Here is a 57,671-nt window from a genome sequence, read left to right as displayed (position 1 = left end):
ATATCTTCCGCCGTTTGCCGGCTGCCTTTTCCTTCAAAGAGATTCATAATCGGGCTGAGCGGCGGAATGTACCACACCATTGGCAGCGTGCGATACTCAGGATGAAGCGGCAGCGCGATCTTCCAGTCAATGATCATTTTATAGATTGGTGATTGCTGCGCGGCCTCTATCCATTCAGCCGGAATGCCCTGTTCTTTTGCCAATTTGGCAATCTCAGGATCATTCGGATCAAGAAAAACATCCAATTGGGAATGGTAGAGATCCTTTTCGTTTTCAACAGATGCCGCTTCCTCCACTTTGTCCGCGTCATACAGCATGACGCCGAGGTAGCGGATTCTGCCAACACACGTCTCGGAGCAGATGGTCGGCAGTCCCGCCTCCAAACGCGGAAAGCAGAGTGTGCATTTTTCGGCTTTGTTCGTTTGCCAGTTAAAATAGACTTTTTTATAAGGACACGATGAGACGCAATATCTCCATGAACGGCATGCGTTTTGATCCACAAGCACAATGCCGTCCTCCTCGCGTTTGTACATGGCACCGGACGGACAGGATGAAACGCACGCCGGGTTGATGCAGTGCTCGCAAATACGGGGCAGATACATCATAAAGACCTCATCGAATTCTGTTTTGATCGATTCCTCCATCTTTTGCACGTTTGGATCTTCAAGTCCCGTTATGTGGCCGCCTGCGAGATCATCCTCCCAGTTCGGCCCCCATTCGATATTCATGAAATCCCCCGTCAAGGACGATTTCGGTCGTGCCACTGGCTGGTGTTTTTTCTGCGGGCTGTTCGTTAATGTTTCATAATCATAGTTCCAAGGTTCGTAGTAATCATCAATTGATGGCTGATTCGGATTATAGAAAAGGCCTGCAAGCCGGTTTGTTTTCGAGCCTGATTTCAGCTCGAGCTTTCCTTTTTTCAATGTCCAGCCGCCTTTATATTTGTCCTGGTCCTCCCATTGCTTCGGGTAGCCGATGCCCGGCTTTGTTTCTACATTATTGAAGTACATATATTCCGCACCGGTACGGTTTGTCCACGTGTTTTTGCAGGTGACGCTGCACGTGTGGCAGCCGATGCATTTATCCAAGTTCATGACCATACCGATTTGCGCTTTAATCTTCAAGCCAATCGACCTCCTTCAGCTTGCGGATGACGACATTCAGGTCGCGCTGATTCCCCGTTGGGCCGTAATAGTTAAAGCCGTAGCTGAGCTGGGCGTAGCCCCCGATCATCTGTGTCGGCTTGACGTGAATCCTTGTCGGGCTGTTATGGGTGCCTCCGCGGTTATTCGTCAGCTTTGTTCCTGGCACGTTGATGTGGCGGTCCTGGGCATGGTGCATAAACGCCATTCCTTTAGGAATCCGATGAGACAAAACCGCTCTCGCGACGACAACGCCGTTTCGGTTGAAGCATTCAATCCAATCGTTGTCTTTGATATCCGTGTCCTCTGCATCATCTTTATTCATCCATACGGTCGGCCCGCCGCGGAACAGCGTCAGCATCGGCAGAGAATCAAAATACATGCTGTGGACGGACCATTTGTTATGCGGCGTCAAATAATTAAGGACGATTTCTTTTCCCTCTTGATCAGGCCGCTTGCTTAGAAACGGGCGGTGCTGGAGGATCGGTTTAAATGTCGCCATCGTTTCACCGAATTCCATCATCAGTTCATGATCGACATAATAGGATTGTCTGCCTGTCAGCGTTCGCCACGGGATTAATTTCTCCACATTCGTCGTAAACGGCGAGTACCTGCGCCCGCCTTTTTCTGAGCCGGTAAACGCCGGAGAGGTGATGACCGTTTTCGGCTGGGCTGTAATTTGTTCGAACGTAAAGCATTCTTCCTCGCGCTCTTCCGCCAGGTCTTTCAGCTTCAGGTTTGTGATGTTTTCAAGTGATTCCCATGCTTTTACGGCGACCTTTCCATTCGAAGTGGATGATAGAGTTAAAATCGCTTCCGCCGCCTGCTTTGCTTCACTTATATTTGGACATCCCTTTGCCACGCTGTCTGAGGTGATTTCTCCCAGTCTCTTTTTGAGTGATTCATATTCATCGGCTATTGACCAGCTCATCCCTTTTGTTCCGCTCGGCTTTAAAGCAGCGTTAGGACCGAGTGCGGTCATTTTATGAAAAATGTGTTTGTAATCCCGTTCAACGACTTGGATGTTCGGCATCGTTTTTCCCGGAATGGCTTCACATTCGCCCTTGCTCCAGTCATTGATTTTGCCGAATGGCTGGGCCAATTCCTGCATGGTGTCGTGGAGGAGCGGCGTCGCAACCACTTCTTTCACCGGCTCCATATCGACTTCTTCTGCCAGATCTGAAACGGCTTTTGACAGCGCCTTGAAAATATCCCAGTCTGACTTCGATTCCCACGGAGCCGAGATCGCCGGAGCAAATGGATGAATGAACGGATGCATATCCGTGCTGCTGAGATCGTGTTTTTCATACCATGTCGCCGCCGGCAGCACGATATCGGAATACAGCGCCGTACCCGCCATTCGAAAATCAAGATTGATTAATAAGTCGAGCTTTCCTTCCGGCGCCTGCTCCCGCCATTTGATTTCTTCTGGGCGGATGCTGTCGCTGTCGTCATTCATTAAACCGTTCGTCGTCCCCAGCAAATGCTTGAGAAAATATTCATGCCCTTTTCCTGAGCTTGAGATCAGATTTGCCCGCCATACAAAGAGATTCCTTGGGAAATTCACTTCATTGTCAGGATCTTCAATCGCGAATTTCAGTTTTTTCTCTTGGAGCTGTGAGGCCACGTACGCACCTACGTCTTCAGGTGTTGCTGCCCCTGCTTTTTCAGCTTCTTTATACAGATCGATGCCATTTTGATTGAAAGTCGGGTAAGACGGAAGCCACCCTAGCCGCGCCGCCAGCACATTGTAATCAGCATGGTGCTTGTAGCGGGATGACGTAGCAATCGGTGATGCCAAATCACTGATCGGCTGGTCCTCATAACGCCACTGATCTGTCGCAAAGTAGAAAAATGAAGTGCCGTTTTGCAGCTTGGGCACGCCCTCCCAGTCCTTTGCAGTTGCAATCGTCTGCCACCCTTCAGCGGGTCGGAGCTTTTCCTGCCCGACGTAATGGGCCCAGCCTCCGCCGTTTACGCCTTGGGCGCCTACAAGCAAAACAAGATTTAACACCGCTCGGTAGATCGTGTCGGAGTTGAACCAGTGGTTAATGCCGGCTCCTACGATAATCATGGACCGGCCGTCTGTATCGATCGCATTTTGAGCAAACTCTCTGGCAATCTTAACGACAGCTTCTTTTTTGATTCCTGTCATTTGTTCCTGCCAGGCAGGCGTAAACGGCTCAGGATCATCATAGGAGACAGCTTGTTGTTCGCCGATGCCCCGATTTACGCCGTAGTTAGCCAGTATCAAGTCAAACACGGTCGTGACGTACGTCTCTTCACCGTTCAGGTTCATTTTTTTAATAGGAAGATCCCGCTCGAGCACTTTGTTTCCGCCATTTGAAAAATACGGGATGCGCACCGTGCCGATTTCATCCTCTATTCCGAGCACAGAAAGACGGGGTTCAATCGCTTCTCCTGTTTCTTCATCGATCATATGCAGGTTCCATTTCTGCTTCCCGTCCCAGCGGGAACCCATTGTCCCCTGCGGTATGGCAAATGCGCCTGTCTGTTCATTCCAGACCGCGGGCTTCCATTGATCATGCTTTGTCTGCCGCCCGATGTCCTTCGCATGCAGAAACCGGCCCGCTGTGTATACGCCATTTTCTTTTGATAAGGTGACGAGGAATGGAAAATCAGTGTATTGCTTCGCATACTCAATAAAACGTTCAGTTTCTTGGTTCACGTAGAATTCCTGAAGAATGACGTGACCCATGGCCATCGCAAGCGCCCCGTCAGTCCCTTGGCGGATACTCAGCCAGTCATCCGCGAACTTTGAGGATTCCGCAAAATCCGGACTGATCGAAATGACCTTAGCGCCTTTATAGCGGGCCTCCGCCAAAAAGTGCGCGTCAGGGGTTCTCGTTAACGGCACGTTGGAGCCCCATGTGATGATATAGCCTGAATTGTACCAATCACTGCTTTCTGGAACGTCCGTCTGGTCACCCCAAATTTGCGGAGACGCCGGCGGAAGATCCGCATACCAGTCATAAAAACTGAGCATAGGGCCGCCGATTAACGACATAAATCGGGAGCCTGACGCGTGGCTGATCATGGACATGGCCGGAATCGGAGAAAAGCCGACATTCCGGTCTGGCCCGTATTTCATCACTGTATACAGCAGAGAGGCTGAAATCAGCTTCAGCACCTCCGGCCATTCAGCACGAACAAAACCGCCTTTCCCTCTCGCCTGTTTATAGGACTTCGCTTTTTCAGGGTTTTCAACGATTGATTTCCAGGCATCCAGCGGATTTTGATGCATCTGCAATGCTTCCCGCCACAAATTGATCAGCACACCGCGCACGTATGGATATTTCACACGGAGCGGGCTGTAGATATACCATGAAAAACTGGCCCCCCGCGGACAGCCTCTCGGTTCGAAATCAGGCATATCCGGGCCTGTTGATGGATAATTCAAATTTTGTCCTTCCCACGTGACAATTCCGTTTTTCACATAAATATTCCAGCTGCAAGACCCCGTGCAGTTAACGCCGTGGGTGGAGCGAACGACTTTGTCGTACTGCCATCTGTTTCTGTATACATTCTCCCAATCGCGATCTTCGCGGGTGGTTTGGCTATGTTTATTTGAATGGTGTTCTATAGGAGAGAAAAAATTCAATCTCCTAAACAACGGACTCATTTTCTTTTTCTTCATGAGAGTTCACTCCTTCCGAGTCAGGTGGTGCTAAGTTCACTATAAACAGAGACAGCGTGTTCCCTTGTGAACTATGTCACACACTCTGCTTTTTTCACAAAATGTTCACACAAAGGAGAAGGAAGGCTTTTCACAGGATGTGAGGAAGGCTGCGTTCAGGCAGAACGCTTGGGTCATTAGCTGCCTTTCATTCAAAGATCAAAAAAAACCGGCTCTATTTAAGAACCGGGCTCAGCGTTTTCATCCTGTGATGTATGCAAATATCGCAAAAATAATTGATAGGAACAAAAAACATTTTGCTGAAGCATAGCCAAAAAGTTCATTTGCAGCTGCGGATGATAAGACATCATTTTCTTAAATATGTAATATGGGATGTTGAGAATCAGAATGTCTGAAGTGGCATTGACTGAGATAAAGGGCGATAAATAAAGCCCGCCTTTTTCATCAATCGGAAACACATCGCCTTTTTCCCACAGCGCAACGGTTTTCGACCCTTCAGGGAGCCTGGTATCCATAAAACGGACACTGCCTTTTAATACAATATAAACAGATTGTGAATGAAGAAAGGATGGAGTTTGATCACATGGGCCGCTGATAAACGTGCCGTTTTGTAGCAAGGTTTCGACAATGGATAGAGGCACTTCATTAAACATGGGAAGTTGTTTCAGAAATAATAAATAGTCACACTGATTCATAAGAAAGCCTCCTGTGCTAAGGATAGCTTTAGTGTAGCTCGACTGAGCCTGTACAGCAGTGATGTATTTCACAGCCTGTATGATGAATGTCACTTATCCGGAGGGTGACTGCATTTATAATGAAAGAAAAAAGGAGGGTTTCGATGAAAGCGCTGATTCCGAAGCAGCACGGCGCATGGGCGATGCTGCTGATCCCATTTTTGCTAGGCATGGTCAAGGGAGGCCCCGTTATCTGGCATATCCCGCTCTTCCTTGGCTGGCTTTTCCTATACTTAGCGGTTTATCCCGTTACACTTGCCTTAAAAAAGAAACAAATCAAACCATATCAAAAGTGGATGTGTTATTACGGTTTTCCCGCCTGCTGCTTTTTGATGATCTCGGTCTTTCATAAGCCGCCTCTCATCTGGGTAGGCGTTTCTTTACTGCCGCTGTTTCTCATCCATATGTATTTTGCCCGCCGAAAAAATGAACGAGCCCTATTGAATGATGTTGCGGGTGTTTTGTTCTTTTGTTCGGGCGGTCTTGCAAGCTGCTGGCTGGGGATGGGAACCCTTGACGGCTGGGCTTGGTTTATTTTCTTGCAGTCGGCTTTATTTTTTATCGGGAGTTCCTTTTATGTGAAATCGGTGATCCGTGAGAGAAAAAACAGGGCATTTGCATACTGGTCATGGGGATATCACCTGCTGCTCCCCTTTTTATCCGCTCTTTTCGGAGCAGGATGGGCATTTCTCGCTTTTATCCCAAGCAGCTTGCGGGCATGGTTTTTTCATGGCAGGAATTGGCCCGCGAAAACGATTGGCATTCTGGAAATCGTAAATGCCTGCTTCTTTTTTGCCGTCATGTGCTTCTTTATGACAAGGTAAAAAAACAAGGACACCGCTGTCCTTGTTTTTATCAGTCAATATTGCAAATCTCCAGCGGACAATTTTCACACTCAATTTCACATCGCAAATATTCCCGCTTATGCAAAATAATTTTTCCGGATTCGTCTATCGAAATAACCCCTTGTTTGCGGAGATCTCCGAGCATGCGGTTGACGCTTTCCCGTGCAGCCGCGCAAAACTTTGCCAAATCCTGATTTGTCAGGACAATATTAATCAGAATGCCGTCGCTTCGCTCCACTCCGTAGCTGTTCGATAAGCGGATAAGGGTGGAATAGAGCGCACCCTTTTTGCCGTGAAGAAGCAGATCCCTGATTTTAGACTGAATTTTCCGGAGATGGGTGCTCATCCATTTCATGAACTCAAATGTCAAAGCGCCGTTTTGGATTAATTCTTTTTCCAGCTTATTTTTATTAATGACGAGCACCTCGCCATCCTCTAGCACTTTTGCACTGAGCATATACCTTGGTTCTTCAGTGAAAAGTGTTAATTCACCGACGATATCGTTTTTTTGGCAGATTCTAAGCGTCAGGTCTTTTCCGTCAGATGTCAGCTTGCCAATTTCAATGAGTCCTGATTGAATCAGATAAAGCTCTTCTGCATCCATTCCTTCTCGAAACAAATACGTGTGTTTTTCCATTTTTCTTTTCGTGCTGATCGATTCCAGCAATTCATGCAGATCACTGGATATAAGATCACTATCAGATGGTCGAACAGAGAGAAAATTCATGAGCTCACCTCGAAGAAAGTCACGTTGTGTGTTTATTGTAACGTGAATTGATTTGTACCCATCGAGAAAAAACTAACAATCTTGTGAATGCTCCAGTGTTAGTTGATGCTCTGACTGTTTCTCTCCGTGTGCGTTTTCATTCTTTCCTGCCAATACATCCAGATCACAAGGACAAAGCTGGCTAACGCCACCTCTGAAAGCGCCATAAATCCGATCGCATATTGGCCTGTTGCCTGAAACACACTCGCCAATATCAGCGGAGGAAAAAAACCGCCTAATCCGCCCATTGCAGACACAATCCCATTGGCAATCCCCGCTTGCTTCGAAAAATAGAAAGGCACCAGTTTAAAAACCGTCCCGTTTCCTATGCCTGAACAAACTGCCACAGTTAATGACCCAAACGTATAAAGTCCGATTGTCGGCGAGAACGATAAGATAATTCCTGATAATGTAAGCCCCGCAAAAACGAACATCAAGATGCGGAGCGGGCTTATTTTATCAGCCAGGAATCCGCCCGCAGGCCTGAGCAGCGTAGAGACCGCAATAAAGCCAGCCGTCCGCAAACCGGCATCCGCCGGACTCAGTCCAAAATGCTCCACCAGAAAGTTCGGCAAATAGATGGTGAAGGCGACAAAGGCACCAAACGTAATAAAATAAAACAGGCTCAGAAACCATAGGACATGATTTCGGTAAACGGCTTTGATTTGAGTCTTTACAGAAACCTTGACCTTCTTCTCATGCCTGTCGCCGAATAAAACATGCAGTAAGGCAAAGACAGCCAGCAAAACCAGATACATCTGTACGGTTGCTTTCCAACCGACGGCTTGAGCGATAACCGGCGCCGCAAATGTCGTAACGGCTGTCCCGATATTTCCTGCACCGTAAATCCCATTGACGACACCGTGCTTTTCCTTCGGATAATATTTCGGAAGGGAGGTCACCCCAATGGAGAATACCGCTCCCCCGATCCCTAAGAAAAAGCCGCCGGCGATTAAATCAAACAAAGAATTCGCAATACTGATCCAAAATACAGGAAACAAAAGCAAGATAAAGCTGATCATAAACATCAGCCGCGCGCCAAACCTGTTCGTTAAATACCCTAAAGGAATGCGGAGAAGCGACCCGAGGATCACAGGAATCGCCGTCACCAAAGAAATCTCGCCCTTGCTTAAATGAATATCTAATGTGATTTGGGAAATGAGTGATGAAATCAGTACCCAAACCATAAACCCTGCCACCAAGCTTAATGACTGTAACGATAATTGAATGTGTTGACGGTTGATCATTTGGCTTGCCCCTTTCAATGATTCAATAATCAGTCTTATCATACAAAAACTCGGCAAACAGGATTGTGAAATACATCACACGTTTTCCTCATAAAAAAAGGACAAAGCCCGAAGACTTTGTCCTTACATCATCATTACATTTTTTCCGGAGCCGATACGCCAATCAGCTGAAGCGCGTTGTTCAGCGTAATTTGCGTTGCCTTCATTAAAGCCAGGCGCGCGCGGCTTTTCTCTTCATTTTCAGGATCGATGACTTTCTCTGCGTTGTAGAAGCTGTGCAGAGCGGAAGCCAGGTCATAAATATAGTTTGTGACACGGTGCGGAATTCGTTTTTCCGCTGCTTCCGCAACTGCCTCTGGGAAGCCGCCGATCGTTTTCAGCAGATCATATTCTTTTTCTGATTGGATATGGCTGAAATCAAGGTCTGCCGCAGGTGTAAGTCCCTGCTCCTCCCCTTGGCGAAGCATGCTGCAAATACGGGCATGCGCATATTGTGCATAATACACAGGGTTTTCGTTAGATGTTGATACAGCAAGATCTAAGTCAAAATCCATATGTGTGTCCGCACTGCGCATCGCAAAGAAGTAACGCACGGCATCCAAGCCTACTTCTTCAATCAAATCACGCATCGTTACAGCTTTACCGGTCCGTTTGCTCATTTTCATTTTCTCGCCGTTTTTGTAAAGGTGAACGAGCTGAATGATTTCTACTTCAAGCGTTCCTTTTTCATAGCCCAGCGCTTCGATTGCCGCTTTCATGCGCGGGATGTAGCCGTGGTGATCGGCGCCCCAAACGTTGATCAGCTTATCAAAGCCGCGGTCAAGCTTGTCCTTATGGTACGCGATATCAGGAAGCAGGTACGTGTACGTGCCGTCCTTCTTGATCAATACGCGGTCCTTATCATCGCCAAACGTTGTAGAGCGGAACCAAGTCGCGCCGTCTTCTTCATAGACATGGCCTTTTTCGCGGATCGCTTCAAGCGCCTTATCGATTTTTCCGTTTTGGTACAGAGACGTTTCGGAATACCACACATCAAACGGCACACGGAAGTTTTCCAAGTCCTTGCGCAGCTTTTCCAGCTCATATTTCAAGCCATATTCACGGAAAAACGCGAGGCGTTCACTTTCCTCTTCGTTAACGAAACGATCGCCGTATTCCTCAGCGAGACGCTTTCCGATCGCAATAATATCCTCGCCGCGGTAGCCGTCCTCCGGCATCGGTTTTTCCAAGCCGAGCGCTTCAAAGTAACGGACTTCAACAGAAAGCGCCAGATTGTTGATTTGGTTTCCCGCATCGTTAATGTAGTATTCGCGGCTTACATCATAACCCGCTTTTGAAAGCACGTTGCATAAGGAGTCACCGACAGCCGCACCGCGTGCATGTCCGAGGTGAAGGTCTCCCGTCGGATTCGCTGATACGAATTCGACCTGAACTCGTTCACCGTTTCCGATGTTCGTTTCCCCGTATGCTTCCCCTGCTTCCAGTACAGACGGAATCAGCTTTGTTAAATATTGATTGTTCATATAGAAATTGATAAAACCCGGGCCGGCGATATCCAGTTTTTCAATCGAAGCCTTCCCTTTATCAAAATGAGCGACAATCTCTTCAGCGATTTGGCGCGGCGCTTTTTTTGCGACTCTCGCCAGCTGCATCGCCATATTTGTAGAGTAATCGCCGTGTGTTTTATCTTTCGGTGTTTCTAAAACGACATTAGGAAGCTGGCTTTCTTCAGCCAGTCCCGCTTTCAGAACGGCCGCTTTGATTTCTTCTTTCAGCACGTCCTTCATTTGTTCCGCAATGTTCATGCGTGAGTTCCTCCCTCATACGTGATCGTCATATTATGTAAATGCTCCTGCTCGTCTCCGACATGCATGTCATATGCGATGCTGATACGGCCATTTTCTTCACCGAGATCAGATTGAATTGATTTTGTGCTTGTTTTCAGCTCAAGCTCACCAAATGACATTTTATATTTAGCAATTGTGGAAGCTCCCGTTACGAAACGCTGATTCATTTTGACAGCGCCTGACCTCATGACCAAGACTTCGCCTTCGCTTACTTTCACAATCGTTTTGACTTTGCCTAAGTCGTGTTCTTCATAATAAGATAGATACACTTTATTTTGTTTTACATAGTAAAATCCGGTGGTGCGGAATTCGATGACCTCTTGGTTTCCGTCATCCTCGATCACAGACTTCACATGGAGTGTTATCGGTGTCTCTTGCTTCATTCTGACACGTCCTTTTCATCATTCCACTTTGACTTGAATAGTATAATCATTCGGTTTGTAAACTTCAACTGCTTCTATCTTACCATCATTGCTCATCAGATTTGAAGATAAACCTCATAAAAAGCATTTCCTTAATAGAAGAGAAAATCATATCACTAATTACCTTTAGGAAATGTTACATTTTTCCGAAATCTATCATTTCCATTTCACATTTTTTTCAAAATATATGTATTGAATTAGTAATTTGATAGTTTTAAGATAAAAGTACAACATAGATCTGCTAGAAAAACAAAAAAAGGGAGGATTCAATTATGAAAAAAGCTGTCATTGTAGAAAACAAAGGTTGTGCAACATGCTCGATCGGAGCCGCTTGTTTAGTGGACGGCCCTATCCCTGATTTTGAAATTGCCGGTGCAACAGGCCTATTCGGCCTATGGGGATAAGGTTCTCCAAAAAGGGCATAGTCTTTTTACTATGCCCTTTTTAAGTAAATTACAATTTTTAACTAAAATCTACCTCTTGAATATACATACACAATCGTTTTTCATTTGAATCATAGATATAGGGGATGGTATTTTGTTTATAGAGCAGATGTATCCATTTATTAATGAAAGTGTAAGAGTTCACCAGCTTCCTGAGGGCGGCGTGTTAGAAATCGACTACTTGCGCGATAATGTCTCCATTTCTGACTTTGAGTACTTGGACCTCAACAAAACGGCTTACGAGCTTTGCATGCGCATGGATGGCCAAAAAACAGCTGAACAGATTTTAGCTGAGCAATGTGCCGTGTATGATGAATCTCCCGAAGACCATAAAGACTGGTATTACGACATGCTCAACATGCTCCAAAACAAGCAGGTCATCCAGCTTGGCAACCGGGCCAAACGCCATACAATCACCACGAGCGGAAGCAATGAATTTCCAATGCCGCTCCACGCCACATTTGAGCTGACACACCGCTGTAATTTGAAATGCGCCCACTGTTATTTGGAAAGCTCACCTGAAGCGCTCGGCACCGTGTCGATTGAGCAATTCAAAAAAACGGCTGATATGCTGTTTGATAACGGTGTATTGACATGCGAAATCACGGGCGGGGAAATTTTTGTCCATCCAAACGCCAATGAGATTCTTGACTATGTGTGTAAAAAGTTCAAAAAAGTCGCTGTATTAACAAACGGAACACTCATGCGAAAAGAGAGCTTGGAGCTTTTGAAAACGTACAAGCAAAAAATCATCGTCGGCATTTCTCTTGATAGTGTCAATTCCGAGGTTCATGACTCCTTTAGAGGGAGAAAAGGCTCTTTTGCCCAAACTTGTAAAACGATAAAATTGTTGAGTGACCACGGTATATTTGTCAGAGTCGCCATGTCCGTCTTCGAAAAAAACATGTGGGAAATCCACGATATGGCCCAAAAGGTTCGGGATCTTGGAGCGAAGGCGTTCTCTTACAATTGGGTTGATGATTTCGGAAGAGGCAGGGATATTGTCCATCCAACGAAAGACGCCGAGCAGCACCGCAAGTTTATGGAATACGAGCAAAATGTGATTGATGAGTTTAAAGATTTAATTCCGATTATTCCCTATGAGAGAAAACGCGCGGCAAATTGCGGCGCTGGCTGGAAGTCCATTGTGATCAGCCCGTTCGGCGAAGTACGTCCGTGCGCCCTCTTTCCAAAGGAATTTTCATTGGGAAATATTTTTCATGATTCCTATGAAAGCATCTTTAACTCCCCTCTCGTCCATAAACTGTGGCAAGCGCAGGCGCCGCGGTTCAGCGAACATTGCATGAAAGACAAATGCCCGTTCAGCGGCTATTGCGGAGGCTGTTACTTAAAAGGGCTGAACTCTAACAAATATCACCGGAAAAACATTTGCTCTTGGGCGAAAAACGAACAATTAGAAGACGTGGTCCAGCTTATTTAGGAGGGAAACGATTTGTCACCAGCACAAAGAAGAATTTTACTGTATATCCTTTCATTTATCTTTGTCATCGGCGCAGTCGTCTATTTTGTCAAAAGCGATTATCTGTTTACGCTGATTTTCATTGCCATTGCCATTCTATTCGGGATGCGCGCGCGGAAGGCTGACTCGCGATGAGCATTTTGGATATACACGATGTATCCGTTTGGTATGAACGGGACAACGTCATCTTAGAACAAGTGGATTTACATTTAGAAAAAGGCGCCGTTTACGGCCTGCTTGGGGTAAACGGCGCCGGAAAAACGACACTGATTAATACGCTGACAGGCGTGAACCGCAACTTCAGCGGGCGCTTTACGCTGTGCGGAATTGAAGCGGAGGCCGGCATGCCCCAGAAAACATCAGATCAGCTGAAGATTCACCGTTACTTCGCCGCCGATTATCCGCTGCTGTTTACAGAAATTACGGCGAAGGACTATGTGTCTTTCGTCCATTCGCTTTACCAAAAGGATTTTTCAGAGCAGCAGTTTGCCGGTTTGGCCGAGGCCTTTCATTTTTCAAAATACATCAACAGGAGAATCTCAGAGCTGTCCTTGGGGAACAGGCAAAAGGTTGTGTTGATGACAGGCTTATTGCTGCGCGCCCCCCTGTTTATTTTGGATGAGCCGCTCGTCGGTTTGGATGTGGAATCGATAGAGGTCTTTTATGAGAAAATGCGCGAGTACTGTGAGGCAGGCGGGACCATTTTGTTTTCTTCTCATCTGCTCGATGTCGTGCAAAGATTTTGTGATTATGCGGCCATTCTTCACAACAAACAGATCCAAAAGGTCATTCCGATAGGAGAGGAGACCGATCTGCGGCGGGAATTTTTTGAGGTGATCGGCCATGAATAGCATAATCTCCATCATGTCTTTGCTGTTCAAACAGCTTTACAGCCGGCAAGGGAAAAAGGATGCCATCCGCATTGCCGCAGGCCTTGTCATTCTGGCCGTGTTTGAGATCGGGCTGATCCGACAGGCTGGCATTAACGAATCGGTGTTAGGGAAAACGTATATCATACTCGCGCTTCTCTTGATGAATGCGTATATGGTGTTTCTTTCTGTGACATCTCAATGGAAGGAATCTTATATGAAGCTGAGCTGCCTGCTGCCGATTTCTTCACGGAGCTTTTGGGTTGCCCAGAGTGTCGTTCTGTTTGTCGACACTTGTTTGAGAAGAACATTATTCTTTTTCATTTTACCGCTGTTCTTATTTGGAAACGGAACGCTGTCAGGGGCGCAAACATTGTTTTGGCTCGGCAGATTTTCGTTTTTTACCGTTTACTCTATTATTTTCGGAGTTGTGCTAAGCAACTATTTCGCCAAAAAGAAGAACTGGATGTTTCTGCTGCATGCGGCGATATTCGCCTGTGTATGCCTCAGCGTCGCTTTTATGCCGGCCGCCACGATTCCGCTTTGCGCGGTTCATATCCTGTGGGCGGTGGTCATTGACTTTCCTGTCTTTCTGCAGGCGCCTCCGCAGCAGAGCAAGATGCATTCATTTATGCGGCGATCTGAATTTTCGTTTTACAAAAGAGAATGGAACCGGTTTATCTCTTCTAAAGCGATGCTGTTAAATTACGCGGTGATGGCGGCGTTCAGCGGATTCTTTTCGTTCCAGATGATGAACACCGGCATCTTCAATCAGCAAGTGATTTATATCGTGATTTCCGCGCTTTTGCTCATCAGCTCACCGATCGCCCTTTTGTACTCGATTGAAAAAAACGATCGGATGCTGCTTATCACGCTTCCGATCAAGCGGAAAACAATGTTTTGGGCGAAATATCGCTTTTATGCCGGTCTATTGGCAGGCGGATTTCTCCTTGTCGCGATCATTGTGGGTTTCATCAGCGGCCGTCCGATTTCAGTTCTCACTTTTTTGCAGTGCATTGAGTTGCTGCTGGCGGGAGCGTTTATCAGGTTAACCGCGGATGAAAAACGGCCCTTCTTCAGCTGGCAGACGGAGCAGCAGCTATGGAGCGGTTTCTCAAAATATCGGTCTTATCTGTTTTGTCTTCCCCTATTCTTAGCCACATTAGCCGGCACCGCTGTCTCCCTGGCGGTCGTTCCGTTAGCCGGTCTGATCATAGTCTATTACCTGCAAAAACAGGATGGTGGTTTCTTTGATACAAGCAAAAGAGAACGGCTTGGAAGTTAACCTGCTGAAGACTCGTCAATTTTCAACTATTTCAATCGCCGCGAGCTTTCTGAAACCGATCGAAAGCGCGGCGGAACCTGAGGAAGAAACAATTTATTTTTACGGCGCCGCCGCATACCTGAAGGAGCAAATCATTGACGCTTTCGGTTATGCTGCCGGCAGCCGTTTCATGTACTCGGCGAATCTCTTTTTTGATCAGCAGCTGAAAACCTGCGGGACCCGTTTGATTCACCCATTGTATAACGGGAATCTTCATGTTGACACCCTAATGAAAACTTTTGCAGACATGTCTTTCCCTTCTTCCCTTTCACCCGAAGCCGTTGAAAAAGCACGGAATGAGCTGCTGCTGAAAATCGAAAAGAAATTCGCTGATCCCTTCTCCTACTCGGCAGCGCGCTTGGCTGAGGAGGTCTTCGGAAACCCGATGTACGGCACAGGCATGTTTGGCCAGAAAGACAGGATAAAGGCGATTCATCCTAAACGGTTTCTTGACGCAGCGGACTTTATCGTTGATTTAATGTCCCAGCAAAAACAGCTGAACATATTGGGACAAGTTCAAGCATGTGATGCTCAGGGACATGCCCCGCAAACGTCCGCCGTGACGGCCGGAAGAATACCCGTGAACCGGCATGTTTTTGAAACAGAGACACGCAGCGCTGCAGGCCCTTCCGTCTTGACACTCGGATTTAATTGCGGAGAAATGAAAGATGCCAGCGATTATATCAAAATCCAGCTAATAGACGGATTACTGGGAAAGTACGGCCATTCCGCTTTATTCAAGCACTTCCGAGAGAAGGATCTGGCAGTCTATCACGTCATCACCCGTTACGATGTCATGAACAATTTGCTGCTTGTTTCTATATGTACGGATCAGCTTCATGAAAAGGATATACCTCCGCGCGTTTTGGAAGCTGTCTCAGCTTTTCAAACGAATGAGCGGGAACTGGAACAGGCAAAGCAATTTTTACGGAATGAAATGCTGCTGCAATTCGATTCTCCCGAAGGTCTGTTGGCCTATATGGGGATTCTGCGCCGCTTCTCCTGCACGAAAGAAGCCTTGCTGGATGGCATCTCAGCGGTAACGTGCCGTGATGTATTGCAATTCATAGCGACTATCAATTATATCGGAGCTCATGTAGTAAGGGGATGAAGAGATGGAAAAGAAAGCCTTTTTTCAACAGCTGGATGAACGAACCGATATCAAATACACAGACAGCGGACTGAAAATATTCAGATTGAAATTCCCCCGCGCCCACCTGCGGCTGTGCAATGTGAAAATCGATATCGGAAGCCGGGATGTATGTATACGTGCAGAATCCGGTGATACACAGCTTCCGTATGGCACAGCGCATTTTTTAGAGCATCTTCTCTTCTGGCATAATGGCCGCAATCTGTACAATGATTTTTTTGTGCATGGCGCGCTTTTAAACGCATTCACTACCTACACCGATACCAATTTCATGTTTACCTCATTACCGGATCGGCTCAGACAAACGATCCCCATCCTGCTTGATGCTTTATGGAACCACTCATTTGACAAAAAGATTGTCGCCCAGGAAAAAGCTGTGATTACAAGCGAAATTCAAACAGCACACCTTAACCATCAGCTCTCATATCATTATCAGCTGATCAGCATGCTTGCTCCCGCCTCACCTGCTGCCGTTTTCCCCGCAGGCAGAATCGAGGATATTAACGCGCTGAACATCGGTGATTTACAAAAAGCCTACAAAGCCGCCTACAAAGCCCATCGGATGACGCTGTTTTTGATTGGGGGTTCAGAAGATACGGAAATGTTTTTACCTCCTCACCTTCAGCTGCAGAAGCGTCCGCATGATCAAGCTAAAAAGAAAATCATCCCGGCGTGCCCTCCACCCCTTTCACAAAAAATGGTGCTGGGTGATGAGGAGCGGATGGAAGATACATGGACCGGATTACAGATCGGCGCACTTCCCGGGCAAAACGATCTGTTGACCGTAAAGCTTTATTGGGATATCGCGGCTCGTATTCTATTTCAATTAGATTCACCATTTTTTCAAGAAATTCAGCAAACGTATCGCCTGGAAATCGATCGCTTGTCAGCCGAGACACATATATATGAGGATGGCGGTTTCTTGATCCTTCACAGTCAAGGGACCCATTCTTCAGCTTATATTGATGTCGCATCATACTATGTCACGCAGCAGAAAGAGCAGGTTGCGTCCTGGCTTCAATACGGCAAGGACTCTTTGACTGACGCGATCATTTATGACAGCGATTATGTGCGTAAATGCTTCGAATGGGCGGCCGAGTGTGACAGGAACGATTGCTCGTTTCTTGACATGTACCACATCATTCAAGATATGGATACGCAGATTTTCTTGTCTCTCATTGATGCATTGGCATCTTCTAACAAAGCGATCATTCATGTTTCCCAGAAAGAGGCGATCAAACAATGAGAAAAAGCACTGTCTTTACCTTGTTATTGCTGCTTGTCGGTATGGCGGCTTATTCCTTCGGCTGGGTTCAGGCCGCCGCCGAATCCGCCGCCCAATATGTACAGATGATCAACAGTGATGCCGTGCGGCTCGGACTGCTGGCTTGTACCGCCGCCGTCCTGATGCTGCCTGCTTTTCTCTATCTTCACTATGTCACCCAATCCGTGAAAAACATGACAGCAGCTTTTCAGAAACTCACACAGTCTCATCAAAGCTGCTGTGACTTTCAGCAACACAACCTGTGCAGCTGCTATGCAGAAGACGTCAAATCGCTGCGTGACAGCTATAAAAACATCCGCCAAACATACGTGATGGCTGCTGTATTATGCCAAGTCGTCATATTCGGCTGCATGTTCGAAATCGTCAAAGCCGTCCCTTTCCGCTTTTACACGCCCCCTGCCGTTTCAATGGGGCTTGCGCTGTTACTGATCTTGTATTTATTGTTTTGCATGCGAACGTATTTGCTGCAGCTTTTGCAGCACGCCAGCCTATTCAGAAAAGTGCTTGCGGGAGCGCTTGCAGCAGCCGGGATATGGTGGATGCTCAGTTTCACTATAAGTGAACTGCTGTTTCTGATCATCGTAGCGGCGATCCAGCAGATCGGATCATCAATATATAAGCACATCTCTGATCGCCGCCCCGCTTCTTTCGAACTATAAAGCTTCTACATTGCAATCGCAGACGGACCCGCGCCAACCGGAATCACCGTCACAGCTGTATAATCGCTCGTTCGGTACACGGTCACAGCATTGTCGTTGGGCTGTGCCGCATAAATATACTGATTGTCCGGCGTTACGGTGAGGTCAAAGGCGCCGGGCAGAGACACGTTTGCAATTATGGTGTGTGTAGCTGTATTGACGATAGTGAGGTTATCAGGATCCTTTTAGAAATGCACAGCATTCAGTTGATTAGATCGCAATAGCTCCAGGTGAAACCCCAAGAGATATGATAGTTTCCACAGAATAATCATCCGTGTTGTAAACAGTGATGTTCTGCTCTAAAAAATGGGTTGCATACAGAAATTCGCCATTCGGGGTAAACGCAAAAGAACTTGCCGGCTGTGGAACATTTCCTATAACGCCTGCTCCATTCGGACTGACAGAGTATAAATTTCCAGTGTAGTTCTCAAGTAAATACACCTCTGATCCACTCGTAAACATTTCATATTGGTCGTCAGGCTCCAGTCCTTGAGTAATGCTGATCGTAAACGTATTTAAATCAATAACCGTCAAATAATTGAATAAGAATTCTTGTTCTAACACATACGCATACCGCTCCGGCCAATTTGTTTCTATGGATAATACGATAAGCTCTCGTTCAATCGTTCCTATGACTTCACCAGTGAATAGGTCCACTTTTTGCACTAAACCAAAATTAAGAACATAGGCGAATAACCCATTGGGGTCGATTGCAACATCAAACCCTTCTACAGGAATCGACCTATCAACAGCCAGCGTATCAATTCCAATCACATAAATTGCAGTACCGGCGAAAACATAAGCAAACTCATGATTAGGGATAAATTTGATCGATCGAGGCGGCTGATCCAGCATTATGGATGCTGTCACTGTTAATGTGTCATAATCGATGACAGAAATCACATTGTTGTTGAAGTGCAAAACAAACACAGCGCTTTTATCCGGGGTCACTTCAATATCTGTCGGCCTATATGGAAGAGCAATCGTTGTTACAACGGCATGAGTGTTTGTATCAATCACAGAAACTGATTGATCATTTGGATTCGCTGTAAACGCATAAACAGGCTCCGGCTCGGGTACAAGCACAATCGTCCCCGTCACCGATAAAGGACTGCCGTAAAAGGGCGGAACAACAACAAGGTTTTCGATCGTGATGTCACTGATATCCGGGCAATCTTCCGGTTCATCGGAATAATAGACGACTTGATCGATCTCTGCATTGTGAATGACGGAAACAGCCCCATCCCCTTGTCCATATTGATTTCGCACAGGTGAGACACTGACGAGCAGCGTAACAGTTCCCTGCAGGCGCACTGCAAATTGAACACCGATCTCATCAGGCTCAGGCCCCGTTTGAATTAAGCATCGTTCACTGACACAGGAAAGGCTGTCTGCATTCCACGTGACACTTGCAACAGCTTCAGCCGGATCAACGACAAACCCTTCAGGTAATTCAATCGGTGCTTGAAACATGGCCTCGCGGTTTGCTTCTTCCTCACAAAAACATAAACATTCTTCTTGTGCCGCTTCTGCTTTTTCTTTAAAGGAAAGCTTGTTTTTTCTCATACCTTCACTTCCTTTTCAGACATACACTGCTCACGCAGATATAACAGAATATGGAAGTTGAATCTGTTTGCTTGTACAAATTGCCGAGGGTAAAAGCGGTTTTTTGAAAAAATCCCCTCTGATATGCGGTGTAACGAAAGAAAACATTGCGGTTTTTTTGCGCTTCTCACAAGAATGAAGATGATAAAATATGACATATATAGAATAATGAAGGGAGGGATTTGCAAACGTGACAGGTGTCATATCTTCTTCTTCCATCGGAGAAAAGATTAACGAATGGTATATGTACATACGCCGATTCAGCATACCCGATGCAGAATATTTGCGACGAGAAATCAAGCAAGAGCTGGATCAAATGGAAGAAGATCAAGACCTTCATTTGTACTATTCACTAATGGAGTTTCGGCACAACCTGATGCTTGAGTACCTTGAACCGTTAGAAAAAATGAGGATTGAGGAACAGCCGAGACTGTCTGATCTGCTGCTTGAGATTGATAAAAAACAGGCTCGTTTAACTGGTCTGCTTGAGTATTATTTTAATTTCTTTAGAGGCATGTATGAGCTGGATCGCCGTGAATATGTATTAGCCATTCAATTCTTTAAAAAAGCTGAGAGCAAACTGGTTTTTGTGAAAGACAAAATCGATAAAGCGGAATTCTTTTTCAAAATGTCAGAAGTCTATTATTATATGAAACAAACTTATGTCTCCATGGACTATGCACGTCAAGCATTCGAAATATACAGTGAACAGACTACATATGATATCAGAATGATTCAATGTCAGTCCTTATTCGGAGCCAACTTTTTGGATTTAAAACAATACGAAAAAGCAATTGCCCATTTTCAAAAAGCCTTTACACTTGCAGAAGCAGAGCAGCAGCCGCAATTAATGGGAAGAACTCTTTATAACATAGCACTCTGCAAGCAAAACCAAAACAGTTTTGAATCAGCGATAGAGTATGTAAAAAAATCCATTCAAGTATTTGAAGGATCTAAAATGCTCCCTTCACTGCCACAAGCTTTTTTCCTAATTACACAAATTTATTTTAAATTAGGTAAGATTGATAACGCCTGTGAATATCATAAAAAGGGAAAAGAGTATTCTGCAGCTGCGGGAGATACCGTGTATCTAACGGAGTTTGAATTTTTGGAATCTTTATACTTGTCTGGACCGGATGAGGAACGGATAGAAAAATGTTTTGTTTTTCTTGAAGGTAAAATGATGTATGCAGATATCGAGGACTTCGCACTTGATGTTGCTAAATATTATCATCAACAGGAAAATTACAAAAAAGCATCTCATTACTTTTTAAAGGTTGAAGAAGCAAGACAGCACATTCAAGGGGGGGTGAATTTATATGAAATGGAAGTATAAATTATTACTCGCTTGTTTAGCTGTGAGTGCTGTATTTATCACAGTCGAAGTATCAAATTCATCAACAGAACATTTTGATGTTGCGCAGCGCGCCATGATCTAAACCGCCGTCTATCGGCGGTTTTTCTGTCCCCTCTTTACCCATCCTCCCAATCCATGCTATGATTCTTTCAATAATCTTGAAGAGGTGGCAATACAGTATGTCTCTGGAAAGTGTGAAAACCCACTTTACACAGTGGTATCGACAAAATGATGTGATGGAGTTCGAAACGTCGAGCGCGACAGTTGAACAAGCAGCTGAGACGATCGGCGTGAGCCCGGCTAGAATCGCCAAGACCCTGTCCTTCAGAGGGGAAGGAGATCAGGCGATTCTGATTGTGGCAGCCGGAGATGCCAAGATCGACAACAAAACGTTCAGGCAAACATTTGGCTTTAAAGCAAGAATGCTCTCTCCTGATGAGGTGCTGGAGCAGACAGGCCATGAAATTGGAGGTGTTTGCCCGTTTGGGTTGGCTCATGATCTTGAGGTTTATCTTGATGTATCGCTGAAACGGTTTGAGACTGTTTTCCCGGCTTGCGGCAGCAGAAACTCCGCTATTGAATTAACGCCTGAAGAATTATCCGAATTTTCTTTCTCAAAAGCATGGATTGATGTTTGTAAAGGCTGGGAATAAAAAAACATCCAGACATCGTCTGGATGTTTACCTATTTCACAAACCCAAGCAGCATCTCACGGATGATTTTGCTGGCTGTGTTTGCCGTTTGCTCTGAGTGGTCATAAACCGGTGCGACTTCCACTAAGTCAGCGCCCTTTACATTTACCTCTGAACGCGCGATTTCATGGACGGATGCAAGCAGTTCTTTAGACGTGATGCCGCCGGCGTCAACCGTTCCTGTTCCTGGTGCGTGGGCAGGGTCTAATACGTCAATGTCGATTGTGACATAAACCGGACGGCCCGCCAGCTTCGGAAGCACTTCTTTCAACGGTTCAAGCACTTCAAATTTTGAGATGTGCATGCCGTTTTCCTTCGCCCATTCAAACTCTTCTTTCATGCCGGAACGGATTCCGAATGAATACACATTGTGCGGTCCGATCAATTCTGCTGCTTTGCGGATCGGCGTAGAGTGAGAAAGCGGCTCTCCCTCATAATCAACGCGAAGATCTGTATGTGCGTCAAAATGGATAATCGCAAGGTCTGGGTATTTCTTGTACATCGCTTTAATGACAGGCCATGACACGAGGTGCTCTCCGCCCATACCCATTGGGAACTTCCCTTTTTCTAAAATGCTGTCCACGTATTCTTCAATCATATCCAAGCTTCGCTGCGGATTACCGAACGGCAGCGGAATGTCGCCGGCGTCAAAAAAGTTCAAATCAGCCAGATCACGATCTAAATATGGGCTGTATTCTTCAAGGCCGATTGATACCTCACGGATTCTGCTTGGGCCAAAGCGTGAGCCCGGGCGATAGCTGACTGTCCAGTCCATTGGCATGCCGTAAAGAATGGCGTCCGCCTCTTCCCACTCGGGACGGCTCGCGATAAATACTTTTCCTGAATAAGCTTCATCAAATCTCATCTATAATACCCTCGCTTTCCTGTAAAAAAGCGCAAGATTCGCTCCTGCGCCATACCATCATTATTTAATCAGATCACTCACAAATTTCGGCAGTACAAACGCCGCTTTATGAATATCTTTTGTGTAATATTTTGTCTCAATATCGAAGAAACGGCTGTCTTCCACTGCAAGCGGATCATATTTTTTCGAGCCGATTGTAAATGTCCACAGACCGCTTGGATATGTCGGAATGTTCGCCGTATACAGCTTCGTAATCGGGAAGATTTCCTTCACGTCGCGCTGTACATTTGTGATTAATTCCGGTGTAAACCATGGGTTGTCCGTCTGTGCGACAAAAATGCCGTCTTCTTTCAGCGCTTTCGCGATTCCTGCGTAGAATCCTTTTGTAAACAGGTTTACAGCCGGTCCGACTGGTTCAGTTGAATCTACCATGATGACGTCGTATTGATTTTCAGATTTCGCAATGTGCATAAATCCGTCATCTACCTGCACATCAACTCGCGGATCATCCAGTTTGCCTGCGATAGAAGGAAGGAACTTTTTAGAGTATTCGATCACCTTGCCGTCAATATCTACAAGTGTCGCTTTTTTCACGCTTGGATGCTTCAGGATTTCTCTGATAACGCCGCCGTCACCGCCGCCGACTACCAGAACGTGCTCCGGATTTGGGTGCGTGAATAATGGCACATGCGCCACCATTTCATGATAGACGAATTCGTCTTTTTCAGATGTCATCACCATGCCGTCCAAAAACAGCATGTTGCCGAACTCTTCTGTTTCCACCATTTCTAAATGCTGAAATTCCGTTTGTTCTGTATGTAACGTTTTGTTAACCTTCATCGTAATGCCAAAGTTTTTCGTCTGCTTCTCTGTGTACCAAAGTTCGCTCAATTGTCATCTCCCTTTCCAGGCTGTATTCATTTATTGTAAGCGTCTAATCAGCTTTTATTCTCGGTTGAAATCTCATTTTCACCTAAGGAAAAAGTATAGAGGATGGCGGGAAAAAAGTAAAGATGCGTCCTGTTCAGCAATGTTTAAAAACGATCTTTTTTCCTCATAATAGTAGAAACATAAAAAAAGGGGGAACCCGTTGTGGATGCAATGACAAATAAACGGCTGAGACTGACGCTGAAAACCGTTCGCGCCTTTATCTTTTTAGGGGCCTTTGCGGCCTTTGCGGCAGCGGCCGTGTTTATGACTGTCATTTTGATAGCCAAATACCAGGGCGCTCCCTCGGTGCAGGTGCCGCAATCCACGATTTTGTATGCGAGTGACGGATCAAAGCTCGGGGAAACGAACTACGGCGAAAAGCGCTATTGGGTCCCCTTAAAGGACATGAATCCGACGATCGTAAAAGCGACAGTGGCGATTGAAGACCAGAATTTCTACGATCATCACGGCTTTGATTATAAACGCATGGCAGGCGCGGCGCTTGCTGATCTGAAAGCATTTGCCAAGGTTCAGGGTGCAAGCACCATCACCCAGCAATATGCGAGAAACTTATACCTTGAACACGACAAAACGTGGAAACGGAAATGGAATGAGGCATTCTACACGATCCGTCTGGAACAAAACTATTCTAAGGACGAGATATTAGAAGGCTATTTAAATACGATTTACTACGGTCATGGCGCCTACGGCATTGAAGCCGCTTCCCGCCTGTATTTCGGCAAGCATGCCAAAAACCTGACGGATGCGGAGGCAGCGCTTTTGGCAGGAATCCCGAAAGGCCCTTCCGGCTATTCACCGTATGTCAATGAGACAAAAGCCAAAGAACGCCAGAAAACGATTGTGCGCATGATGGAAAAGCAGCAGATGATCAGCCAAAAGAAAGCGGATGAACTGATCAAGGAACCTCTTTCCTATCAGCCTTTGAATAAACAAGTTTCCAAGAGAAAGGCCCCTTATTTCTATGACAATGCGATGAGAGAGCTGGAGAAAAAGCTTGGCATGACGCGGGAGCAAATTGAAACGAGCGGGTTAAACGTCTATACAACGGTGGATAAACGGATGCAGCGCATCGCCGAGGAGACCATTACCAAAACGGTTAACGCGGGCTCTGACATTCAAGTCGGGTTTTCAGCCATTGATCCCCGCACCGGAAACGTTCTCGCCCTTGTCGGCGGCAGGGATTATCAAAAAAGCCCGTTTGACCGGACGACACAGGCGAAGCGCCAGCCTGCTTCGACGATCAAGCCATTGCTGTATTATAAAGCGATTCAAAGCGGATTTACGCCAGTCACTTTGATGAAAAGCGAAGAAACCGAGTTTCAAATTGATGCAAAGGGAGAAACCTATTCTCCAAGCAACTATAACGGATACTACGCCAACAAGCCGATTACGCTTCTGCAGGCGCTGGCGCTTTCCGACAACATTTACGCTGTGAAAACGCATCTTTTTCTCGGCACGAACAAACTCGTAAAGGCCGCAAAGGAATTCGGCATTACCGCCCATCTTCAAGCACTGCCGTCCCTGGCACTCGGCACTGAACCTGTGCGCCCGATTGAGATGGTCAACGCCTATGCCATGCTCGCAAACGGCGGAAAGAAAATCGAACCGACTTTTATTTCGCGAGTTACGGACGCGGCGGGCCATGTGCTGTACGAAAACCCGAGTCAGCATAAACAAGTTCTTGATGAAAAAGCCGCTTTTGTCACGGCGAGTATGATGACAGGCATGTTTGATACCGATTTAAACGGATATACATCGGTAACCGGACGAACGATAGCCAACCGCCTGACAAGAACGTATGCCGGAAAATCAGGAACCACCAGCGCAGACAGCTGGATGATCGGCTTCAATCCGAAGTTGGCCGCGGGTGTTTGGACTGGTTATGACAAAAACAGCACCATCGACTCGGTCGAAGAAAAAAGCTATGCTAAAACCATTTGGGCGGACTTCATGGAGAACGCGCTCAAGGGCGATCCGGAAACCGCGTTCAAGCCGCCAAAAGGCGTAACCGGCGTGTACATTGATCCAAAGACAGGCTACTCATCAGGTCCCGGCTGCGCCGCAAAGCATTACACGTATTTTGTGAAAGGCACAGAACCATCAAACGTGTGCTACGGGGCAGAACCCGCAAAACAAACAAAAGACCGGCTTCCAGCCAAAGAAAAGCCCGCTTCCGAGAAAAAATGGTGGGACAAATGGCTGGGGCGAAATCATTGAAAATAACCCGGCTTCTCGGAGGCCGGGTTATTCGTATGGTTCGTTCATAATCCATGGAAGCAATGTGATGCAATCGAGCTGAACAACCGGTTTTGGGAATCCATCGGGAATAAAGTGACCATCTCTCGGCAATTCAAATGATAACGTCCAGTTACGGTCCGGGTCCCATTCTTTTTTCCCTTCTATAATACGTCCGACAATAAAATAGCTGGCCATATAAAGATGCCGATCACCCTCAGGGCCAAATTCATTAATATCCGGACAAACTGACGGCTGAAGGCCTAAATCTTCAAAAATCCGCACCTTATCAGGCGGCAGTGTTTTCATCACTTCCCTGTAATTTTGACAGAGCAGACACTCACACATATCAATTTCTTTCTCATACTGCTTTCTCGTTTCTTCCACGTCGGCTTTTATCAACCAGTCGCCGACTCGAATGGTTTCGTACATCATATCCCCCTAAAAATGAAAAACCCCGAGTCTTGTTTCGGCTCGGGATTTTCCATGTCCTATTTCTGTATCACCAGTTTACTCAATGTTCACGAAAAATATCTCAAATATTCTAAAAGTTCACAGAAAATTCACAAATTAATTGTCTTCCGGAAGCAGGCTCGTTTTTAACTCATCTGAGGAACGGTCCCATAGGCCCTGATCATGCTTTTTCAGAAATTCGCCTAGTACACGCTTCGAGCTGTCGTCCATTTTATCAACGATGATTTTCCGTTTCATGGATTTATCCATCAGATTCACATGCTCAGGCAGTGACTTGTAGCCTCTTCTGATGCTTCTGTCGACCGTCATTTCACAGGCTGTTACCCCTGCGTAATAAGGGCCCTCTTCTCTTCTGTCAATCGTCACCCACACAAGCCAGTAGGGTTTGCCGTTTGGAACATCTTCCTTATTAGGCAGAAATTTAATTCCTTTTTCAACGGTGCTGCGGGCATGCATGGCACCGATGTCTACGAACGCTTCTTTTTCCTCTACATCGACGAACACGGGAGAAATGTTATCAAGGCTGAGTGCCCCTACGCCAAAACCGCCGTGTCCGTCAGTCGGATCACTTTTGATAATATTAAACCCGATTGATTTTTTCTTTTTTTCTTCCATGAAGTTCTACCTCCTACAAAAGCGGTTGAAATATCGCTGAAAACAGCTTTAAAATCGAATCTCTTCCTGCATTAAGCAGCGGCCACAGCACGTAAGATCCGAGCGGTGTCACAAACAGAACCAAAAACACGATAAAGCCGTAGTTCTCCGCTTGCGTCATTTTGGCACGCACGCCCGGCGGAACGAGATCTTCTATAATTCGATAGCCATCGAGCGGAGGAAGCGGCAGCAGATTAAATAAAAACAAGACAAGATTCAGCTGTATCCAAATAGAAAAAAACTGATCCAATCCCGTGCTGAATGCCGCAAGCATTTCCATTCCGTACGCATGCATCAACACTAACAAAAAGAAACCGATAAAGGCAAGAATCAGGTTACTGACAGGCCCGGCTATAGATACGAGCACACCGGCAAGCCGGGGTTTCTTAAAGAAACGGCGATTAACGGGAATGGGACGCGCCCATCCAAAGCCGGCCACCAAAATCAAAATGGTACCGAACGGATCAAGGTGCTTAATAGGATTCAGCGTCAGTCTTCCTTGTTTTTTCGCCGTATCGTCACCAAATTTGTATGCGACATAAGCATGGGCAAGCTCATGCATTGTAAACGACACAATTAGCGTGATGACGAGGTATGGCATTAAAGACAACGGATAATATAAAAAACGGTCCAAGTGAGATATCCCTCTTTCTCAAAATGCAAGAATTTACTTTATTCAGTATACTATAAGAAGCCTCTTTTTCTAAAGAGAGGAAACGAGATAAAGGAGGATTCAGCACACATGCCATACGTAACTGTCAAAATGCTTGAAGGCCGTACAGACGAGCAAAAACGCAATCTTGTTGAGAAAGTAACAGAAGCCGTAAAGGAAACAACCGGCGCTTCTGAAGAAAAAATTGTTGTCTTTATAGAAGAAATGAAAAAAGACCATTATGCCGTTGCAGGCAAACGCCTAAGCGATATGGAATAATCTCTGTAAAGCCGGCGCTTCGCGCACCGGCTTTTATTATCCCTATTGAGCCAGCTTCGCAATAATCGCCAAGAACGTCTTCTTCTCTTCGGCTGTTAAACGTTCAAACATCCCGTCAATCAGCTGCTGGCGGTTTTCAATCATTTGTTCAGCCGCTCCCCGGCCCGATTCAGAAAGCGTAATCCATACAGTGCGGCGGTCATTATTATTTCTGGATCTCTCAATAAACCCTTCCTGCTCTAAATGATTCAGAGCTGTAGTCGTGGCAGAGGGAGACAGTGTGACCTCCTTCAAAATATCCTTTATGGTGCAGCTCCCATGTCTGTATATGATCCGCAGAATAAATCCTCTTACATTATTCACGTGTTTCGGAACGGTGGCTTCATCTAATTGCTTCGTGCTTTTCAAATATTTTGTAAGTGCGTGATCCAGCAAATTTGCTTCCAGTTTGTCATGGTCCATGTCAATTTCCCCATTTCGAGATGCATTCATAACATACGAACGATATGATTTACTTATTATTTTACTGATTCCGAATAGGGAAAGTCAAAAAAGCAAAATGTGAATTCACAGCTTTTATCCTACATGCCTCGATTTTCCACCTGTTTCACAAGCTTATCTTTGAATGTCTGAAAAGAAACGTGTTCATTCTGCTGATGTCCGAATTGGCGGACGTTTACCGCATTCTCCTGCTCCTCATGATCTCCAAGCACCAGCACGTACGGGATTTTCTGCATCTGCGATTCTCTGATTTTATAGCCGAGCTTCTCATTGCGCTCATCAATGCCTGCTCTTATCCCCGCCTGGTTCAGCTCCGCCTGCACCTTTCTGCAATAATCCAAGTGTACGTGCGAAACCGGTATGATTTGAACCTGAATCGGTGCGAGCCAGACTGGAAAAGCCCCGCCGTAATGCTCAATCAAAATACCGAAGAAACGGTCGATCGAGCCGAAAACCGCTCTGTGGATGACAACGGGACGAACCTTTTCATTGTGTTCGTTGATATATGCTAAATCAAATTTTTCCGGCATTTGAAAATCAAGCTGAATTGTCGCACATTGGTGGCTCCGTTTTAGGGCATCTTTTATGTGGAAATCAATTTTTGGCCCGTAAAACGCCCCATCGCCTTCATTGATCTCATAAGAGAGGCCAAGCTCCTCAAGGACGCGTGCTAAGGCACGCTCCGACGCTTCCCAAAGGCTGTCATCGCCTAATGAATCCTCCGGGCGAGTCGAAAGCTCAACTGAATACTCGAAACCAAATGTCCGATATACCTCATCAATCAGCCGAATCGCTTCTTTGATCTCACTCTCAATCTGATCCTCCCGAACGAAAATATGGGCGTCATCCTGACAGAACGTCCGAACGCGAAGCATTCCGTTTAAAGCCCCGCTGTATTCATGGCGATGCACCTGTCCGAATTCCGCCATGCGAATCGGCAGATCCCGGTAAGAATACAGGCTGTTTTTAAAGATGAGCATGTGGCCCGGGCAATTCATCGGCTTCATTGCGAACCTTGTATCATCCACTTCTGAGAAGTACATATTGTCGCGATAATGATCCCAATGGCCTGACTGCTCCCATAACCGCTGATTCATCATAAACGGCGTACGCACCTCATCGTAGCCGGCATTTGTTTGCAGTTCACGCGAGAAGCGTTCCAGCTCATTGCGGACAATCTGCCCTTTCGGCAAATAAAACGGCATCCCAGGCGCTTCTTCAGAAAACATAAACAGCCCTAACTGTTTGCCAAGCTTGCGATGGTCTCGTTTTGCCGCTTCTTCCAGCATATGCAGGTGCGCATCCAAATCTTTCTTCTTTTGAAACGCAACCCCGTACACCCGCTGCAGGACTTCATTTTTGCTGTCTCCCCGCCAATAAGCGCCTGATACTCTTGTCAGTTTGAACGCCTTGATCATTCCTGTAGAAGGAAGATGCGGCCCGCGGCACAGGTCAATGAATTCTCCTTGCTGGTACAGCGTGAGATCCTCCCCGTGCGGAATATCCTTTAAAATCTCAAGCTTAAGCCGCTCGTCTTTTTGTGCAAACAGCTCTTCAGCTTTTTCGTAAGAAACCTCTATACGTTTGATTTCAAGGTTCTCATTTATAATGTGTTTCATTTCTTTTTCGATAGCCTCTAAGTCTCCTGATCCCAAGCTTTTCTCCAGCTTCATGTCATAGTAGAAGCCGTCTTCAATCACAGGCCCTACCCCCAATGACACTTCGCCGTACAGCCGTTTTACTGCTTGAGCCAGCACGTGCGCTGATGTGTGGCGAAGCACCTGCAAGCCTTCTTGTGAATCGAGTGTGACAATCGAAAGCTCAGCATCCTCCTCCAGCTTGAAACTGAGATCAACAAGCTTGCCGTTGACCTGACCTGCAGCCGCCTTCTTTTGCAGACTGGAACTGATCGAACCAGCTACTTCCTTGATTGTGATGCCTTTCGGATATTCCTTGATCTGTCCGTCCGGAAGCTGAATGTGTACATGTTTACTCATTTTAAAACACTCCTTATTCATTGTTGTATATAAAAAAACACACCCGTCCCGCAGATAGGGACGAGTGTGTCATTAACCCGTGGTTCCACCCAAGTTCCCGACAAACGCGATGTTGTCGGCTCGGTGCTGTAACGCGGCATAGACGGCATTGGATACTTTAGTTCCCCAATGCTGCTCCAAGGCGGTAAATGATATTCCTAAGCTGGGAAGCTCTCACCTTTTCTTCCCTCTCTGAAAACCGTAAAAATCATTCATGTCCTTTTCATCGCATATATTCAATTCATAAAAAAACACACCCGTCCCGCAGATAGGGACGAGTGTGTGATTAACCCGTGGTTCCACCCAAGTTCCCGACAAACGCGATGTTGTCGGCTCGGTGCTGTAACGCAGCATAGACGGCATTGGATACTTCAGTTCCCCAATGCTGCTCCAAGGCGGTAAATGATACTCCTAAGCTGGGAAGCTCTCACCTTTCCTTCCCTCTCTGAAAACCGTAACTATCATTCATGTCCTTTTCATTGCATGTATTCAATTCATATAAAAAAACACACCCATCCCTCTAAAAGGGACGAATGTGTTGATCATCCGTGGTTCCACCCAAATTCCCGATCAATTCAATTACACATGGTGATCGGCTTGAAGATGCTGTAACGCAGCATGACGGTATCAGATACTTGTTTTCCCCGATACGGCTCAAAGGCGGTAAGCTGCTTTCTCTGCGTTAGGAAGATTTCAGCTGTCCTTCCCTCTCTGGAAACCGTAAAAAGCATCTCATGTCCTTATCAGTGCCTGTTGTTTCAATAATTTTTTATATCTTACTATATATTCCCACAAAGCGCAATCAGTGATTTACATTTTTTCTGACGCGGCAGTCCCGTTATGGGCAGCCAGAAACAGCCATACAAGCAATGCAGCGAGGCTGTACGCCGCCCCCATCATCAAAAATGTAAACCCGGCACCGGCGTACCAAGTGGCGGACAGATGAATGATCACCCCGGTTATCGCTACGCCGACCAAAGCTCCGATTTGCCGGTTTGCATTTAACGCCGCACCGGCAATGTTCGCATGCCTTTGCCCGGCAGCCTGCATGATCACAGTTGTCATGGCAGGAACTGTAATACCGGTACAGAGGTTCATGACAGACATCAAAACCGCCAGCTGCCAATAAGGAAAATCCGGAGAAATCAGCACAAACAACAGCAATGCAATGATACAGCTGACCGCCATTGAGACAAACATAAGCTGCCCGGCTTCAAATCGATTCGCCAGACGGGCGAACAGCAGATTGCCGATCACGAAGACCGCCATCATCGGCAGCAGCTCAACTCCGGCCATGAAGGAGTTTGCGCCTCCTGCTTCCTGCAAAAAAAGACTCATCATAAACATGCCGCCAAAAAGAGCAAAATTCAGCAAAAACCCGATAAATTGGGCCGCTGAGAAACGGCCGTTTTTATATAAGGACGCCGGCAGGATGGGTGTTTTCGCAGAAATTTCCCGCAGCAAAAACAGCACAAATGTCAAAATCGCTGCAGTACATGCTAGAAGAATCACGGGCGAGCGCCAGCCCGCTGAAGGCCCCTGTATCAATGCATAGGAAAGAAAGCCGAGAGCCATCATGCCAAGCAGATGCCCGGTGATGTTCACGCGGCCGGTTTTTCCCGGGACGCGGCTGAGAATTCGGTAAGCTGAAATGAGCGCGGCAGCCCCCAACGGCACATTGATCAGAAAAATACTCTGCCAGCCTGCCAACTGTACCAGCATACCCCCAATAAAAGGCCCAAGGGCTGAAGCAGCAGAAACAAGCGCGGCCCACAGTCCAAACATTCTCGCCCGCGCCCGTTCATCAGGGTAAGAGGCAGCCAAAAGACTGAGTGAGCTTGGCATAAACAAGGCTGCGCCAATTCCCTGTATAAGACGTCCGGCAATCAGCATCTGCCCATTAAAGGATGCAGCGCATAGACAAGAGGCGAGAACAAAAACAGCTAAACCCAGGATATAGATCGCCTTCGATCCGAAACGGTCGGCCAAGGCTCCGCCCGCCAGCAGAAGTGACGCAAAAGTAAGAATGTACCCGTCCACAACCCACGTTACACCTGAAAGTGACATTGAAAGAGTGTTTTTCATATCCGCCATCGCCACATTCACAACGGTTACATCAAGAGTAGCCATGAGAAAACCCAGAGCGAGCACGATCAGTACAGATATTCCTGTTGATGAATCTGTTTTGTGTAAAGATCCGCTGTTTTTCATTGCAATTGCCCTTTCATTTGCTCGTTTATCCAATCATCTATTTTTTCAAGATCATACAATTCCCCGACTCTGTCCATGACATGCTGCAAGGACTCTTCTTTCATGAGATTGGCCCATTTATCCTCGATTTCCGCCATGACTGTCTCCAGCACACAGTTTTCACCCTCGAATACAGATTGCAGCAGACCTTTTCCCTGATACATCGAACCTCTGCCTTCGACCGCTTGATAAATATCATAAAGCGTAATGTCCGCCAAAGGCTTCGTTAGGGTAAAACCGCCCTTCGTCCCTGGCAAGGATTCTGCCAAACCTGCTTGAACCAATGTTCTCATCAGCTTCTTCAAATAAGACGGAGACACGCGCAATCGCTGGCTTATTGCCTCTGACGTCAAAGAAGCCTGTACAGGCAGCCGTGACAGTAAAAGCAACACAGAAACCGCCTGCTCCATCCCGGATTTCATTTTCATCATACACACTCCCGATTCATTATGGATAACTATTATCCACAATAGATCCCTTAGCGGCTTTTGTCAATAAAAAAAGCAAAAGAAACGGTTCATTTCTTTTGCTTGGTATCCTTAACAAATCTGCTTCAGTTCCTCGATGTATTGAAGCGCTTCGTCATATTCTTCATTTGTATATTTTTGCTTGCTTTTGATTGTAAAGACTTTTTCTTTCTTTTCCTCATCCTCAAGCCCGTCAAAGTAAAGGATCGTGGAAACCAGCTCTAAAAACCGTGATGAACGGCTGTTTACACTGTCGATATAGCCTTTCATATCCGGCATGTTCAGATCAGCATGGTCTAAAAATGCGGAGCCTGTCTCAGTAAGCGAATACCGGTATTGAAAGTAGCCGCCCTTTTTTTCCTTCACCTCATGCAGAAATCCAAGGTTGCACAGCTCTTCAATCTGGAGCGTCAGTTCCTCTGAATATGGTCCGTAAAAGTGAAAATCATATTTCTCATAGAAAGGAAACTGCATTTTCTTGGCGATATAAATCATTTTCTGCAGCTTCTTTCGCCCGATGATTTCTCCAGAATCCGAGAACACCTTCATCAGTTTTGCATGTTCTTTCAACAAATTCCCGACATCTCCTTTTTCCTTCTTTCCAATTTCTATGTCAGTCCCAGCAGCTGCCGGATTTTCATTTTCGCTTCCGGATGTTTAGAGCCGTCACAAATCAAGTCCTTTGGATAGTACAGCTTGTGGTCCGTCCGCCGTTTACCGGAGATGGATTCCACAATAGCCGACTGCCTGGACAGCTCTTTAATTTGGCCGTTTTGCGTCAAGAGATGGATCGGCAGACGCTCCTCTTCCTCTCCCGGCCGGTAAAAATCGTATGGCAGATCTGAAGAAGAATCAACGACCAAATAATAGCTCGGATCGATCCCCGCCTCTTTGAACAATGACGTCAGCTCAAAATAAGCCGACATTTCTTCATTCGGATTGAATTCAACGTATTGGAACAGCTGGCGGTTAATGAATCTGCGGCACAAGTCGGATAAAATCGCGTCTTCTTCATCCTCCCAGGCCTGGAAATAATACAAAATAATAGATTCATCCAGCTTTACATAATCCTCCAGTGTCAATTTCCCTTCAAAAATAGAATAGAAATGAACCGGAGCGTGAGTGAAGACATAGCCTTCATCGTGCAGCTGCTTCGCCCTGTGAAGAATCTTCGTTAAAATGACCTCTGCACTTCTGGTCACAGGATGGAAATAGACCTGCCAGTACATTTGGTAACGGCTCATGATATAGTCTTCGACAGCATGCATTCCGCTTTCTTTAATGACGATCTGATCCTCGCGCGGCCGCATCACCCGAAGAATCCGCTCCATATCAAAATGGCCGTAGCTGACGCCCGTATAATAGGCGTCACGCTGCAGGTAATCCATCCGGTCTGCGTCAATTTGACTCGAAATGAGGCTGACCACTTGCTTGTTTTTATATGTTTTGGCAATGACTTCAGCAACATCCTGGGGGAAATCCGGGCTCACCTTTCTGAGCACCTGGTTAACCTCCGTGTCTCCCAAAATGATACCTCTTGTAAAATCTTCGTGGTCAAGGTGAAAGACCTTTTCAAATGAATGCGAGAACGGCCCGTGCCCGAGATCATGAAGCAGCGCCGCGGCCAAACAGAGTTCGCGCTCACTGTCATCCCATTCAGGGCGGCCTTTAAAGACGTCATCAACCATTCTCCTGACAATTTCATAGACACCGAGAGAATGGTTGAACCGGCTGTGCTCAGCCCCATGGAACGTCAAATAGGTCGTGCCGAGCTGCTTAATTCTGCGGAGACGCTGAAATTCACGGGTTCCGATCAAATCCCATATCAGCTTGTCCCGAACATGAACATAGCGGTGCACCGGATCTTTAAACACTTTTTCTTCTGATAATTTTCCATTTGGATACGCCATCGTCATTCCCTCTTTTTTTTAGCCGTGTTTCTATTATATCGACTCTATTCTTTGAAAACATCCTTGAATTTGCCCGGCGATTTGTTCCATCTTCATGAAAAACACATCTTGTGAAGCAAAAAAGCCTGACCTGAGGGCCGAGGCTAAGAAAAAATATGTTTTTACTTTTTTATTTTCTTTTTTACTTTGTCAATCAGCTCATCCTCTGTCGGAGCTGACAGCGGGCGATTGTTCACAAAAGCAAATGATTTTTTCCGTCCGGGCCCGCAATAAGATTGGCATCCTACCTCAACCTTTGCGTCCGGGTCCACTTCTTTCAAACGCGGCAGCAATGTTTTGATATTAGTGGCTTGGCAATCATCACACACTCGAAATTCATTAGCCATGACGTACGCTTCCCTTCATTTCTATGTTCATCTATGTGAATAACCTAAAATCACGTTTCAAAAAAAATCACATCACTCTTCATTTTACAAGGATTCGACTGTTCCTGCAAGCAGCTCCATCCTTCGTATCTCCTATTCTTTCAGCCAATTTGTATAAATATTTTCCAACCTGGACATTCTAATACCATGAAAAGAAAAATGGGAGTTGAGATAAATGACAAAACAACGACAAGACGCTTGGTCAGAGGAAAACGATCTGCTTTTAGCCGAAACAGTGCTTCGGCATGTGAGAGAGGGCAGCACTCAATTGAATGCATTTGAAGAAGTCGGCGATAAATTAAACCGGACATCCGCAGCCTGCGGATTCAGATGGAACGCGGTGGTCCGCCATCAATATGAAAAAGCGCTTCAGCTTGCGAAGAAACAGCGAAAACAGCGGATGAGAGCGCTCGGAAACGGGCAGCCTGCGAAAAAAAGATTATTATATCAGCCTCCTGCCGTTGATCCTGAAATCATTCAAGAAACCGCTGCAGAGGAACCAGTCAAAACGGATGCACCATCTGCCGAAAATGAGCAGCAGCCTTTAATGTCTGGCGAACATATGCCTTTTGTTGATGAAAGCTTTAAGGAAGAGTTAGCTAGTCTATCACACTTATTGTCTCCTCAAACGCCTGCAGCTGCGCCTGAGATGACGATGAATGATGTGATCCGCTTCCTGCAGAATTACGAAGGCAATAACGAGCAATCATCAGCATTAAAAATGGAAAATGAACGTTTAAAGAAAGAAAATCAGGAATTGCAAAGCAAAACAGAGCAGCTTGAGGCAGAAGTTCAAAAGCTTGAAAAAGACCAAAAAACGATCCAAGAAGATTATGAAACCTTGGTGAAAATTATGAACAGAGCCAGAAAGCTAGTTTTATTTGAAGAAGATGAACATGCCTCTCCGTCCTTCAAAATGGACAGGAACGGCAATTTAGAAAAGTTAGCGGAATAACAAAGTGAAATCCCAAAACGGGCAGCGGTTTTGGGATTTTCGCCATGTACAAAATCCCCTTTTCTATTGAGAAAAGAGGATTTCCTCATTTTGCAGCCGGATCAGCTATTCTTGTAAAATGAGGCCAAGCTTATGTGAATCTATTAAGACATGTGAGCTGCCTCGGCCGTTTTTTGTTTCCGAGGCGCAGCAGAAATGACCAAAAGCCCCAGCATCATAAGCGCAATGCCCAGCCACGAGGAAGGCGAAAGCATTTCCCCTATGAAAAACACACCAAGCAATGAAGCCGTCAGCGGTTCAGCTAAAGACAGCGTGACCGCCGCCGAGGCCGGAACCCCGGTAAGCCCTTTCGCAAACAAAAAATATGCGGCACATGTTGCAATTAACCCGATGTAAAGGCTCGTTCCCAGTCCTCTAGGGGTCAATATCCACGAGATATCTGACTGCCATAGTAGCGGCGTCAGCAAGATGGCGCTGATCATAAAGACAACGGCGGAAGTCGCTCGCGGAGGCTGGGTTTTCATCATCGCTTTACTGATGAGTGTATAGCCCGCAAAAGAAGCACCTGCTCCAAGCGCCATAAGAACACCACCCACATCAATCCGAACATTGGAACTGTCGGAAAAAAGAAGCCAGCAACCCGCTAAAGCCAGCACGGTCGCAATCCACCAGGAGTTTCGCGGGCGTTTCTTCAATACGGCCCACTCAAGGCTCCCGGCAATGATAGGCGCACTGCCGATGGCAATCACAGTTCCCACCGCAATTCCCGTTTCTTTAACAGCTGTGAAAAACAGCGGCTGGTAACACGCCATACACACAGCGGCTAAACATATGAGCGGCCACGACCAATTTTTCACGTGAAGCTCCCGGCTGATCCAAACCGCAAGCAGCATGGCGCTTCCTCCTATTAATAACCTGAACGCTCCAAATGCCAGCGGTGTGGCGCTTTCTGGAGCCAACGCCTGAACGGTTCCCGTGGTTCCCCAGAAAAAAGCCGCAATCAATACAAAAAGGCTGTAAATATTCCCTTTCATCTGCCTCTCCCCTTTAATATGGATGCTGATGTCATTTTATCGTTTTTCTATTTGTCACAGTTATCTGTATGTAAGAAGGATTTATCTGAAAATAAGATCTTTGGGGGAAAAAATGCCACTTGAGATAAAAAATGCATGCCGGCATATACAGCCGGCATGCGAAGAATGTTCACCCAAATACCTTTGCATTCCGTTCAGCCATCCGGACGAGGTTTTTCTCAAATTCCATTTCCTCGTCAATGGACAGGCCCGCTGCGTATAGATGGGTGCTTAACGCTTTTAGTTCTGTCAGTAAAGCGAACATTAAGTCTTGTACGGAGATGTCTGTTTGCAGAAGCTCACTTAAGGACGCCATCGTTTCTGGACGTATTTCCGGATAGACGCCTTTTTTATCATTTTCTTTATCCTTCAGCGCCGCTAGGTAGAATCGTCTGATCAAGTCGGCCCTTTCACTGCCGCTTTTATCCGCGCAGAGATAAATTTGAACAGCGACTCCGCCGCGAACGCGTCTCTGGGAGATGCCGGCGAACTTTTTGCCATTTATGCTAAGATCATAGCTGCCGGGACAATAAGACCCTTCAATTTCATAGGCTTCGATCTTTGCGTTGTACGGTTTCAGCATTCGTCTCATCAGCTCAACCATCGCTTCATATCCTTTGTCTATATCGATGCCTTTCTTTTCGTCCTCGAATATGAGAGAGATATTTAAAACACCTTCATCCAATACGACAGCAAGACCGCCGGAATTGCGTACGATCACACGGTATCCTTCACTCTCCAGCAAGGAAATGCCATCCTGCAAAAAAGGGAGGCGTGTATCCTGTATCCCGAGGACAATCGTATCGTGGTGCACCCATGAGCGCGCTGTCGCCGGCGACACGCCTTTTCCGACAGACATGCACAGCGTATCATCCATTGCGAAGGATTGCTTCGCATCAAATAAAGGGCCGAGACTGGATTGGTCAATGACTCTCCATTTCGGCTGCATCAGTAAATCAATCGGTTGGTTTGCCATCTATGTAAAACCCTTTCATGTTAGGCTTATGAACAAAAACTATTATATCATTTCAGTCGCTGCGATTGATAATTGCTTTTCAGCATCGTAATAAAAATTTCTTTGTTTTTGGTATTCTCCATGAGAGGAGAATGGATGTAAGACAGTTTGCGCTTTAACGAGAAATCTTTAATATGCAGAATTGAAATGTCGCGGTGAATCAAATCCTTATGGAGCACGCTTCTGGATAGAACCGAGAGTCCCATGCCGCTGATCACCGCTTCCTTTACACCTTGGTTGCTGCTGATGGTGAACATTGATTTCGGCCGAAGTCCATTTGAACTGAGTACATGATCGAGAAATTCTCTCGTCCCGGAGCCTTTCTCTCTTGTCACCCACGCTTCGTTTTGCAAGTCGCTGATTGAAATATCTCTTCGTCCGGCCAGCGGGTGCTGATTTGGAGCGGCAATGCACATTTCGTCCTCCATGAACGGCTCAATTTCCAGCTCATTCTCGTTTGTATGTCCTTCGATCAGCCCGATATCAGCCTGAAGCATCCGCACACGCTCGCTGACCTCCTCTGTATTGCCAATCATGACATCGAGATTCAGCTCTGGATACAGCTTTTGCAGCTGGGCCAATAGCGGCGGGAGAATATACTCTCCGATTGTAAAGCTTGCAGCGATTTTCAATTCACCCTTCACATAGTGATGATGCGCATAGATTTCAGCCTTGGCTTGTTCGTAGAGAAACACCATTTGCTTTGCTCTTTGATATAAAATGTCTCCTGTCGGCGTTGTCGTAAAGTGTTTTGGCGACCTGTTCAGAAGAGCCGTTTGAAATTCTTTCTCAAGATTTTTGATATGCAGACTGACGCTGGGCTGGGAGATCATCAGCTTTTCCGCCGCTTTTGTGAAGTTTTTTTCTTCTACCACCGCTATAAACGTTTTCAGCACGTCGTAATACAAAAACCCCACCCCTGTCATTAATGAAATATATGGTTATGATTAGTTTTCTTTATTGTACTCATATCATCCGTGTTGGTAAAGAAGGCTATACGGAAGCGCAAAAAAGGCAGCCCTCAGTCGAGAGCTGCCATCGTCTTCATTTTTATTACAGTGCTTGCACCGCTGTAATTAATGCGAGATTGTAAACATCTTCAGCGTTACATCCTCTTGAAAGGTCGTTCACAGGCATATTTAAGCCTTGCAGGATTGGTCCTACCGCTTCAAAGTTGCCCAATCGCTGAGCGATTTTATAGCCGATGTTTCCTGCTTCAAGGCTTGGGAATACGAATACGTTAGCGTCCCCTTTGATCTCGGAATCCGGCGCTTTTTTCTCAGCTACAGATGGAACAAATGCGGCATCAAATTGGAATTCGCCGTCAAGTGTCAGTTCAGGCGCTTTTTCTTTCGCGATTTTCACAGCATCCGCTACTTTTTCTGTTTCATCAGATTTTGCTGAGCCTTTTGTAGAGAAGCTGAGCATTGCCACGCGAGGCTCAATGTCGAACATTTTTGCCGTGTTGGCACTTTCAATCGCAATCTCGGCAAGATCTTGGCTGTCAGGCGCAATGTTGATCGCGCAATCTGCGAATACGTATTGCTCTTCTCCGCGAGCCATGATGAACACGCCGGAAGTCTTTTTCACGCCTTCTTTTGTTTTGATGATTTGAAGAGCCGGGCGGACAGTGTCAGCAGTTGAGTGAGCAGCTCCGCTTACAAGTCCGTCTGCAAGGCCTTTATACACCAGCATTGTACCGAAGTAGTTCTCGTCTAATAATGCTTTACGAGCCTGTTCTTCAGTCGCTTTGCCTTTGCGGCGTTCTACGAATGCTTGTACAAGGTCTTCCATGCCTTCATATGTATGAGGATCATAAATCTTAACGCCGTCCAGCGTAAGGTTCAATTCTTTTGCTTTTGCTTGGATCTCATTTTCATTGCCGATCACAATCGGATTCAGCACTTTGTTTCCTGCAAGCTTGCTGACCGCTTCTAAAATACGCTCGTCTAAGCCTTCAGGAAATACAATTTTAACGTCTTTTCCAGCTACCTTTTCTTGCACTGTTGAAAATAAATCTGCCACAATAAAACCTCCTCAAAAAGTTACAAAAACGCTTTCTTTTACTAGCATACTCTTCTTCCAATCAAATTCAAACAGCCAACTTTCATTATAGCGCTTTCATAAAAAAATCTTATTTTTCTAACTAATTTAAGTGACTCAATCTTCCTTTATAGGTTCTTCTATTTTGATGGAGTTATACGGAAGGGATGTTCAAGGTTTCTCCACAGTAGAATCGGATAAACTATGGTATAGTGAAGGCAATCATGAAAAGATAATAGGAGTGAAGATAAATGAGTGAACAGCAAATGACGAATGAAGCGGCGAAAACGCTTGACGGCTGGTATGCGCTTCATGATTTCCGCACAATTGACTGGACTTCCTGGAAGCTGCTGTCCAGCGATGAGCGCCAATCTATCATACACGAATTCACCGGGTTGCTTGAAAAATGGGGCGTAGCCCAAAAAGAAGGAAAAGGGTCGCAAACTCTTTACAGCATCGTCGGCCAAAAAGCTGATTTTATGCTGATGATCCTTCGTCCTACAATGGAAGAATTAAATCAGATTGAGCTTGAATTCAACAAATCAAGACTTGCTGAGTTCACCATTCCGGCATACTCCTACGTATCAGTGGTAGAGCTTAGCAACTACTTGGCAAGCGGTGACGGCGATCCTTACGAAAATCCGCATGTGCGCGCGCGCCTTTACCCTGAACTGCCGGAATCTAAATATGTATGCTTCTATCCAATGGATAAAAGAAGATCCGGCAATGACAACTGGTACATGCTTTCAATGGAAGAACGCAGAAACTTGATGAGAAGCCATGGCTTAATCGGCCGCAGCTATGCGGGGAAAGTTAAACAGATCATCACCGGCTCTGTCGGCTTTGACGACTACGAGTGGGGCGTTACATTATTCAGCGATGATGTCCTTCAATTCAAGAAGCTTGTGTATGAAATGCGTTTTGACGAAGTCAGCGCCCGTTATGGCGAATTCGGTTCATTCTTTGTCGGCAATCACCTTTCGCTTGATACACTTCCTCAATTCCTATATGTATAATATCCCCTCCCGCCCTATCCGGCGGGAGTTTTTCAATCCACCTTTATCAGAATTTAAATAAAATTTGCTATTTTCTCCGTTTTTTCTTACGATGTAGGTAATAATCCAATTTTTTCAAAGGGGTGCAGTGATTTGTCAAAACGAACCGCATTTGTTATGGGAGCCAGTCAAGGGATCGGGAAAGCAATCGCTCTGAAATTAGCAGACCAGCATTTTTCCCTCATCATTAATTCGCGGCATTTAGATAATATTGAATCTGTCAAAGAAGATATTTTGGCCAAGCATCCTGAGGCGAGCGTCATTGTCCTTGCGGGGGATATGTCTGACCAGCATACGAGGGCAGGCATTTTTCAGGAAATCGAATCTCAATGCGGACGGCTTGATGTTCTGATTAATAATATCCCAGGGGGAGCGCCTGACACATTTGATAACTGCAATATAGAGGATATGACAGCCACGTTCACACAAAAGACCGTTGCCTATATTGACGCTATCAAGCGTGCTTCCTCACTGATGAAACAAAATGAGTTTGGCAGAATCATCAACATTGTCGGAAATCTGTGGAAAGAACCCGGGGCCAACATGTTCACAAACAGTATGATGAATGCCGCTTTAATTAACGCCAGTAAAAACATTTCCATCCAGCTTGCTCCTCACAACATTACAGTCAACTGCCTGAACCCTGGTTTTATCGCTACGGACCGTTATCATCAATTTGTGGAAAATGTGATGAAAAAAAACAGCATATCCAAACAGGAAGCAGTGGAACAGATCGCTTCGGGGATTCCGATGAAACGGGTCGGATCAGCCGAAGAAACCGCAGCGCTCGCCGCGTTTCTTGCCTCTGAGGAAGCCTCCTACATCACAGGACAGCAAATTTCCGCTGATGGCGGCAGCATGAAAAGCATATAAAAAACATCCCGCTTAGCGGGATGCTTCTTGTAATGACCCGAACGGCAGGTTCAGTTTTTGAATCCGCATGACAAATTCCCGCAGATCCTCCTGCTTCGACACCATTGAGATTCTGACATGCCTTTTTCCGTTGCTTCCGAAAATTTCGCCCGGTGTGACTACGACATGGGCATGCTCCAGCAAGTAATCGGAAAATTGGTGAGATGTCTCAAACGTATTCGGAATTTCAGCCCATACGTAAAAGGTTCCTTTTGGCTTCTCCATCTTCCAGCCCAATTCCTTTTCGCAAAGCGCCGTAAAAAAGTCAATTCGTTCTTTATAAATTCGTTTCAGCGATTCCGTTTGCTCCGGATCTCCGGAAAGCGCCGCACTCGCCGCCTGCTGCAGCCCGCCGAACATGCCGACAAATACATGATCCTGAAATTCATTGACGGCCTGAATGATCTTTTCATTTCCAACCGCAAACGCCATTCTCCAGCCTGCCATATTAAATGTTTTTGAAAATGAATAAAGCTCTGCTCCGACAGCCTTGGCATCCTCTGCCTCAAGAAAGCTGGCCGGTTTTTGATCGAATTCAAACGCCCCGTATGCAAAGTCATGAATCAAATGGATATGATGCTCTTTCGCAAAAGCAGCCGCTTTTGCATAAAAAGCCGCATCAGCCACAGCTCCAGTGGGGTTGTTGGGATAGTTTAAAAACATAAGCTTCGCTTTTTCCAGCACGGCTGGATCAATCTTTTCAAAATCCGGCAGATAGCCATTTTCTTCATACAGCGGCATTTCGTAAAGCTCAGCTCGCGCCATCGTAATCCCTGATAAATATTCAGGGTAGCCTGGATTCGGGACTAAAGCGATGTCTCCCGGATTGAGCAGGCATTGTGTCAGCACATACAAACCGGCTTTCCCGCCTCCGAAAAGGGCGACCTCCGTTTCAGGATTGATTGTCACGCCGTATTCTCTTTTATAGAAAGCAGCGATTGCTTCCTTCAAAAAAGGATAACCTCTGAATGGGCCGTATCCATGAAACGAAGGATTCAGAGACGACTCCCGCAAAGCCTCGACGATATGCGGCGGAGTGGGAAGGTCAGGGTTTCCTTGTCCGAGATTAATGATGTGGGCCCCCGTTTTTTCCAATTCCTTTACCTTTTGAAAAACGAGAGAAAACTCCTGCCTTGGAAGTGTCTTGATGACATCGGACGGTGTTATTTCCATCTAAAAGACTCCTTTTTGCTCCGTTTTATTATCCCGTTCCAAAAACGATTTGTTAACAAGCTTCGTATGCAGAAACAATCCGCATACAATCACAACAATCAGCCCCATAATGACCGGAGCGCTGAAGACGTTGATTAACATTGAACCAACAGAAATGCATAATCCGATAGACGCTTCGGCTACTGAAAAAATGCGCCCTTGAATCTGGTTTGCCGCATTCTCCTGAACCTTCACCTTTGCAAGCACTTCCCCGTATTCCATCGCGATGAAAAAGAGGATCGCCGCGATGATAGAAACAGCGAATATCGGCGTGAATAAAAACAGCGCCAGCGAAACAATCGATAAAACGGTAAAGTACGTCAGGCCTCTATTGTTGTTAAAGCCCCATTTGCTGACAAGCGCCGCCCCGATAAAGCCGCCGAAGCCAATGCAGAATGTGAGGATAAAGTTGCCGATTTCCCCATCACCAAGAAAGCGGCTGACAATCGGAAAATAGCTGTACACAATTCCCCACAGCACAGCCATTGTAATCATCGTAAACATGGCATTTAATACGAATGCATTGCTTTTGATTTCCTTGAGTCCTTCTTTAAAAGACTGAAAGGCCTCTTTGATGTTTTCAGATTGAATCGGCACAAATTGCAGTTTGATACGGCTGATAAAAAATGCCGAAATCAGGTATGTCACACCGTTAAAGGCCACAGCCAGCTCCACAGATCCGCCTAACAGAAAGAGCCCTCCGGCAGCCGCCCCGACGATAATGGAGATGGTTGTCGCTTTTGCAAATAACGTGTTGATGCTTTTAATATCTGATTCCAAGGACGACATGACAGCAAGACGGGCCGGATTAAAAAACACGCCGCTTCCATAAGAAATAAACAGCAGAGCCAGAAAAATGAGGGGATATTCGCCTTTTGGAAGAAATGTGAGCCCCAAAAAAATGATGCCTCTGATAATATCCGTCCACAGCATGATCTTAATTCTGTCTAGCCGGTCGACCAGAACCCCTAAAAACGGCTGGAACACCATCGGAATGCTTCTGACCACGATGACCCCGGACGTCACCCAATAATCGTGATAATATGTAGACAAAATGAGCAGGGCTGGGAGAACACAATAGTCTCCCATAAACGACAGCGCCTGCCCGTAAAGCAAGTACTTAGAGTTTGGCTTCAGCTGTTTCATACTGGCAGCACATACTTTGCCGTCAGCTTTGCATGCTGCTGAATTTGTCTGATTGATTCAGCCACATCCTGTGAATTGCTCCCTTTCAGTTCAAATGCAGCGATGGAGTTGAAAGCTTCGAACAGTGTCAAATCAACTGAAGTTCCTGGTGCTGCGGCCGAAAAAGAAACGATTTCAGTATCCCCTTTTAAAAGCCCGTCAGGCAGATCGATCGCTTCAATGACCAAATCCTCAGCGGTTTCTGGAATCTGGCCATTTTGTTTGAAATGCTGCGGGTACAAATGGCAGTCGGCAACATAGTATGGCTCTTGATCCAATAATCCGTCAGGCAGATCGGCGTCTTTTCCGAAACAAAGGACATCTAATAATAATTGCGCCATATCAAGGCCGAAAACCTTTTTAATATTAGGGATCATATTCCAGCCAGCGAATCTGGCTGCCGATTCAATTAAACCCGGTTCTCTGTTTTTCATTAGCTTGATCTCTGTATGTGTTGCGCAATTTTGCAGGCCAAGACCTTCATTTGCCTTTTTGGCGGCTTCGACAATTTTCTTTTTCGCCTCTTCATCCAGAATGGATGGCGTAATGTGGGATGTTTCTGTAAATCCGATTTGCGGCGTTTTGTCATGAATGGCGATCGGGAAATACTCACCGTCGGCCATGATGCCTTCGATGCTGATATAGTCGGAGTACCCTTCTGTTTGATACCAGTCTCCATACTCACCCTGTAAAAATTCTTCAGCGATAAACGGCGCTTCAAACGTAACCGCCTTTGGCACGTTAATCGACTTCAGATAGTCATTGACTCTGTTAAATTCTGCTTCTGCCGTCTCAGTGTCCGTAATCAGCGTGACGCCGATTGAACTCGCTAAGTATGTAGGCTTTAAAATAAGAGGTGTGCCGATCTCTTCAAGTGCGGCACGGAAATCCTCAAGAGTTGTAACACGTTTGTTTTTGATTGATTTGACGCCAGCCTTATTAAAAGCGTCTCTCATTTTATTTTTATCTCTGGCATTTTCGGCTGCCTGCACGCCGGCACCTCTCAGGCCCAGACGTTCACAGGCTTTCGCCATCGGGGCAATGAATAATTCATTGTTTGTTGTGATGGCATCCACCCCAAACATTTCGGCAACCTTGACGATTTGCTCGACCACCTCTTCTTCAGGCTTGTCATGGTCCTCATGCGCCCAATAAATGGAGTCAGGATGCTCAAAATCAGCTAAACTCTTAAAATAGTCTTTATCTTTTATGACCGCGACCGAGTATTTTTCAATCAAAGCTGCGTGGGAGGCTGTAATTGCAAAAGGCCTTGGAATAAAGCTGACCAGGTTATATTTTTCAGCAGCACTTTTATAAAACATGTGCGGCGGGCAGCCTCCAAGATCAGCAATGACCAATACTGTTTTTCTCTCCATATGTAAAACACTCCTTCTCTATTGTGCGGTGTATCCTCCGTCTGCGGTGATGGCGCTTCCGGTCATATAGCTTGATAAATCCGAGGCTAAAAACAGCATCACATTTGCGATTTCTTCGGGTTTCCCCAGCCTCAGCAGCGGATTTACCTTTGCCTTTTCTTTTTTGATCTCTTCAAGTGTGCCTTCATTATTTTCAAGGAATGATTTTTCATTCAGCGGTGTGTCGATAATCCCCGGGCATACGCAGTTCACGCGAATTTGATGCTTCGCATAATCAACGGCCATTGATTTAGTCAGCTGCAAAACGCCGCCTTTGCTGGCATTATAGGCAGGAATATCAGGCCATGCCACGAGTCCGCCGACTGAGCATGTATTAATGATGTTGCCCTTGCCGGCAGCCAGCATATGCTTGAGTGCGTGTTTGCTCATTAAAAACGTGCCGGTCAAATTGACTTGCAGCACCTTGTTCCAATCGCTGAGCCCCATCTCGTGAATGGGCGCCACGATTTCGATGCCTGCATTATTAATCAATACATCCAGCCCGCCAAATGTATCGACCGCCGATTCAACAGCGTGCTGACAGGCAGCTTCGTCTGTAATGTCCGTTTGCACAAAGTGCAGCCTGTCATTATTTTCTTTCCGTACCATTGCTTCTCCCTGCTTCTCGTCAATATCCGCCACAACCACATTGGCCTGCTGGTTCAAAAAAGCCTGAACCGCCGCATAACCAATCCCTGATGCGCCTCCTGTTATGAGGACGGTTTTATCGGTGAGGTTCATGATTATTCATCCGCCTTCATTTTTTTTGCTTTTGCCCTGTTATAGCGCGGCGGGAAGAAGATATTAATCGATTTTGATTCTTTTTCTGAACGGTTGATGGCACCATGATCTTCGCGAGGCTCACAGAAATAAGCTGTGCCGAATTCCATCTCGACTGTGCAGCCTTCGACCGTCATGTCATAGCCGCCGCCGATGCAGATGCCGATTTGTTCATTGCGATGTTTATGGAAAGGCATTTCTCCGCCGTTTCCAGGGATTTTGGCAAGCATAATCTCTACCCAATCCTCAACAAAGAACGTGACTTCCATGCCCGGCAGCAGGTCTCTTGTTTTGAAAATATCCAAAAAATAGTCCTCAGGACTTGTATACGTTTCATCAGCTTTCAGCCGCTTGATATCAATAGCAATCACTTCTTGGTCTGTGTCGTTTCTTGCCCCGTGAGGCACATGCGGCGGCGCGATATAGGCAGATTCCAAGGCTGTCATTTTTCTTGTCACATCTCCGACAGTCATCATCAGCTCGCCGGAAACGACCATGCCGATTTGAACCTCCTTATGCTGATGGGGTTCAACATTGGTATGCGGCGGGACGTAAGACATTAATACTTCAGTATCTCCTCGTACGGTTGAATACTGCCTCACTCCGTTTTCCCATTCAATTAATTTCGGAGTCGGGAAATAAAGCTCCTGCATATCTTCTTTAGTTTTCATCATCAACGTCTCCTTTTCCAAATAATGACCAGCTCATTGGAATGCTTTTGAATGTTTTTACAAAGGTTAGCCCGTACTTTTGCCTTGCAAGCTCATTGGTTAAGGCAATATCATACAAGCCTTCTTTTACTTTTCTTGCAGCTTGGCTGGTCGAATTGACCAGTTTGAAACGTACATCTTTGCGGGTAAAATATTTGATTAGATTAATAGGTGATGGATGTGAAACAACAACAGATGTATCAAGCATATCGTCTCTGAATTCAAAATCAGGACGAACAGCCAGGCCGTACATCGGTGTATCGCACCTGAAGATCTGCAATAGCTGCAAATCCGGCCTCATGTAGAAATGCTTAATGCCGTCATAAGCGTGTGGGACGATGGTATATTCCAGCGGGCTTTGGAGTGTCCTTTCAATGCATGATTCAAAAGTATCATGCAAGGACAATTTACTGTTCAGCCCTTGTAGAAGAGTAAAATTGGAAATGAAATGCTTTGCTGCGTACTCACTGCTTGTCCCCTCAGGGCCGAGCGTGTTGACTGTAATGAGTTTGGATAGTGTATCAGTTCGTTTTTTTGTCTGAATGCTATTATCCAATATAATCATGAGCACCAACCAATCTTTTAAAATTTTAAGTAAATTTTATCCAGCGGAAATTGAACTGTCAATGTTTTTTGAAAATATTGATAATTATTCCCATACAAACAAAAAAACCCTTTAAAAAGGGTTTTTAATTATAGGAATTTAGAAACTTTGTTTATTGAGATAAGGATTGATCGGCCTTCTGCTCATGCTTGCCGTATTTTTTATATGCGAATACACTGAGTACAAATCCGAGCACTGTGATGGCGGCGCAAATCCATCCGACGGCTGCATAGCCGTATGCCACATAGACAGGTCCCATCAAAGCAGATCCTAATGTCACGGCCAGATTCGAGGCGAGACTGTAAAACACCATGATTTTTCCGCGATGACGCTCTGAGCAATCACTCAAAATGGTGCTGAGCAGCGTCACCGTCAAGCTTTGCATTAATCCCCATATAAATAGGCTGACAATTAACAGAAACATTGACGCCGGTGCATATGGTAAACATGCCAGCAGAACGCTGATGACCCCCAGCGCAATCAAAAGGGAGCGCATTTTTCCGATGCGGTCGGCCACCTTTCCTGTAATGACACTCATGGAAAACCCGATTCCGTAAATCATGATAAATAAGCCCGCAGCTGTGTTTCCTCCGGTAAAAACGTCCTGAAGATAGGTGCCTAAAAAGGAATACATACCGTAAAATCCAATCATATTACAAAAGGTTATCGTGATATAAACAGGTACACGCGGGACTTTCAGCGCATCCCGGAATGTTCCTGCCGGCTCTTCTTTTTCTTCCTCGCCGCTTGTTTGATGCTGGGCATGACGGCGCATTTCAAGGAGAATCAGCAGGACGACGAAAACGCCCATCAAGGCGAAAATCCAAAATGTCCATCTCCAATGCAGGACGCCGCCGATAAATGATCCGAGCGGCACTCCAAAAATCAGCGCCAGCGACCAGCTTGAAACGATCAGCCCCATCACTTTGCCCCGGTATGTATAAGGAACACGATCACCGACAACGGCGTAAGCAGTCGGCACAAACGCTCCTGCAGCCAATCCCGAAAGCGCCCGGCCTAAAAAGAAGAAAAAGATATTTTGACTCAAAGCGCATATCACTGTTCCTATGATAAAGATCATAAGCCCGGCCAATAAACTCAGTTCTCTGGAGTATTTATCTCCTAATGGAACCAAAAGCGGCGCACCGATAAAAATCATAATGCCGTAAATACTGATAGATAATGCAAGGACACTGACATCTGAGCTGAAGGCTTTTGCTAAATCCGGCAGCAGCGGTGAGATCACAAGCTCTTCTGATCCGGCCGCAAATACCCCCATCGTTAAAGCCAGTGCTAACAATAGCGGAAAATGATGTTTTGTTTTGATGTCATTGTTTTGATTGCTGTTCATTCTTTCTCAAACACCTCTTCCATAATCTTCTTATCATAAAGTTGTATTATAGTTTAGCATTGTTTTTTCATCATTTACAATTCGAACGAAACCTTTACATTTTTAATTATTTTCATTTAAATCTCAATATAGATTTACTCGTTTCATTTTGAAAATCAACTGATTTTAACATACCAAAAAGCTCTCCGGTCTCCCGGAGAGCTTTTCCTATTGCGCCTCTGCCTGCTCTTTTTCTGCCGGTTCATGATTGATACGCTTTTTGATGCTTAGATGATAGTACGCATAGCAGAAAATAATGATCGGCACGCCGCAGTACAAGCCGATCCTTTGATCCGGAATGAAAATAAGGCTGATCAACACGCATCCGTATAAACAAAATCCTAGAATCGGGACTAGCGGATAAAGCGGCGTTCTGAACTCCAGATCATTCACATTTCCGCCTTCAGCGAGGAAACGTCTACGAAAGAAAAATTGCGACGCACAAATGGACATCCACGCAACAACTGTCACCATGCCCGAAATCGAGATACACCATAAATACACTGTTTCTGCGGCCATGACACTTGTCAGCAGCGAGCAGCCGGAAATACCGAGGGTAATCAGCAGGGCATTCATCGGCACGCCTTTTTTTGTCAGTCTGGTGAGAAAGGAGGGGCCCATTTGATTTGATGAAAGTGACCACATCATGCGCGACGCCGCATACAAACCCGAATTGGCAACAGATAAAATCGCCGTTAAGATGACAAAGTTCATGATATCTGCCGAAAATGGGATGCCGATTTGATCGAGCACCGCTACAAACGGGCTTTCAATAACGCCCGCCGTTTTGTACGGAAGAATGGCGACCAAGACGAACATTGCCAGCACAAAGAAAAACAGCGTGCGCCAAATGACATTCCGAATGGACTTTGGCAGTGTTTTTTCCGGACTTTCACTTTCCCCTGCCGCAATGCCGACAAGCTCCGTGCCCTGAAAGGAGAAATTCACCATGACCAGCGTAAACATAACGGCCAGCACCCCATTAGGGAAAAGTCCCCTGTCAGTCATAAAGTTAGACAAGAAGGGTGTTTCGTGTCCGCCTTTAAAGTCAATCAAGCCAAACACAGCGGCTCCGCCAATCACGATAAATAAGATGATCGCCGCCACTTTGATGCTTGAAAACCAAAATTCCATTTCTGCAAAGCTTCTGACAGACAGCGCATTAATCAAAAAGATGACAATCCCAAACACGAGACACCATATCCAAATCGGAACGGAGGGCAGCCACCTTTGCATCAAAATGCCTGCTGACGTCAGCTCCAAACCTACTGTATTCGCCCAGCTGAACCAATACAGCCAGCCGATCATAAAACCTGTTGACGGTCCCAGAAATTTAGTGGCGTAGGCCTGAAACGATCCGGCCACCGGCATGGCAACAGCCAATTCTCCTAAACAAAGCATGACGAGATACATTAAAAATCCGCCGATGATATACGCGGCAATGGCGCCGAGCGGTCCCGCCTGGCTAATGGTAAAGCCGGAGCCTAGAAACAGCCCTGTGCCAATAACCCCTCCCAAAGCAATCATAAACAAATGCCTGCTTTTCATGCTGCGCTGCAATTCATTTTTATGATTCTGCATCATCCTTCCTCCTTTGATTCTTTTGCCGTGATGGTCATCCGGTAGCTTTGCAAAAGATGGACGGTGGTTTGTTGTATGAGGAAAGGCAATACATGAAATGTGTATGGTTTATAGACTCGTTCCGTCCATTTATGGCCGTCTTTTCCATACACGCCCATATTAATGGATGGAATATTCAGCTTGCGTATGTCTTTAAACGGAATGGTTCCAATCATATTCCACCCAGGGAAGTTTCTGATAAAAGAATCAATTTCGTCATCGGTTTCATGCAGCGATAAGAAACTGCCGTCTGCCAAGTAGGGGAAAAACTTTTTGAAGACAAATGTTTCGCCTGTCGATGCAGCGGTTTTGTCAGCCGCTTCTTTAATCACATGCTGCAAAAGCTGATCTCTTGTGCTATCTTCTTTCAAATAGTTATGCGGCAGGTAAGGAGGTGCGTAAAATAGAATGACTTTTGCGCCTTGATCGGGGTCAAGCTTTTGAAGCTCTTCGATTGCCTGAAAGCATCTCATACGAAGTTCTAGGTGCTCGTTGGCTTTGAATGTCTGCTCGATACACTGTTCGGGATCTATTCCCCGGTTTCTCAGCTTTTCTAAGTATTGCTCCAGACTATACACTTGGATGCCCCATGATAAATGTTTCTTTGGCAGGTTGGCTCTTTTTACATATTCTTCATAATAGTCTGATAATTTTCGTTCTGTTTCTCGGCATGCTTCCTCAGTGACTTCAATAAGCAAATCCATCATTTCCTTTGCTGTTCTTTCATAAATAAAACAATTGAAATACAAGCTTGTGCTGACAGCCGTTTGCACATTATAGGATTCCTTGTTATCACGCTGATACAAACAGGATGGGGGCAGAACCAACTCCCCTTCAACCTTTTCCGCCAGATGAATGTTATTGTGGAGACGGCTTGTGATTTCAGCTGAAATGAAATTCGGGTCAATCCCTGCCAGTGTATCGCCAACATGGACTTCACGGCCGTAAATGTAAAAGCAAGGCAGTAGTTTTCCCGCGGCTCCAGTATAGATATATCTTGTCTGATCACCATCGTAAAGCGGGGTAATAAAATCTGTATTAATGGCAGCCAGATAGTGAAGCTGTTTTTCTTTTTTTAGCCGATTCAGCTCTGAAATGCTGGCGAGCACGCCCGAATGCTGGCTCTCCTCATCGGGATTTGCCATAAACAATACATTTCCCGGCAATGTTTCAAGGTTCTCCGAAAAATGCAGGAGATTGGCTAAATGTACGGCGATGCCGCTCTGCATATCGACAGATCCTCTTCCAAACATCCATTCGCCTGATTTGGCATCCCGCTGAACATCCTGATCGAACTCATAGCGGCTGAAATACTCCGCCAATTTCTCACAATCAAAAGCGATATCCTTTAAAGGGCCGAAATCTTCAATTCCGACTGTATCAAGATGGGCATGGTAAATGACTGTATTTCGGCTTTCTCCAAGTCCTTCAATAAACGCAAAAATATTTTTGCGATTGTATGGGTCATTGGGAATCGCCTGTTCCCACACATGACTCGGGTGTTCCTGAAAATAAGGATAGCTCGTGATCACTTCTTTGATGAAATCCGCTTTTGTCCCTTCTCCAATGGTGCCGTTCACACTGCTGAGGCTGACCAGAGATGCTGTCAGCGCCTCCACTCTTTCAGCCGGATTCATGTGACTGATTTTTGTATACTGCATAAATTGTCCTCCTGATCAAAAAGTTGAAATCGTGCGATCCGCTCAAGAATCGCACGATTTGATTTCTCTCAAATCAAAAAGCTTCGGACGTTGTTTTGGCTTGCATATGAAGAATTAAGTAATCGGGACCGCCTGCTTTTGAGTCTGTTCCGGACATATTAAAACCGCCGAACGGCTGATAGCCGACAATTGCTCCGGTGCAGCCTCTGTTGAAGTATAGGTTTCCAACATGGAAATCCTCGCGCGCCCGTTCAATGTGCGCACGGTTTTTCGTCAGAAGCGCGCCTGTTAATCCGTATTCCGTGTTATTGGCAATCTCCAGCATATGATCGAAATCACGCGCTTTGCAAATCGCAACAACCGGGCCGAAAATTTCTTCCTGCATTAAGCGCGCGTTTTCATCAACATCTGCAAAGATCGTCGGCTGAATAAAGTAGCCTTTTGAATCATCGCCTTCTCCGCCGGCCAATAGCTTGCCCTCAGATTTGCCGATTTCAATGTATTTCATCACTTTGTTGTAGGATGCTTCATGAATCACGGGACCCATATACGTATCAGGATCTTCTGGATTGCCGACAGTCAGCGTTTTGGTCAGCGCCACAGCTTTTTCCACCACTTCATCATAGACATCCTGATGGATAACTGCGCGGGAGCCCGCAGAACACTTCTGTCCTGAATATCCAAATGCTGAGTACACGATAGAGGATGCAGCAAGGTCAAGATCAGCGTCCTTGTCGACAAGCACTGTGTCTTTTCCGCCCATCTCAGCAATTACCCGTTTGAGCCATTTTTGGCCCGGCTGCACTTTGGCGGCTCGCTCATAAATCCGGCAGCCGACTGCACGGGAACCTGTAAATGAGACAAATCGTGTCTTCGGATGCTCAACTAAGAAATCACCGATCTCCGCTCCATCTCCCGGAATGTAATTCAGAACACCGTTTGGCAGGCCCGCTTCCTCCATGACCTCGACAAATTTCGCTGCCACTACCGGTGCTGCGTCAGCCGGTTTTAAGAGAATCGTATTTCCTGTCACAATCGCTGCCGCCGCTGTTCCCGCCATAATTGCAAGCGGGAAGTTAAATGGTGAAATGACGATGCCGACGCCAAGCGCTTCGTAATGATATTGATTGAACTCGCCAGCACGGCTCTTCACCGGAGCCCCTTCCTTAAGGTTTAACATTTGGCGCGCGTAGAACTCTAAAAAGTCTATCGCTTCAGCCGTGTCCGCATCCGCTTCCTTCCATGGTTTTCCCGCTTCCTTCACAAGATAGCTTGAAAATTCATGCTTTCTTCTGCGCAAAATAGCCGCTGCTTTAAAGAGAATATTCGCGCGGTGCTCCGGTCTTTGTTTTTTCCAGGATTCAAACGCCTGCAATGCGGCTTGCATCGCTTTTTCAGCAAGCTCTTGATCCGCTGTAGACGCGTACCCAATCACCTCTTCTTTGTTAGCCGGGTTAATAGAAATGATTTTGCGGTCCGTTTCAATTTTTTCTCCATTGATAACAAGCGGATAATGCTTGCCAAGCTGAGTGTTTACAAAGGCCAATGACTCCCCAAATGCTGTTTTATTCATTGCTTCCGTAAAATCTGTAAATGGTTCGTGCGCGTATGTAACTGTCATATGTAGTCCCCCTCGTGTTATGAAATATATCTTCGCATATGAATAAAAATGCAAGAATCATGCCATTTTCTTGTCTTTTGCTGAAAAAACTTGTTGAATCGAACAGAAATTTGTCTAACAGGTGATCACCTTTCTCTTTTTCCGAGCTTGAAAGCAAATTATTTTTGCGGTTTTTGCCCTTCCCGCAAAGAAAAACGCAAAATTATTTTGCATCGGCTATTACACCCATCCGCGGAATCGCGATGCTTCTGCCGATTTTCTGATGCCCGTCATGTAAGCCGCCAAGCGCATATCCACTTTATGCGTTGCCGCTGTCTGATAAATCGTTTCGAACGAGCTGACCATGACGCTTCTCAATTTTTCTGCAACCTCTTCTTCCGGCCAATAATATCCTTGGTTATTCTGCACCCATTCAAAATAAGAAACCGTGACGCCGCCGGCACTCGCCAGGATATCCGGCACAAGCAGCACGCCTCTTTCATTTAGGATCTTAGTGGCATCAATGGTTGTCGGTCCATTCGCTGCTTCGACGACGATTGACGCCTGAATGTTATGTGCGTTTTTGGCTGTGATTTGATTGGAGATCGCGGCAGGCACTAAAATATCGCATTCCTTTTCAAGCAGTTCCTCATTTGTGATGACGTCAGTAAATAAGTTGGTGACCATGCCGAAGCTGTCCCGTTTATCGAGCAAATAAGGAATATCAAGGCCGTCCGGGTTGTAGAGCCCGCCATGGGCATCAGAAATCCCGATCACCTTCGCGCCCGCGTCGTGCATGAATTTGGCCAGGAAGCTACCCGCGTTTCCAAAGCCCTGTATGATGATGCGTGCGTTTTGCAGCTTGATCCCTTTTTTCTTCACCGCCTCTTCAATACAAATCGTGACGCCCTGTGCCGTCGCCGTTTCCCGTCCTTGCGATCCGCCTAAAACGAGCGGCTTGCCTGTAATAAAGCCCGGAGAATCGAATTCCCGCAGCCGGCTGTACTCATCCATCATCCACGCCATAATCTGCGAATTGGTGTATACATCTGGAGCTGGAATATCCTTTGTCGGACCGACGATCTGGCTGATGGCACGGACATACCCCCTGCTCAGCCTTTCCAGTTCTCCAAATGACATTGTCCGCGGATCACAAATGATACCGCCCTTCCCGCCGCCGTAAGGAAGATTGGCAATCCCGCATTTGAGCGTCATCCAAATGGATAATGCCTTTACTTCCTCTTCATTGACTTCTGGATGGAAGCGAACGCCCCCCTTTGTCGGACCGACAGCATCATTGTGCTGTGACCGGTAGCCTGTGAACACTTTGACGCTCCCATTGTCCATTTTGACCGGAATGCGGACAGTGAGCATTCTCTGCGGCTCTTTCATGAGTTCATACATATCGCCCGGATAACCCAGCTTCCGAATGGCCTCCTTAATGATCGTTTGGGTAGACAGAAATAAGTTAAGAGCTTCTTTTTCTTCATCTTTTGAGACTTGCTTTGCTGACATCTTTTTCACCTCATTGTTTTTTTGGCCGGCTGTAATGTAAGCGCTTTAAAAAATCAGCCCGCCAATTCCTTTCTTCATTGGATTCACCATATGATCATGCAAGATCCGTACCAGCTTTTGAATCCACAAAAAAAAGAGACTGAAAACATCTCAGTCTCTGACTACAAATCTATCGATTAACGGGGATCAATCACCAGTTGCGTTTCAGCATAAAAACTGCCGATTCCCAAACCGTTTACTACATCGCCTTTAATCGTGTAAGTGCCTGCGCGAGGAAGAGTTTTACGCACCATGACGAGGTCAAATTCGGATGCGCCTAACAAATCAAGCGTAAGCGGGAGTCTGACTGTTTTTCCATCGTTTAAAATCTGTGTTTCTTTCAGTGTTCTTCCATTTACTGAATCTCTTGTCGTAGCATGAAACCCGTCAGGAAATTGAAATACTACCGCTCCAAGAGAAAGCACCGCATTTGGTTTATATGTCACTTCAATATCAGAAGTGGTCCACTCTTTTGTGCTGTTGATCGTTTTTGCCTCGATTGATGCAGACTGTGCATGAGCTTGGCCTGAAGGAAGCAAGATTGATAGTAAGACAGCTGAACTGATCAATAATGAAGATACGAATGAAGTTCTTTTTAACATGACATTTCCTCCTCAAATCACTGTTGAAATTGGCCAGAGCGTCCTCTGCAGAAAAAGCGTTTTTTTGCAATTCGCGAATTACCAGTTCTTTTTCTTAAAAATTAATCTATCATCATTTTCCATGGAAGTAAATGCTTTTTCAGGAATATTAACACTTGGGTTCCTTGAGAATTCCTTCCTGTTTATACAAGGTTCAAATGGAGGATTCCTCACTCTTTTTCTAGTAACTTCTACCTTCCTATTTCTATCTTTTATCCTATTTTAAAAAAGGACAAAAAAAGTCGAAGATGCCTCTGCTCTTCGATTGATCACGTTCCTTTTTTTATCTGAATTCAGTGTTCCAGTTAAAACCGATCGTCTCATCATTCCACGGAATTCTTTTTTCATCAGGCTGATCCGGATTATACGACATGGTGGTAAAGTAGATAATTGTCAGCGGCGTTTCTCCCAGCACTCTGTATCCGTGGGCCACCCCTTTTGGGATTAATAACAGCATCGGGTTGTCTTCGCCCATATAATAGACGTCCGTTTCTCCTTTTGTCTTTGAGTCGTCTCGAAGATCGTAGAGGACAACCTGAGCGTGACCGGTTGGGAAGAACCAGAGATCATCCTGCTTCTCATGATAATGAAATGCCTTAATCACACCCGGATAGCTTTTCGACCAAGAGGCCTGCCCGAAATGCTCAAGAAGATTCTCATCATCCCGGACCAGCTCAGCAAAAAAGCCTCTGTCATCGCTATGCTTCGTCAATTTTTTCACCTTGACTCCATCAATCATGCACACTGCTCCTTTCCTGCAAATACTCCCGTAACGCTTCCCGCCAGTGGCGGGGGCGGATGCCGGCTTCTTCAATAGCCCGATGGCTCAGCACAGAGTATGCCGGGCGGGGCGTTTTGTTCCCGTATTCCTCTGTTGTGACAGGCAAAATGACTGTGGCCAGCCCGCTTTCTTCCATAATCCCCTTCGCAAACTCATACCAGCTGCATATGCCTGAATTGCTGACATGATAGATGCCCGGCGG

The 57,671-nt window shown here is 45.9% G+C and carries 56 protein-coding genes, 1 pseudogene and 3 other annotated features (2 of these 60 cut by a window edge); of the genes and pseudogenes, 18 read left to right on the top strand and 39 right to left on the bottom strand.

The genetic code is table 11. The features are described 5' to 3' along the window. The 3 genes from narH to arfM form a co-directional block, all read right to left on the bottom strand. Window positions 1–1,124: the 5' portion of a nitrate reductase subunit beta gene (gene narH / locus ACQXR1_RS00860; RefSeq protein WP_251198752.1), read on the bottom strand. The gene continues 340 nt to the left of window position 1, outside the view; 1,124 of the gene's 1,464 nt are visible here — the first part of the coding sequence; it begins with the start codon at window positions 1,122–1,124; the stop codon falls past the left edge of the window. Continuing rightward, a complete protein-coding gene (locus ACQXR1_RS00855; RefSeq protein ID WP_430771568.1) occupies window positions 1,114–4,800 on the bottom strand; it encodes a nitrate reductase subunit alpha in 3,687 nt (1,228 codons plus the stop codon). Before ACQXR1_RS00855 ends, narH begins: the two co-directional genes overlap by 11 nt. Window positions 4,801–5,018: 218 nt before the next feature. Beyond that, entirely contained in the window at window positions 5,019–5,495 is a 477-nt protein-coding gene (arfM, locus tag ACQXR1_RS00850; RefSeq protein ID WP_430771566.1) for a Crp/Fnr family transcriptional regulator ArfM, read from the bottom strand. 143 nt (window positions 5,496–5,638) lie between these two features. Between arfM and ACQXR1_RS00845 the strand changes: the two genes are divergently transcribed. Further along, the gene (locus ACQXR1_RS00845) at window positions 5,639–6,358 is read left to right on the top strand and encodes a YwiC-like family protein (protein WP_227099212.1); all 720 of its coding nucleotides are present in this window, start codon (window positions 5,639–5,641) and stop codon (window positions 6,356–6,358) included. 31 nt (window positions 6,359–6,389) lie between these two features. On the opposite strand, the gene fnr is transcribed toward ACQXR1_RS00845, so the two are convergent. The 4 genes from fnr to ACQXR1_RS00825 form a co-directional block, all read right to left on the bottom strand. Beyond that, window positions 6,390–7,106 (bottom strand): fumarate/nitrate reduction transcriptional regulator Fnr, encoded by a 717-nt coding sequence (gene fnr / locus ACQXR1_RS00840; protein WP_430771565.1) that lies wholly within the window; start codon window positions 7,104–7,106, stop codon window positions 6,390–6,392. A gap of 98 nt (window positions 7,107–7,204) precedes the next feature. After that, window positions 7,205–8,392, bottom strand: a complete 1,188-nt coding sequence (narK, locus tag ACQXR1_RS00835) for a nitrate transporter NarK (protein WP_430771564.1) — start codon at window positions 8,390–8,392, stop codon at window positions 7,205–7,207. A gap of 134 nt (window positions 8,393–8,526) precedes the next feature. After that, window positions 8,527–10,197, bottom strand: coding sequence for an arginine--tRNA ligase (argS, locus tag ACQXR1_RS00830; protein WP_095432259.1), 1,671 nt, complete (start codon window positions 10,195–10,197; stop codon window positions 8,527–8,529). After that, entirely contained in the window at window positions 10,194–10,622 is a 429-nt protein-coding gene (locus ACQXR1_RS00825; protein ID WP_040081525.1) for a DUF1934 domain-containing protein, read from the bottom strand. Before ACQXR1_RS00825 ends, argS begins: the two co-directional genes overlap by 4 nt. Before the next feature lie 311 nt (window positions 10,623–10,933). On the opposite strand from ACQXR1_RS00825, the gene sboA reads away from it, so the two are divergent. From sboA to ACQXR1_RS00780, 9 genes are read left to right on the top strand one after another with little or no spacing between them, the layout of a single operon-like run. Then, entirely contained in the window at window positions 10,934–11,065 is a 132-nt protein-coding gene (gene sboA, locus ACQXR1_RS00820; protein WP_003222002.1) for a subtilosin A, read from the top strand. Next, complete coding sequence (locus tag ACQXR1_RS00815) at window positions 11,022–11,174, top strand: bacteriocin-like protein SboX (protein WP_430771563.1); 153 nt, start codon at window positions 11,022–11,024, stop codon at window positions 11,172–11,174. The genes sboA and ACQXR1_RS00815 overlap by 44 nt, the downstream gene beginning before the upstream one ends. A 24-nt stretch (window positions 11,175–11,198) precedes the next feature. Continuing rightward, entirely contained in the window at window positions 11,199–12,545 is a 1,347-nt protein-coding gene (albA, locus tag ACQXR1_RS00810) for a subtilosin maturase AlbA (RefSeq protein ID WP_243571622.1), read from the top strand. Window positions 12,546–12,557: 12 nt separating this feature from the next. Continuing rightward, window positions 12,558–12,719: an antilisterial bacteriocin subtilosin biosynthesis protein AlbB gene (albB, locus tag ACQXR1_RS00805; protein WP_003222006.1), complete on the top strand. Its 162-nt coding sequence runs from the start codon at window positions 12,558–12,560 to the stop codon at window positions 12,717–12,719. Beyond that, window positions 12,716–13,435 carry an ATP-binding cassette domain-containing protein gene (locus tag ACQXR1_RS00800; protein WP_040081524.1) on the top strand — a complete coding sequence of 240 codons (720 nt, stop codon included), beginning with the start codon at window positions 12,716–12,718 and terminating at the stop codon, window positions 13,433–13,435. Before albB ends, ACQXR1_RS00800 begins: the two co-directional genes overlap by 4 nt. After that, on the top strand, window positions 13,428–14,738 hold the full coding sequence (gene albD / locus ACQXR1_RS00795) for an antilisterial bacteriocin subtilosin biosynthesis protein AlbD (RefSeq protein WP_430771562.1): 1,311 nt from the start codon (window positions 13,428–13,430) through the stop codon (window positions 14,736–14,738). The genes ACQXR1_RS00800 and albD overlap by 8 nt, the downstream gene beginning before the upstream one ends. Beyond that, window positions 14,728–15,888 carry an antilisterial bacteriocin subtilosin biosynthesis protein AlbE gene (albE, locus tag ACQXR1_RS00790; RefSeq protein ID WP_430771775.1) on the top strand — a complete coding sequence of 387 codons (1,161 nt, stop codon included), beginning with the start codon at window positions 14,728–14,730 and terminating at the stop codon, window positions 15,886–15,888. Before albD ends, albE begins: the two co-directional genes overlap by 11 nt. A 4-nt stretch (window positions 15,889–15,892) precedes the next feature. Beyond that, on the top strand, window positions 15,893–17,173 hold the full coding sequence (locus tag ACQXR1_RS00785) for a M16 family metallopeptidase (protein ID WP_430771561.1): 1,281 nt from the start codon (window positions 15,893–15,895) through the stop codon (window positions 17,171–17,173). Further along, a complete protein-coding gene (locus ACQXR1_RS00780) occupies window positions 17,170–17,871 on the top strand; it encodes a bacteriocin biosynthesis protein AlbG (RefSeq protein ID WP_168781561.1) in 702 nt (233 codons plus the stop codon). The genes ACQXR1_RS00785 and ACQXR1_RS00780 overlap by 4 nt, the downstream gene beginning before the upstream one ends. Window positions 17,872–17,876: 5 nt before the next feature. On the opposite strand, the pseudogene ACQXR1_RS00775 reads toward ACQXR1_RS00780, so the two are convergent. Beyond that, window positions 17,877–18,086 (bottom strand): annotated as a pseudogene (locus ACQXR1_RS00775) (YncE family protein); the annotation flags it as partial. Between the two features lie 34 nt (window positions 18,087–18,120). Beyond that, on the bottom strand, window positions 18,121–19,476 hold the full coding sequence (locus ACQXR1_RS00770) for a YncE family protein (RefSeq protein ID WP_227099208.1): 1,356 nt from the start codon (window positions 19,474–19,476) through the stop codon (window positions 18,121–18,123). A 229-nt stretch (window positions 19,477–19,705) separates the two neighbouring features. On the opposite strand from ACQXR1_RS00770, the gene ACQXR1_RS00765 reads away from it, so the two are divergent. The 3 genes from ACQXR1_RS00765 to ACQXR1_RS00755 all read left to right on the top strand — a co-directional run bounded on the left by ACQXR1_RS00765 (window position 19,706) and on the right by ACQXR1_RS00755 (window position 21,525). After that, window positions 19,706–20,851: a tetratricopeptide repeat protein gene (locus ACQXR1_RS00765; RefSeq protein ID WP_069838498.1), complete on the top strand. Its 1,146-nt coding sequence runs from the start codon at window positions 19,706–19,708 to the stop codon at window positions 20,849–20,851. Beyond that, a complete protein-coding gene (locus ACQXR1_RS00760; protein ID WP_014665774.1) occupies window positions 20,835–20,954 on the top strand; it encodes a PhrC/PhrF family phosphatase-inhibitory pheromone in 120 nt (39 codons plus the stop codon). Before ACQXR1_RS00765 ends, ACQXR1_RS00760 begins: the two co-directional genes overlap by 17 nt. Window positions 20,955–21,051: 97 nt before the next feature. Then, window positions 21,052–21,525, top strand: coding sequence for a YbaK/EbsC family protein (locus tag ACQXR1_RS00755; RefSeq protein WP_227099207.1), 474 nt, complete (start codon window positions 21,052–21,054; stop codon window positions 21,523–21,525). 31 nt (window positions 21,526–21,556) lie between these two features. Here ACQXR1_RS00755 and speB read toward each other — a convergent pair whose 3' ends face one another. Continuing rightward, window positions 21,557–22,429: an agmatinase gene (gene speB / locus ACQXR1_RS00750; protein ID WP_003227545.1), complete on the bottom strand. Its 873-nt coding sequence runs from the start codon at window positions 22,427–22,429 to the stop codon at window positions 21,557–21,559. A 60-nt stretch (window positions 22,430–22,489) separates the two neighbouring features. Beyond that, window positions 22,490–23,320: a spermidine synthase gene (gene speE, locus ACQXR1_RS00745; protein ID WP_003227543.1), complete on the bottom strand. Its 831-nt coding sequence runs from the start codon at window positions 23,318–23,320 to the stop codon at window positions 22,490–22,492. A gap of 201 nt (window positions 23,321–23,521) precedes the next feature. Between speE and ACQXR1_RS00740 the strand changes: the two genes are divergently transcribed. Further along, window positions 23,522–25,597, top strand: a complete 2,076-nt coding sequence (locus ACQXR1_RS00740; RefSeq protein ID WP_040081515.1) for a transglycosylase domain-containing protein — start codon at window positions 23,522–23,524, stop codon at window positions 25,595–25,597. A gap of 27 nt (window positions 25,598–25,624) precedes the next feature. Here ACQXR1_RS00740 and ACQXR1_RS00735 read toward each other — a convergent pair whose 3' ends face one another. From ACQXR1_RS00735 to ACQXR1_RS00725, 3 genes are all read right to left on the bottom strand, one after another. Continuing rightward, window positions 25,625–26,047, bottom strand: coding sequence for a hypothetical protein (locus tag ACQXR1_RS00735; protein WP_430771560.1), 423 nt, complete (start codon window positions 26,045–26,047; stop codon window positions 25,625–25,627). 138 nt (window positions 26,048–26,185) lie between these two features. Continuing rightward, window positions 26,186–26,704 carry a YwhD family protein gene (locus ACQXR1_RS00730; protein ID WP_014665777.1) on the bottom strand — a complete coding sequence of 173 codons (519 nt, stop codon included), beginning with the start codon at window positions 26,702–26,704 and terminating at the stop codon, window positions 26,186–26,188. Between the two features lie 13 nt (window positions 26,705–26,717). Next, the gene (locus ACQXR1_RS00725) at window positions 26,718–27,377 is read right to left on the bottom strand and encodes a site-2 protease family protein (protein WP_014665778.1); all 660 of its coding nucleotides are present in this window, start codon (window positions 27,375–27,377) and stop codon (window positions 26,718–26,720) included. Between the two features lie 108 nt (window positions 27,378–27,485). Here ACQXR1_RS00725 and ACQXR1_RS00720 point away from each other — a divergent pair, with 108 nt between their 5' ends. Then, window positions 27,486–27,674, top strand: a complete 189-nt coding sequence (locus ACQXR1_RS00720; protein ID WP_040081512.1) for a 2-hydroxymuconate tautomerase — start codon at window positions 27,486–27,488, stop codon at window positions 27,672–27,674. Between the two features lie 42 nt (window positions 27,675–27,716). On the opposite strand, the gene ACQXR1_RS00715 is transcribed toward ACQXR1_RS00720, so the two are convergent. The 7 genes from ACQXR1_RS00715 to ACQXR1_RS00685 form a co-directional block, all read right to left on the bottom strand. After that, window positions 27,717–28,136: a MarR family transcriptional regulator gene (locus tag ACQXR1_RS00715; protein WP_003242889.1), complete on the bottom strand. Its 420-nt coding sequence runs from the start codon at window positions 28,134–28,136 to the stop codon at window positions 27,717–27,719. A 119-nt stretch (window positions 28,137–28,255) separates the two neighbouring features. Next, a complete protein-coding gene (thrS, locus tag ACQXR1_RS00710; protein ID WP_430771559.1) occupies window positions 28,256–30,172 on the bottom strand; it encodes a threonine--tRNA ligase in 1,917 nt (638 codons plus the stop codon). Window positions 30,173–30,225: 53 nt separating this feature from the next. Then, window positions 30,226–30,447 (bottom strand) — a binding site (T-box leader). Window positions 30,448–30,478: 31 nt separating this feature from the next. Continuing rightward, window positions 30,479–30,700: a binding site (T-box leader), on the bottom strand. A gap of 33 nt (window positions 30,701–30,733) precedes the next feature. Further along, window positions 30,734–30,967: a binding site (T-box leader), on the bottom strand. 54 nt (window positions 30,968–31,021) lie between these two features. After that, on the bottom strand, window positions 31,022–32,422 hold the full coding sequence (locus ACQXR1_RS00705; protein WP_095431141.1) for an MFS transporter: 1,401 nt from the start codon (window positions 32,420–32,422) through the stop codon (window positions 31,022–31,024). Further along, entirely contained in the window at window positions 32,419–32,889 is a 471-nt protein-coding gene (locus ACQXR1_RS00700; protein WP_095431140.1) for an Rrf2 family transcriptional regulator, read from the bottom strand. The genes ACQXR1_RS00705 and ACQXR1_RS00700 overlap by 4 nt, the downstream gene beginning before the upstream one ends. Before the next feature lie 111 nt (window positions 32,890–33,000). Continuing rightward, window positions 33,001–33,501 (bottom strand): YwgA family protein, encoded by a 501-nt coding sequence (locus ACQXR1_RS00695; RefSeq protein ID WP_040081509.1) that lies wholly within the window; start codon window positions 33,499–33,501, stop codon window positions 33,001–33,003. Between the two features lie 35 nt (window positions 33,502–33,536). After that, on the bottom strand, window positions 33,537–34,838 hold the full coding sequence (locus ACQXR1_RS00690; RefSeq protein WP_014665786.1) for an HD domain-containing protein: 1,302 nt from the start codon (window positions 34,836–34,838) through the stop codon (window positions 33,537–33,539). Window positions 34,839–34,999: 161 nt separating this feature from the next. Next, complete coding sequence (locus ACQXR1_RS00685; protein ID WP_003222050.1) at window positions 35,000–35,224, bottom strand: DUF1450 domain-containing protein; 225 nt, start codon at window positions 35,222–35,224, stop codon at window positions 35,000–35,002. 214 nt (window positions 35,225–35,438) lie between these two features. On the opposite strand from ACQXR1_RS00685, the gene rsfA reads away from it, so the two are divergent. Continuing rightward, window positions 35,439–36,218 carry a prespore-specific transcription regulator RsfA gene (gene rsfA / locus ACQXR1_RS00680; protein WP_014665787.1) on the top strand — a complete coding sequence of 260 codons (780 nt, stop codon included), beginning with the start codon at window positions 35,439–35,441 and terminating at the stop codon, window positions 36,216–36,218. A gap of 143 nt (window positions 36,219–36,361) precedes the next feature. On the opposite strand, the gene ACQXR1_RS00675 is transcribed toward rsfA, so the two are convergent. From ACQXR1_RS00675 to pta, 4 genes are all read right to left on the bottom strand, one after another. Next, the gene (locus ACQXR1_RS00675; protein ID WP_306289372.1) at window positions 36,362–37,252 is read right to left on the bottom strand and encodes a carboxylate/amino acid/amine transporter; all 891 of its coding nucleotides are present in this window, start codon (window positions 37,250–37,252) and stop codon (window positions 36,362–36,364) included. A gap of 169 nt (window positions 37,253–37,421) precedes the next feature. Beyond that, the gene (ywfL, locus tag ACQXR1_RS00670; RefSeq protein WP_069150524.1) at window positions 37,422–38,267 is read right to left on the bottom strand and encodes an octanoyl-[GcvH]:protein N-octanoyltransferase; all 846 of its coding nucleotides are present in this window, start codon (window positions 38,265–38,267) and stop codon (window positions 37,422–37,424) included. A gap of 47 nt (window positions 38,268–38,314) precedes the next feature. Further along, entirely contained in the window at window positions 38,315–39,214 is a 900-nt protein-coding gene (cysL, locus tag ACQXR1_RS00665; protein ID WP_014665792.1) for a cysJI operon transcriptional regulator CysL, read from the bottom strand. A gap of 145 nt (window positions 39,215–39,359) precedes the next feature. Further along, window positions 39,360–40,331 (bottom strand): phosphate acetyltransferase, encoded by a 972-nt coding sequence (gene pta / locus ACQXR1_RS00660; protein WP_014665793.1) that lies wholly within the window; start codon window positions 40,329–40,331, stop codon window positions 39,360–39,362. Window positions 40,332–40,600: 269 nt separating this feature from the next. Here pta and hemQ point away from each other — a divergent pair, with 269 nt between their 5' ends. Together hemQ and bacG are read left to right on the top strand one after the other, a co-directional pair. Then, the gene (hemQ, locus tag ACQXR1_RS00655) at window positions 40,601–41,365 is read left to right on the top strand and encodes a hydrogen peroxide-dependent heme synthase (RefSeq protein WP_243571626.1); all 765 of its coding nucleotides are present in this window, start codon (window positions 40,601–40,603) and stop codon (window positions 41,363–41,365) included. A 132-nt stretch (window positions 41,366–41,497) separates the two neighbouring features. Then, window positions 41,498–42,277, top strand: coding sequence for an NADPH-dependent reductase BacG (gene bacG, locus ACQXR1_RS00650; protein WP_151257546.1), 780 nt, complete (start codon window positions 41,498–41,500; stop codon window positions 42,275–42,277). 12 nt (window positions 42,278–42,289) lie between these two features. Here the strand turns inward: bacG and bacF are convergent, their stop codons facing one another. From bacF to rfbD, 14 genes are all read right to left on the bottom strand, one after another. Continuing rightward, window positions 42,290–43,489 carry a transaminase BacF gene (gene bacF / locus ACQXR1_RS00645; RefSeq protein WP_430771558.1) on the bottom strand — a complete coding sequence of 400 codons (1,200 nt, stop codon included), beginning with the start codon at window positions 43,487–43,489 and terminating at the stop codon, window positions 42,290–42,292. After that, window positions 43,490–44,674, bottom strand: a complete 1,185-nt coding sequence (gene bacE, locus ACQXR1_RS00640) for a bacilysin exporter BacE (RefSeq protein ID WP_040081505.1) — start codon at window positions 44,672–44,674, stop codon at window positions 43,490–43,492. Continuing rightward, the gene (gene bacD / locus ACQXR1_RS00635; RefSeq protein WP_071581879.1) at window positions 44,671–46,089 is read right to left on the bottom strand and encodes an alanine--anticapsin ligase; all 1,419 of its coding nucleotides are present in this window, start codon (window positions 46,087–46,089) and stop codon (window positions 44,671–44,673) included. The genes bacE and bacD overlap by 4 nt, the downstream gene beginning before the upstream one ends. Window positions 46,090–46,107: 18 nt before the next feature. After that, a complete protein-coding gene (bacC, locus tag ACQXR1_RS00630) occupies window positions 46,108–46,869 on the bottom strand; it encodes a dihydroanticapsin 7-dehydrogenase (protein WP_430771557.1) in 762 nt (253 codons plus the stop codon). 2 nt (window positions 46,870–46,871) lie between these two features. Continuing rightward, on the bottom strand, window positions 46,872–47,579 hold the full coding sequence (gene bacB, locus ACQXR1_RS00625) for a 3-((4R)-4-hydroxycyclohexa-1,5-dien-1-yl)-2-oxopropanoate isomerase (protein ID WP_069150529.1): 708 nt from the start codon (window positions 47,577–47,579) through the stop codon (window positions 46,872–46,874). Then, complete coding sequence (gene bacA, locus ACQXR1_RS00620) at window positions 47,569–48,183, bottom strand: prephenate decarboxylase (protein WP_014665801.1); 615 nt, start codon at window positions 48,181–48,183, stop codon at window positions 47,569–47,571. The genes bacB and bacA overlap by 11 nt, the downstream gene beginning before the upstream one ends. Window positions 48,184–48,334: 151 nt before the next feature. Then, the gene (locus ACQXR1_RS00615; protein ID WP_014665803.1) at window positions 48,335–49,573 is read right to left on the bottom strand and encodes an MFS transporter; all 1,239 of its coding nucleotides are present in this window, start codon (window positions 49,571–49,573) and stop codon (window positions 48,335–48,337) included. A 207-nt stretch (window positions 49,574–49,780) separates the two neighbouring features. After that, window positions 49,781–51,193, bottom strand: coding sequence for an amino acid permease (locus ACQXR1_RS00610; protein ID WP_040081499.1), 1,413 nt, complete (start codon window positions 51,191–51,193; stop codon window positions 49,781–49,783). Next, entirely contained in the window at window positions 51,193–52,893 is a 1,701-nt protein-coding gene (locus ACQXR1_RS00605; protein ID WP_430771556.1) for a M20 family metallopeptidase, read from the bottom strand. Before ACQXR1_RS00605 ends, ACQXR1_RS00610 begins: the two co-directional genes overlap by 1 nt. A gap of 73 nt (window positions 52,894–52,966) precedes the next feature. After that, window positions 52,967–54,514, bottom strand: coding sequence for an L-glutamate gamma-semialdehyde dehydrogenase (gene pruA, locus ACQXR1_RS00600; RefSeq protein ID WP_069150532.1), 1,548 nt, complete (start codon window positions 54,512–54,514; stop codon window positions 52,967–52,969). A gap of 219 nt (window positions 54,515–54,733) precedes the next feature. Continuing rightward, a complete protein-coding gene (gene rocG, locus ACQXR1_RS00595; RefSeq protein ID WP_430771555.1) occupies window positions 54,734–56,008 on the bottom strand; it encodes a glutamate dehydrogenase in 1,275 nt (424 codons plus the stop codon). A 176-nt stretch (window positions 56,009–56,184) separates the two neighbouring features. Further along, window positions 56,185–56,649 (bottom strand): biofilm surface layer hydrophobin BslB, encoded by a 465-nt coding sequence (gene bslB, locus ACQXR1_RS00590; protein ID WP_040081494.1) that lies wholly within the window; start codon window positions 56,647–56,649, stop codon window positions 56,185–56,187. 322 nt (window positions 56,650–56,971) lie between these two features. Continuing rightward, window positions 56,972–57,427: a dTDP-4-dehydrorhamnose 3,5-epimerase family protein gene (locus ACQXR1_RS00585; RefSeq protein ID WP_014665810.1), complete on the bottom strand. Its 456-nt coding sequence runs from the start codon at window positions 57,425–57,427 to the stop codon at window positions 56,972–56,974. Continuing rightward, on the bottom strand, window positions 57,420–57,671 hold the 3' end of the coding sequence (gene rfbD / locus ACQXR1_RS00580) for a dTDP-4-dehydrorhamnose reductase (RefSeq protein WP_071581877.1). Its footprint extends 600 nt past the window's final position; only the last 252 of its 852 coding nucleotides appear in the window; its start codon lies off the right edge, out of view — the gene reads right to left on this strand; the stop codon is at window positions 57,420–57,422. The genes ACQXR1_RS00585 and rfbD overlap by 8 nt, the downstream gene beginning before the upstream one ends.

It is taken from the genome of Bacillus sp. ATD (assembly GCF_050585765.1).
GTDB classification, from domain to species: Bacteria; Bacillota; Bacilli; order Bacillales; family Bacillaceae; genus Bacillus; species Bacillus stercoris.
This window is presented reverse-complemented; position numbering and strand designations above follow the sequence as displayed.

Coding starts and splice junctions, on each gene's coding strand:
- narK (WP_430771564.1), bottom strand. CDS start 8,392: ATGATCAACCGTCAACACATTCAATTATCGTTACAGTCATTAAGCTTG.
- ACQXR1_RS00730 (WP_014665777.1), bottom strand. CDS start 26,704: ATGGAAGAAAAAAAGAAAAAATCAATCGGGTTTAATATTATCAAAAGT.
- bacB (WP_069150529.1), bottom strand. CDS start 47,579: ATGAAAACTAAAGAAGATATGCAGGAGCTTTATTTCCCGACTCCGAAA.
- ACQXR1_RS00720 (WP_040081512.1), top strand. CDS start 27,486: ATGCCATACGTAACTGTCAAAATGCTTGAAGGCCGTACAGACGAGCAA.
- ACQXR1_RS00605 (WP_430771556.1), bottom strand. CDS start 52,893: ATGCAGTATACAAAAATCAGTCACATGAATCCGGCTGAAAGAGTGGAG.
- ACQXR1_RS00800 (WP_040081524.1), top strand. CDS start 12,716: ATGAGCATTTTGGATATACACGATGTATCCGTTTGGTATGAACGGGAC.
- ACQXR1_RS00825 (WP_040081525.1), bottom strand. CDS start 10,622: ATGAAGCAAGAGACACCGATAACACTCCATGTGAAGTCTGTGATCGAG.
- ACQXR1_RS00585 (WP_014665810.1), bottom strand. CDS start 57,427: ATGATTGATGGAGTCAAGGTGAAAAAATTGACGAAGCATAGCGATGAC.
- argS (WP_095432259.1), bottom strand. CDS start 10,197: ATGAACATTGCGGAACAAATGAAGGACGTGCTGAAAGAAGAAATCAAA.
- hemQ (WP_243571626.1), top strand. CDS start 40,601: ATGAGTGAACAGCAAATGACGAATGAAGCGGCGAAAACGCTTGACGGC.
- thrS (WP_430771559.1), bottom strand. CDS start 30,172: ATGAGTAAACATGTACACATTCAGCTTCCGGACGGACAGATCAAGGAA.
- arfM (WP_430771566.1), bottom strand. CDS start 5,495: ATGAATCAGTGTGACTATTTATTATTTCTGAAACAACTTCCCATGTTT.
- pruA (WP_069150532.1), bottom strand. CDS start 54,514: ATGACAGTTACATACGCGCACGAACCATTTACAGATTTTACGGAAGCA.
- ACQXR1_RS00785 (WP_430771561.1), top strand. CDS start 15,893: ATGGAAAAGAAAGCCTTTTTTCAACAGCTGGATGAACGAACCGATATC.
- bacE (WP_040081505.1), bottom strand. CDS start 44,674: ATGAAACAGCTGAAGCCAAACTCTAAGTACTTGCTTTACGGGCAGGCG.
- ACQXR1_RS00690 (WP_014665786.1), bottom strand. CDS start 34,838: ATGGCGTATCCAAATGGAAAATTATCAGAAGAAAAAGTGTTTAAAGAT.
- bacA (WP_014665801.1), bottom strand. CDS start 48,183: ATGATTATATTGGATAATAGCATTCAGACAAAAAAACGAACTGATACA.
- albD (WP_430771562.1), top strand. CDS start 13,428: ATGAATAGCATAATCTCCATCATGTCTTTGCTGTTCAAACAGCTTTAC.
- ACQXR1_RS00615 (WP_014665803.1), bottom strand. CDS start 49,573: ATGAACAGCAATCAAAACAATGACATCAAAACAAAACATCATTTTCCG.
- ACQXR1_RS00855 (WP_430771568.1), bottom strand. CDS start 4,800: ATGAAGAAAAAGAAAATGAGTCCGTTGTTTAGGAGATTGAATTTTTTC.
- rsfA (WP_014665787.1), top strand. CDS start 35,439: ATGACAAAACAACGACAAGACGCTTGGTCAGAGGAAAACGATCTGCTT.
- bacD (WP_071581879.1), bottom strand. CDS start 46,089: ATGGAGAGAAAAACAGTATTGGTCATTGCTGATCTTGGAGGCTGCCCG.
- ACQXR1_RS00715 (WP_003242889.1), bottom strand. CDS start 28,136: ATGGACCATGACAAACTGGAAGCAAATTTGCTGGATCACGCACTTACA.
- bacC (WP_430771557.1), bottom strand. CDS start 46,869: ATGAACCTCACCGATAAAACCGTCCTCATAACAGGAGGCGCATCAGGG.
- ACQXR1_RS00780 (WP_168781561.1), top strand. CDS start 17,170: ATGAGAAAAAGCACTGTCTTTACCTTGTTATTGCTGCTTGTCGGTATG.
- ACQXR1_RS00735 (WP_430771560.1), bottom strand. CDS start 26,047: ATGTACGAAACCATTCGAGTCGGCGACTGGTTGATAAAAGCCGACGTG.
- ywfL (WP_069150524.1), bottom strand. CDS start 38,267: ATGGCAAACCAACCGATTGATTTACTGATGCAGCCGAAATGGAGAGTC.
- ACQXR1_RS00705 (WP_095431141.1), bottom strand. CDS start 32,422: ATGAAAAACAGCGGATCTTTACACAAAACAGATTCATCAACAGGAATA.
- ACQXR1_RS00770 (WP_227099208.1), bottom strand. CDS start 19,476: ATGAGAAAAAACAAGCTTTCCTTTAAAGAAAAAGCAGAAGCGGCACAA.
- sboA (WP_003222002.1), top strand. CDS start 10,934: ATGAAAAAAGCTGTCATTGTAGAAAACAAAGGTTGTGCAACATGCTCG.
- bacF (WP_430771558.1), bottom strand. CDS start 43,489: ATGGAAATAACACCGTCCGATGTCATCAAGACACTTCCAAGGCAGGAG.
- ACQXR1_RS00845 (WP_227099212.1), top strand. CDS start 5,639: ATGAAAGCGCTGATTCCGAAGCAGCACGGCGCATGGGCGATGCTGCTG.
- speB (WP_003227545.1), bottom strand. CDS start 22,429: ATGAGATTTGATGAAGCTTATTCAGGAAAAGTATTTATCGCGAGCCGT.
- ACQXR1_RS00700 (WP_095431140.1), bottom strand. CDS start 32,889: ATGAAAATGAAATCCGGGATGGAGCAGGCGGTTTCTGTGTTGCTTTTA.
- ACQXR1_RS00685 (WP_003222050.1), bottom strand. CDS start 35,224: ATGGCTAATGAATTTCGAGTGTGTGATGATTGCCAAGCCACTAATATC.
- ACQXR1_RS00675 (WP_306289372.1), bottom strand. CDS start 37,252: ATGAAAGGGAATATTTACAGCCTTTTTGTATTGATTGCGGCTTTTTTC.
- bslB (WP_040081494.1), bottom strand. CDS start 56,649: ATGTTAAAAAGAACTTCATTCGTATCTTCATTATTGATCAGTTCAGCT.
- fnr (WP_430771565.1), bottom strand. CDS start 7,106: ATGAATTTTCTCTCTGTTCGACCATCTGATAGTGATCTTATATCCAGT.
- ACQXR1_RS00755 (WP_227099207.1), top strand. CDS start 21,052: ATGTCTCTGGAAAGTGTGAAAACCCACTTTACACAGTGGTATCGACAA.
- ACQXR1_RS00610 (WP_040081499.1), bottom strand. CDS start 51,193: ATGCAGAATCATAAAAATGAATTGCAGCGCAGCATGAAAAGCAGGCAT.
- ACQXR1_RS00760 (WP_014665774.1), top strand. CDS start 20,835: ATGAAATGGAAGTATAAATTATTACTCGCTTGTTTAGCTGTGAGTGCT.
- rocG (WP_430771555.1), bottom strand. CDS start 56,008: ATGTCAGCAAAGCAAGTCTCAAAAGATGAAGAAAAAGAAGCTCTTAAC.